Origin of the sequence: Rhodanobacter sp. FDAARGOS 1247 (assembly GCF_016889805.1) — a bacterium.
GTDB lineage: Bacteria > Pseudomonadota > Gammaproteobacteria > Xanthomonadales > Rhodanobacteraceae > Rhodanobacter.
Map to the genome: position 1 here is coordinate 3342273 of NZ_CP069535.1, position 55741 is coordinate 3398013.

General features: G+C 67.2%; 56 protein-coding genes and 1 tRNA gene (2 of these 57 only partly in view). 23 read left to right on the plus strand and 34 right to left on the minus strand.

Annotation, left to right across the window (positions count from 1 at the left end):
* The 10 genes from I6J77_RS15155 to I6J77_RS15200 all read right to left on the minus strand — a co-directional run.
* Positions 1-1163 carry the 5' portion of a type I secretion system permease/ATPase gene (locus I6J77_RS15155; RefSeq protein WP_204109653.1) on the minus strand. Its footprint begins 997 nt before the window's first position, so only the first 1163 of its 2160 coding nucleotides appear in the window; it begins with the start codon at positions 1161-1163; its stop codon lies beyond the left edge, outside the window.
* 517 nt (positions 1164-1680) lie between these two features.
* Entirely contained in the window at positions 1681-2613 is a 933-nt protein-coding gene (gene rocF / locus I6J77_RS15160) for an arginase (protein WP_204111512.1), read from the minus strand.
* 285 nt (positions 2614-2898) lie between these two features.
* Positions 2899-3357: a DUF3617 family protein gene (locus I6J77_RS15165; RefSeq protein WP_204109654.1), complete on the minus strand. Its 459-nt coding sequence runs from the start codon at positions 3355-3357 to the stop codon at positions 2899-2901.
* 175 nt (positions 3358-3532) lie between these two features.
* Entirely contained in the window at positions 3533-3733 is a 201-nt protein-coding gene (locus I6J77_RS15170; RefSeq protein WP_204109655.1) for a hypothetical protein, read from the minus strand.
* Between the two features lie 176 nt (positions 3734-3909).
* Entirely contained in the window at positions 3910-4146 is a 237-nt protein-coding gene (locus I6J77_RS15175) for a hypothetical protein (protein ID WP_056718098.1), read from the minus strand.
* A 171-nt stretch (positions 4147-4317) separates the two neighbouring features.
* Complete coding sequence (locus I6J77_RS15180) at positions 4318-4569, minus strand: hypothetical protein (RefSeq protein WP_056718099.1); 252 nt, start codon at positions 4567-4569, stop codon at positions 4318-4320.
* Positions 4570-4791: 222 nt separating this feature from the next.
* Positions 4792-4867, minus strand: a tRNA-Thr gene (locus I6J77_RS15185).
* Between the two features lie 39 nt (positions 4868-4906).
* Positions 4907-5569: an SPOR domain-containing protein gene (locus I6J77_RS15190; protein WP_204109656.1), complete on the minus strand. Its 663-nt coding sequence runs from the start codon at positions 5567-5569 to the stop codon at positions 4907-4909.
* A 36-nt stretch (positions 5570-5605) separates the two neighbouring features.
* Positions 5606-6349, minus strand: coding sequence for a type III pantothenate kinase (locus I6J77_RS15195; protein ID WP_204109657.1), 744 nt, complete (start codon positions 6347-6349; stop codon positions 5606-5608).
* On the minus strand, positions 6346-7344 hold the full coding sequence (locus tag I6J77_RS15200) for a biotin--[acetyl-CoA-carboxylase] ligase (protein WP_204109658.1): 999 nt from the start codon (positions 7342-7344) through the stop codon (positions 6346-6348). The genes I6J77_RS15195 and I6J77_RS15200 overlap by 4 nt, the downstream gene beginning before the upstream one ends.
* 215 nt (positions 7345-7559) lie before the next feature.
* On the opposite strand from I6J77_RS15200, the gene I6J77_RS15205 reads away from it, so the two are divergent.
* Together I6J77_RS15205 and I6J77_RS15210 are read left to right on the plus strand one after the other, a co-directional pair.
* On the plus strand, positions 7560-7877 hold the full coding sequence (locus tag I6J77_RS15205; RefSeq protein ID WP_204109659.1) for a hypothetical protein: 318 nt from the start codon (positions 7560-7562) through the stop codon (positions 7875-7877).
* A gap of 27 nt (positions 7878-7904) precedes the next feature.
* Positions 7905-8663, plus strand: coding sequence for a zinc-dependent peptidase (locus tag I6J77_RS15210; protein WP_239309036.1), 759 nt, complete (start codon positions 7905-7907; stop codon positions 8661-8663).
* A gap of 10 nt (positions 8664-8673) precedes the next feature.
* On the opposite strand, the gene I6J77_RS15215 is transcribed toward I6J77_RS15210, so the two are convergent.
* From I6J77_RS15215 to I6J77_RS15260, 10 genes are all read right to left on the minus strand, one after another.
* Positions 8674-10095 carry an ATP-binding protein gene (locus I6J77_RS15215; RefSeq protein WP_056718105.1) on the minus strand — a complete coding sequence of 474 codons (1422 nt, stop codon included), beginning with the start codon at positions 10093-10095 and terminating at the stop codon, positions 8674-8676.
* Entirely contained in the window at positions 10061-10753 is a 693-nt protein-coding gene (locus I6J77_RS15220) for a response regulator transcription factor (protein WP_056391729.1), read from the minus strand. The genes I6J77_RS15215 and I6J77_RS15220 overlap by 35 nt, the downstream gene beginning before the upstream one ends.
* A 1-nt stretch (position 10754) precedes the next feature.
* On the minus strand, positions 10755-11072 hold the full coding sequence (locus I6J77_RS15225; RefSeq protein ID WP_056766642.1) for a PepSY domain-containing protein: 318 nt from the start codon (positions 11070-11072) through the stop codon (positions 10755-10757).
* Positions 11073-11154: 82 nt separating this feature from the next.
* Positions 11155-12135, minus strand: a complete 981-nt coding sequence (dusA, locus tag I6J77_RS15230; protein ID WP_204109661.1) for a tRNA dihydrouridine(20/20a) synthase DusA — start codon at positions 12133-12135, stop codon at positions 11155-11157.
* A 63-nt stretch (positions 12136-12198) separates the two neighbouring features.
* Complete coding sequence (locus tag I6J77_RS15235) at positions 12199-12447, minus strand: hypothetical protein (RefSeq protein WP_204109662.1); 249 nt, start codon at positions 12445-12447, stop codon at positions 12199-12201.
* Between the two features lie 6 nt (positions 12448-12453).
* Entirely contained in the window at positions 12454-13779 is a 1326-nt protein-coding gene (locus I6J77_RS15240; RefSeq protein WP_204109663.1) for a C2 family cysteine protease, read from the minus strand.
* A 224-nt stretch (positions 13780-14003) separates the two neighbouring features.
* Positions 14004-16193, minus strand: a complete 2190-nt coding sequence (locus I6J77_RS15245) for a hypothetical protein (protein WP_204109664.1) — start codon at positions 16191-16193, stop codon at positions 14004-14006.
* Positions 16194-16371: 178 nt separating this feature from the next.
* On the minus strand, positions 16372-17706 hold the full coding sequence (locus I6J77_RS15250) for a hypothetical protein (protein ID WP_204109665.1): 1335 nt from the start codon (positions 17704-17706) through the stop codon (positions 16372-16374).
* 246 nt (positions 17707-17952) lie between these two features.
* Positions 17953-18930, minus strand: coding sequence for a sigma 54-interacting transcriptional regulator (locus I6J77_RS15255; RefSeq protein WP_239309038.1), 978 nt, complete (start codon positions 18928-18930; stop codon positions 17953-17955).
* A 271-nt stretch (positions 18931-19201) separates the two neighbouring features.
* Positions 19202-19834, minus strand: a complete 633-nt coding sequence (locus I6J77_RS15260; RefSeq protein ID WP_056766628.1) for a TMEM175 family protein — start codon at positions 19832-19834, stop codon at positions 19202-19204.
* Positions 19835-20073: 239 nt separating this feature from the next.
* Here I6J77_RS15260 and I6J77_RS15265 point away from each other — a divergent pair, with 239 nt between their 5' ends.
* Both I6J77_RS15265 and I6J77_RS15270 read left to right on the plus strand, forming a co-directional pair.
* Entirely contained in the window at positions 20074-20850 is a 777-nt protein-coding gene (locus I6J77_RS15265; protein ID WP_204109667.1) for a ferredoxin--NADP reductase, read from the plus strand.
* A 129-nt stretch (positions 20851-20979) separates the two neighbouring features.
* Positions 20980-21465 (plus strand): DUF456 domain-containing protein, encoded by a 486-nt coding sequence (locus tag I6J77_RS15270; protein ID WP_204109668.1) that lies wholly within the window; start codon positions 20980-20982, stop codon positions 21463-21465.
* A gap of 4 nt (positions 21466-21469) precedes the next feature.
* On the opposite strand, the gene I6J77_RS15275 is transcribed toward I6J77_RS15270, so the two are convergent.
* From I6J77_RS15275 to I6J77_RS15285, 3 genes are all read right to left on the minus strand, one after another.
* Complete coding sequence (locus I6J77_RS15275; RefSeq protein WP_239309040.1) at positions 21470-21805, minus strand: TfoX/Sxy family protein; 336 nt, start codon at positions 21803-21805, stop codon at positions 21470-21472.
* Positions 21806-21807: 2 nt separating this feature from the next.
* A complete protein-coding gene (locus I6J77_RS15280) occupies positions 21808-22476 on the minus strand; it encodes a hemolysin III family protein (RefSeq protein ID WP_204109670.1) in 669 nt (222 codons plus the stop codon).
* An 89-nt stretch (positions 22477-22565) separates the two neighbouring features.
* Positions 22566-22949, minus strand: a complete 384-nt coding sequence (locus I6J77_RS15285) for a hypothetical protein (RefSeq protein WP_239309299.1) — start codon at positions 22947-22949, stop codon at positions 22566-22568.
* Between the two features lie 341 nt (positions 22950-23290).
* Between I6J77_RS15285 and I6J77_RS15290 the strand changes: the two genes are divergently transcribed.
* From I6J77_RS15290 to I6J77_RS15310, 5 genes are all read left to right on the plus strand, one after another.
* Positions 23291-23959 (plus strand): energy transducer TonB, encoded by a 669-nt coding sequence (locus I6J77_RS15290; protein ID WP_204109672.1) that lies wholly within the window; start codon positions 23291-23293, stop codon positions 23957-23959.
* A gap of 133 nt (positions 23960-24092) precedes the next feature.
* Positions 24093-24668: a cysteine dioxygenase gene (locus I6J77_RS15295; RefSeq protein WP_204109673.1), complete on the plus strand. Its 576-nt coding sequence runs from the start codon at positions 24093-24095 to the stop codon at positions 24666-24668.
* A gap of 25 nt (positions 24669-24693) precedes the next feature.
* Positions 24694-26061: an FAD/NAD(P)-binding protein gene (locus tag I6J77_RS15300; protein WP_204109674.1), complete on the plus strand. Its 1368-nt coding sequence runs from the start codon at positions 24694-24696 to the stop codon at positions 26059-26061.
* A gap of 19 nt (positions 26062-26080) precedes the next feature.
* A complete protein-coding gene (gene cls / locus I6J77_RS15305; RefSeq protein ID WP_204109675.1) occupies positions 26081-27475 on the plus strand; it encodes a cardiolipin synthase in 1395 nt (464 codons plus the stop codon).
* Between the two features lie 46 nt (positions 27476-27521).
* Positions 27522-27764, plus strand: coding sequence for a hypothetical protein (locus tag I6J77_RS15310; protein WP_204109676.1), 243 nt, complete (start codon positions 27522-27524; stop codon positions 27762-27764).
* A gap of 93 nt (positions 27765-27857) precedes the next feature.
* Here the strand turns inward: I6J77_RS15310 and I6J77_RS15315 are convergent, their stop codons facing one another.
* Both I6J77_RS15315 and I6J77_RS15320 read right to left on the minus strand, forming a co-directional pair.
* Positions 27858-30917: a TonB-dependent receptor gene (locus I6J77_RS15315; RefSeq protein WP_204109677.1), complete on the minus strand. Its 3060-nt coding sequence runs from the start codon at positions 30915-30917 to the stop codon at positions 27858-27860.
* Between the two features lie 358 nt (positions 30918-31275).
* A complete protein-coding gene (locus I6J77_RS15320; protein WP_204109678.1) occupies positions 31276-31989 on the minus strand; it encodes an AraC family transcriptional regulator in 714 nt (237 codons plus the stop codon).
* 151 nt (positions 31990-32140) lie between these two features.
* Here I6J77_RS15320 and I6J77_RS15325 point away from each other — a divergent pair, with 151 nt between their 5' ends.
* From I6J77_RS15325 to I6J77_RS15370, 10 genes are all read left to right on the plus strand, one after another.
* Positions 32141-33082, plus strand: coding sequence for a proline racemase family protein (locus I6J77_RS15325; protein ID WP_204109679.1), 942 nt, complete (start codon positions 32141-32143; stop codon positions 33080-33082).
* Positions 33079-34179: an FAD-binding oxidoreductase gene (locus I6J77_RS15330; protein ID WP_204109680.1), complete on the plus strand. Its 1101-nt coding sequence runs from the start codon at positions 33079-33081 to the stop codon at positions 34177-34179. The genes I6J77_RS15325 and I6J77_RS15330 overlap by 4 nt, the downstream gene beginning before the upstream one ends.
* A complete protein-coding gene (locus tag I6J77_RS15335) occupies positions 34176-34421 on the plus strand; it encodes a 2Fe-2S iron-sulfur cluster-binding protein (protein WP_204109681.1) in 246 nt (81 codons plus the stop codon). The genes I6J77_RS15330 and I6J77_RS15335 overlap by 4 nt, the downstream gene beginning before the upstream one ends.
* Positions 34414-35718, plus strand: a complete 1305-nt coding sequence (locus I6J77_RS15340; protein ID WP_204109682.1) for an FAD/NAD(P)-binding oxidoreductase — start codon at positions 34414-34416, stop codon at positions 35716-35718. Before I6J77_RS15335 ends, I6J77_RS15340 begins: the two co-directional genes overlap by 8 nt.
* A complete protein-coding gene (locus I6J77_RS15345; RefSeq protein WP_204109683.1) occupies positions 35715-36620 on the plus strand; it encodes a dihydrodipicolinate synthase family protein in 906 nt (301 codons plus the stop codon). Before I6J77_RS15340 ends, I6J77_RS15345 begins: the two co-directional genes overlap by 4 nt.
* A gap of 1 nt (position 36621) precedes the next feature.
* Positions 36622-38223 (plus strand): aldehyde dehydrogenase (NADP(+)), encoded by a 1602-nt coding sequence (locus I6J77_RS15350; RefSeq protein ID WP_204109684.1) that lies wholly within the window; start codon positions 36622-36624, stop codon positions 38221-38223.
* The gene (locus tag I6J77_RS15355) at positions 38220-39437 is read left to right on the plus strand and encodes a Xaa-Pro peptidase family protein (protein WP_204109685.1); all 1218 of its coding nucleotides are present in this window, start codon (positions 38220-38222) and stop codon (positions 39435-39437) included. Before I6J77_RS15350 ends, I6J77_RS15355 begins: the two co-directional genes overlap by 4 nt.
* Before the next feature lie 36 nt (positions 39438-39473).
* Positions 39474-41228, plus strand: a complete 1755-nt coding sequence (locus I6J77_RS15360) for a DUF885 family protein (protein ID WP_204109686.1) — start codon at positions 39474-39476, stop codon at positions 41226-41228.
* Positions 41229-41343: 115 nt separating this feature from the next.
* Complete coding sequence (locus I6J77_RS15365; protein WP_204109687.1) at positions 41344-42912, plus strand: APC family permease; 1569 nt, start codon at positions 41344-41346, stop codon at positions 42910-42912.
* A 292-nt stretch (positions 42913-43204) separates the two neighbouring features.
* The gene (locus I6J77_RS15370) at positions 43205-44764 is read left to right on the plus strand and encodes an FAD-dependent monooxygenase (RefSeq protein WP_204109688.1); all 1560 of its coding nucleotides are present in this window, start codon (positions 43205-43207) and stop codon (positions 44762-44764) included.
* Between the two features lie 201 nt (positions 44765-44965).
* Here I6J77_RS15370 and I6J77_RS15375 read toward each other — a convergent pair whose 3' ends face one another.
* Positions 44966-47629 carry a M9 family metallopeptidase gene (locus I6J77_RS15375; protein WP_204109689.1) on the minus strand — a complete coding sequence of 888 codons (2664 nt, stop codon included), beginning with the start codon at positions 47627-47629 and terminating at the stop codon, positions 44966-44968.
* A 322-nt stretch (positions 47630-47951) separates the two neighbouring features.
* Positions 47952-48338: a hypothetical protein gene (locus I6J77_RS15380; RefSeq protein WP_204109690.1), complete on the minus strand. Its 387-nt coding sequence runs from the start codon at positions 48336-48338 to the stop codon at positions 47952-47954.
* Between the two features lie 100 nt (positions 48339-48438).
* Between I6J77_RS15380 and pncA the strand changes: the two genes are divergently transcribed.
* A complete protein-coding gene (pncA, locus tag I6J77_RS15385) occupies positions 48439-49068 on the plus strand; it encodes a bifunctional nicotinamidase/pyrazinamidase (protein ID WP_204109691.1) in 630 nt (209 codons plus the stop codon).
* Between the two features lie 14 nt (positions 49069-49082).
* On the opposite strand, the gene I6J77_RS15390 is transcribed toward pncA, so the two are convergent.
* The 4 genes from I6J77_RS15390 to I6J77_RS15405 form a co-directional block, all read right to left on the minus strand.
* Entirely contained in the window at positions 49083-49271 is a 189-nt protein-coding gene (locus I6J77_RS15390) for a CPXCG motif-containing cysteine-rich protein (protein WP_204109692.1), read from the minus strand.
* 56 nt (positions 49272-49327) lie between these two features.
* Positions 49328-49783 (minus strand): putative toxin-antitoxin system toxin component, PIN family, encoded by a 456-nt coding sequence (locus I6J77_RS15395; protein ID WP_204109693.1) that lies wholly within the window; start codon positions 49781-49783, stop codon positions 49328-49330.
* A gap of 152 nt (positions 49784-49935) precedes the next feature.
* Positions 49936-51003: a PD40 domain-containing protein gene (locus I6J77_RS15400; protein ID WP_204109694.1), complete on the minus strand. Its 1068-nt coding sequence runs from the start codon at positions 51001-51003 to the stop codon at positions 49936-49938.
* 44 nt (positions 51004-51047) lie between these two features.
* Positions 51048-51374 (minus strand): hypothetical protein, encoded by a 327-nt coding sequence (locus I6J77_RS15405; protein ID WP_204109695.1) that lies wholly within the window; start codon positions 51372-51374, stop codon positions 51048-51050.
* 182 nt (positions 51375-51556) lie between these two features.
* On the opposite strand from I6J77_RS15405, the gene I6J77_RS15410 reads away from it, so the two are divergent.
* Positions 51557-53509 (plus strand): winged helix-turn-helix domain-containing tetratricopeptide repeat protein, encoded by a 1953-nt coding sequence (locus I6J77_RS15410; protein WP_204109696.1) that lies wholly within the window; start codon positions 51557-51559, stop codon positions 53507-53509.
* 88 nt (positions 53510-53597) lie between these two features.
* The gene (locus tag I6J77_RS15415; protein WP_204109697.1) at positions 53598-53852 is read left to right on the plus strand and encodes a hypothetical protein; all 255 of its coding nucleotides are present in this window, start codon (positions 53598-53600) and stop codon (positions 53850-53852) included.
* 46 nt (positions 53853-53898) lie between these two features.
* On the opposite strand, the gene I6J77_RS15420 is transcribed toward I6J77_RS15415, so the two are convergent.
* Genes I6J77_RS15420 through I6J77_RS15430 form a run of 3 tightly spaced genes read right to left on the minus strand, consistent with a single transcriptional unit; the run spans position 53899 to position 55543 of the window.
* The gene (locus tag I6J77_RS15420; protein ID WP_204109698.1) at positions 53899-54618 is read right to left on the minus strand and encodes an HAD family hydrolase; all 720 of its coding nucleotides are present in this window, start codon (positions 54616-54618) and stop codon (positions 53899-53901) included.
* A 26-nt stretch (positions 54619-54644) separates the two neighbouring features.
* Positions 54645-55166, minus strand: a complete 522-nt coding sequence (locus tag I6J77_RS15425; RefSeq protein WP_204109699.1) for a hypothetical protein — start codon at positions 55164-55166, stop codon at positions 54645-54647.
* Positions 55167-55168: 2 nt separating this feature from the next.
* On the minus strand, positions 55169-55543 hold the full coding sequence (locus tag I6J77_RS15430) for a YciI family protein (protein ID WP_204109700.1): 375 nt from the start codon (positions 55541-55543) through the stop codon (positions 55169-55171).
* Positions 55544-55607: 64 nt separating this feature from the next.
* On the opposite strand from I6J77_RS15430, the gene tsaA reads away from it, so the two are divergent.
* Positions 55608-55741, plus strand: partial view of a tRNA (N6-threonylcarbamoyladenosine(37)-N6)-methyltransferase TrmO gene (tsaA, locus tag I6J77_RS15435; RefSeq protein ID WP_204109701.1) — the 5' end (the start) only. Its footprint extends 439 nt past the window's final position; the window shows 134 of its 573 coding nt (coding positions 1-134); the start codon lies at positions 55608-55610; its stop codon lies beyond the right edge, outside the window.

Genomic DNA, 55741 nt, shown 5'->3' on the forward strand with positions numbered 1-55741 from the left:
ATATTGGCCAGGTACGTCACGCGAAATCCGGCGCTGACGTAGCCGGCCAGCTGGTTGTCCCAGGTGCGCACCATGCGCGGATCCACCGCCAGCGCCTTGACCGTACCGATGCCCGAGATGGTCTCGACCAGGAACGACTGGTTGTCGGCGCCGCGCACGAACTTCTCGTTCAAGCGCGCGCGCAAGGTCGGCGTGATCGCCGCCGACCAGATCGCGTACAGCGGCAGCGAGATCACCACGATCAGCGTCAGCCAGCCGCTGTAGAAGAACATCACGGCCAGGAATACGAAGGTGAATAGCAGGTCCAGCACCGAGGTCAGCGTCTGTCCGGTGAGGAAGTTGCGGATGTTTTCCAGCTCGCGCACGCGGGCGATGGTGTCGCCGACGCGACGCGACTCGAAGTAGGCCAGCGGCAACGCCAGGATGTGCCGGAACAATCGCGCGCCCAGCTCCACGTCGATGCGACTGGTAGTGTGCGCGAACACATAGGTGCGCAGCCCGGCCAGCACCACGTTGAACAGCGTGATCACCACCAGTCCGATGGTGATGACGGTGAGCGTGGTCATGGCGTGGTGCACCAGCACCTTGTCCATCACCACCTGAAAGAACAGCGGCGTGACCAGCGCAAACAGCTGCAGGAAGAACGACACCACCAGTACTTCCAGCAGCAGCTTGCGGTACTTCACCACCGCAGGAATGAACCAGCTGAAATCGAACTTGGCCAGCTCGGCGACCATCGAGGCGCGCGATGCCACCGTAAGCAGGCGGCCGTCGTAGCGAGCGGCAAATTCATCCATGCCCATGATCACCGAACGCTGCAGGGCGAGGTCCTGAACAAGCACCTTGGCGTCATCGACCTTGGCGATGACTAGCGCCTGGCCATCCTGTTGCAGCGCCAGTGCCGGTAGCGCCACCCGATCAAGGCGTTCTGCCGGCTGGCGAACCACCTTGGCCTTCAGGCCCAGCTTCCTTGCGGCCAGCAACAGGGATATCTCGTCAAAAGGTTGCGAGCCGCGCCCGGCTTCGTGACGCAACTGATCAGCATTTGCTGCCACGCCATGGAACTGCGCGAGCAGCACCAGGCCGTGCAAATGAAGATCTTCCGTGAGCGACTCGGCGTCGCCATCTGAGCGCGACACATCATCGGAACGGTGTACATCCATGACGGCATTCATGCCCGAGCTACCTTCCTTGAGTTTGCCCAACAGCGACCAGACCGGCCCTTGCGGGTCAGCTCACATCGCAACTCCATTTCCGCGAATAGACAGCCGCCCCATGGATAAGTGGATCCACTGATCCAAGTCCGACACATCGACCGCCCGCAGCAAGTCGTGATCATACCGTAACCCGGCTTGATCGATGCGCCGGGGTTCACGAAAACATCGACGATCAACAAGGAATCACGCGGCATGCTGCCCGCAAACGATATCGACAGAACGCAAATGATGGCTTTGACGGAAAGCTCGACTGGTTTGTGCGATGCCCGTGTACAGCGCATCATCGCAGCTGGCCGTTGGACCCGACATCGGGGGGCGCAAGAGGAAGCCTTGCGATGCGAGGCGCGCGCCTTCGCAAAGCCACCTCACCGACGTTCGAATGAAGCACTTTGCGGTCAGCAGGAGTCTGGAGCACCGCTGACTCCTTTTCAGCGGCTGGAACACCACCGCATTGCGCGCACGCTCAGCGGATCAGCGTGGATTTGCCGAACAGCGACTCGACCAGGTCCACGGCCAGCTTGGCGGTGGCGTTGCGCTTGTCGAACGCGGGGTTCAGTTCGACGATGTCCAGCGACGCCATCCGCCCGGTGTCGGCGATCATCTCCATGCACAACTGCGCCTCGCGGTAGTCCGGTCCACCGCGTACGGTGGTGCCGACGCCGGGCGCGATGCTGGGGTCGAGGAAGTCGACGTCGAAGCTCACGTGGAGATGGGTGTTCTCGTCCATGCCGGACAGGGCCTCCTCCATCACCCGCTTCATGCCCACTTCGTCGATATGCCGCATGTCGTGGACCTGCATGTTGGCGCCGCGCACCAGCCGCTTCTCGCCTTCATCGACCGAGCGGATGCCGATGTAGCGAAACACGTCCGGCGTGGTCGACGGCACGACTCCGCCCAGACCGGTCAGCTCGGCCGGGCCGGTGCCGCACAGGCAGGCCACCGGCATGCCGTGGATGTTGCCGGTGGGCGTGGCTTCGGCAGTATTGAAGTCGGTGTGCGCATCCAGCCACAGCACCCGCAACTGCTTGCCTTCGTCATGGCAATGACGCGCCACGGCCGAGATCGAACCGATCGCCAGACAATGATCGCCGCCGAGCATGATCGGCACGCGCCCCGCCTGCAGCTCCTGATGAACAGCCGTATGGACGGCCGTATTCCAGGCCACCACTTCGTCCAGATGACGATAGCCCTGCTCGGGCGGCAGCCACGGGTTGAGCGGACCCTGCAGGTTGCCGCGATCGATGACCTTGAGTCCGCGACGTTCCAGTCGGCTGGCCAGATTGGCCACGCGCAGGGCTTCGGGTCCCATTCCCGCACCGCGGTGGCCGGCGCCGATGTCGGTCGGCACGCCAATCAATGAAACGGTCTGCTTGTCCACGTTCGCCTGCTCCTGCATGCCTGGGGGCGACTGCGCCATTGTCCGGGCGCGCACCATTGATGTGGGTGGGGCGGAGAGTGAACGGACCTGCAGCAGCCGGCCCGGATGTGTCGCCGGCATCCCTGCGTGCAGGACTTTCGCGGCGACAAAGACTCCACCTATCCGGCGAAGTCTACCGGAATGGCTTGATTGACGCCGCAGCCCGGGCCGCGAAGGTGGCCCGGGAAGACGCACAGGCCGTCACGCAGGCCGCAGCCGTGCTGATGGCGCGACCACCCGGTGGTGGTGCGCAGGGCACCTGGCTCAGTGCTTCTGCCGGCTCGCGGCGTAATCGCAACTGCCGGTGCGCTGACCGGCATAGGTCATGTCCATGACCATGGCTTGACCGTTCATGTTGCTGTCGGCGTGCATGCTGCCCTTGATGTCGCCACCGGGCAGCAGCTCGAATTGCGCGTCACCGGTCATCCGTGGCGGATTGCCGCCGCAGACCACGTGATAGCTGACCACGTTGCCCTGCTGGCGGTAGTTGCTCACGACGCAGTCCTTCTGCTGCTGGAGCATCGAGCGCATGTCGTGATCCTTCGACGTGCATACATTCTGGTTGACCGTGCGGGCCGGCATGTCGCCCAGGCCGGCCATCTGCATCTTCATGGTGATGCTCATCTTCATCATGTTGCCGGAGTCGGACTGGGCCGCCGTGGTCGGGGCAATCACGCAGAACACGCCAAGGGCAGCGAACCGCAGCATCGGAAAAGACGACATCGGAATTCCCCGGCAAGGATTGAAGAGACGCAGCACGACAAACGGATGCTGCCGTGTCCGTTGTGGTCGCATGGCGCCGAGTGTGTCGGCCAGCGCAAAGCCGGCTCCGCGCCGCTCACGGCGAACAACCCGTTATCGCCCTTCGAATCCAGTCAGACCGGAAACGAAGGCCGGATCAGCCTGCCTGGGCCTGGCGGCTGCGTGCCAGTTCATCTTCGCGACGTGACCGCGCCGATGAGCACCAGCACACCAGGTCTGCACCCTCACGCGCCACCAGAACCCGGTGGCGGGAGTCGTGCACGAGTTTCCCCATCAGCATCCCTGCAAACAGCGACACTCCACGCCAGAAGGCGGAATGTACGATCAGCGTTTGCATTTGATTGTCCTGGACTGCCCCTGTGCAGCCTCAGGCCAGATCCTAGCAAGATTTCACGCTGCGTGCACATTCGAAAGAACGCTGATTTCTATCCGTAAATTGGCACGAAACGTGCCTGAAACCATGACGCCAGGCACTTGCCGCGTCCGTCGGATTCGCCGCGACCGCCTGGTCGATCAGGCCGCCTGCTGCAATGCATTCGGGCGAGCGTAATGGACCAGCGAGATGGTGAATTCGGAGCAGGCCATCTCCACGCTTACCGGCTGCCCGGAGTTGGCGTGCTTCTCTCTGGCCAGACCCCGCGCCAGCCGAATCGCGTGCGCCAGACGCAACCTGTCGTAGAGCACCGCCTCGCCGCTGCAGATACGCCACAGGCCATGACTGGCCTCCCTGATCGTCAACACAGTCCGCATCGCCTCACCCTCCCGCCAGGCCGGCTCGGCGCAGTCACTGTCTCCCCCGCGACAGTGGTGATGTGCTTCCGGCAGGCGACCAGTGTGGGCAAGCTGCCGGGGGGAAGATGTCGGCGCCGGCCTACGGGTGGTGTGCGCCACCGGCGCGCCGGAACAGCGCCGATCGCCATGTCACCCGGACGCACGCAGCCCTTCCCCCTCCGCAACGGGAACGCGGCCGTAACTGGCAAGGATCACCGGCTCGGAGTACTCGCCCCGATCGACGTCGGCGCTCTGCGCATAGACGAGGACGCCTTCACATTCGCAGGCCAGTTGCTCGCCACGGCTAAGCGCCAGTTGCTGCAGTCCGTGGAGAATCGGCTTGTCTGCCACCATCTCGCCACTGGCGTCGTGATAGCCCTGCACCACATAAAGCATTCCCATGTGCTGTCCTCGCATGCTCCTCAAGCCTGTAGCGTGGAGAAGGTCAGGTGGAGGAATCGCGATGATCGCGTAAAGCCGATGTGGAAGATTCGGCAGGCCGCCGGCTATGCGGTGGGCGGAGCGGCGGGTTGCGAACTGCCGCACGCTCGATTGGCCCGGGCTTGGCGAGGCCCACAAACAACAGGGGCACCCCGAAGGAACGCCCCTGTTGTCCGCATGTGCTGGTGCCGGCAACAGGAGTCGAACCCGTGACCTACTGATTACAAATCAGTTGCTCTACCAACTGAGCTATGCCGGCGAAGCGCAGGATTCTAGCAGGCTGCGCCGCACGGCGCGTTCAGAAACAACCGGTGCTGTGCGAGGCGATCCCGCTGGCGGAGACCCGGCTGCGCCAGTCGAAGCTGCCACCATCGGCGACGACCAGGTCCAGCCAGTATTCCGGCACGCTTTCACTGCGCTCGGTCATGCGTGGCGAGAAACCCGCCGCGGTGACTTCGTCGCGACGCTTGCGGGCATTCGCCGGGTCCTTGAACAGGCCCAGCGAGATGGTATTGGGCTGGTCGCCGGAGCTGACCACGAAGTAGTCATTGATGTTGCGGGCGGACAGCTGTCGTGCCACCGCCAACGCCTGGGCACGGCTGCCGGCCGCCGGCAGGTAGACCCACCAGCCACTGGTCTGGGTGGCCTGCTCCTGGCGCGAACGCATGCGCGTCGCCTGGCTGGCCAGCGCCTGGCGCGCATTGCGCAGATCCTGGGGGGTCGCGAACGGGCCCAGCGCCACGCAGCTGTAGCTGAGATTGCGGGGGCTGGGCACGCCTCCAGACACCGTGGCCGGGGCCACCACTGGTGTGGTGGCGGGCATTTCCGACAACAGACGCAACTCGGTCACGCCCGGCTCGGTCGGCAAGCCGCCCCGGGCATAGGGCTGGCCCAGCAGCAGCCAAGCGCCCACCGCGATATTGAGTGCGGTCAGCAGTACGAACAGCAATCGCAGGAACATCCAGCCTCCATCACCGGCAACCCGACACGGCCCGGTTCATTGTTGCGCCACAGCCCAGACCGCCAGGCCGCGCAGCACGCCATCCTGACTGAGCCGGGCCGGCAGCGACAGCAGCGGCAGCAGGATCGGTGCGTCCCCGCCGCCCAGGACAAGTTCGGGTACGGTACCAAGCCGCGCTGCAGCGCGCGAAGCAAACCGTTCCACCAGCGCAGCGGCAGCCTGCCAGCAACCGGAGGCGACCGCGTCGGCGGTATTGTCGGCCAGCTCGACGATGGCGCCGGGGTGCTCCGGCCTGATTCGTGCGGTGGCCTCGAACAGCGATTGCTGCATCAACTGCGGGCCGGGCGCGATCAGGCCGCCCAGATGTCGCCCTTCGGCATCGAGCGCATCCAGCGTCAGCGCGGTACCGACGCTGGCCAGCACATGCGGCCCCTGACCCGCCGCGCGCGCCGCCACCATCACCAGGAAGCGGTCCACGCCCAGACGTTGCGGTTCGGCGTACGCGTTGCGCACGCCGCAGGCCTGCGCTGGCGTGCGCATCCAGTGCACGGAAAGTCCAGACAGCCGCCGGACCACCGCAGCCACCTGTTCCTCGCGGGACGCGTCGACCACCGAGGCGCCTACCACCTGGCTCGGCGCGGGCAGCTGCGCCCACGCCGTCGCCAGGGTGGCGGCGACATCCACGCGCCAGTCCACGGCCCCCTCCGCCAGCCATTCGCCTGATGGAGCCTGCCACGCCCATTTCAGCCGCGTATTGCCCAGGTCCAGCAGCAGCCTCATGCGCGACGCACCGTGACATCGGCGCTGTCGACCCGCCTGATGCTGCCGTCGTCGAGGCGAACCTGCAGCGCACCGCGGGCGTCCACGCCCGCACCGACGCCACGGAAAGCCTCCAGCGCGCCACTGAGTTGCAGCGGCTGGTCGCGCAACAGGTCGTATCGCGCATAGTCCGTCCCGAACGCGGCGAAACCGTCGCGCTCGAATTCCCGCAAACCCTCGACCAGGGCCGTGATCAGGGTCGCCACCAGCAGGTTGCGATCCGGCGGCATGCCGCCGCCAAGTTCGGCCAGATCGGCCACTGGCTGGCCGGCCTGCTCGCGCAGGGCCGGAGTCAGTCGCAGGTTGAGGCCGATCCCGATGATCGCCGCGCAAGGACCCTGGTATTCGCCGCTGAGCTCGATCAGGATGCCGCCCAGCTTGCCGCCGGGCCCATCGTTGCGCTTGCCGGGAGCCACCAGCAGGTCGTTGGGCCATTTCAGGCCGGCACCGTCGATGCCGAGTTTTTCCAGCGCGCGCAGGGCGATCACGCCGACGGCCAGCGACAACCCGGTGAGCGCGGCAAAACCCGCGTCGAAACGCTTGAGGCAGGACAGGTAAATGTTCATCCCCGGCGGGGAGAGCCATTCGCGGCCACGCCGGCCGCGACCGGCGTGCTGGGTTTCGGCCAGCACCACGCTGAAATCCCCTGCCGTCGCAAGGCGACGTTGCAGTTCGCTGGAGGTGGAATCGAGTTCCCAGTGCACCTCCAGCGCAGTCAGTGCCGACGCGGCGCTCGTGGGCAGCAGGGCCCGGATGCGCGCCGCATCCAGCATCTGCAACGGCCAGGGCAGGCAATACCCCGCGGCGCCACGCGCCTCGACCGGAACGCCGCGGCGGCGCAAGGCCTCCACCTGCTTCCAGATCGCCGCACGGGTGACGCCGGCCGCCACGGCCAGCGCTTCGCCGGACAGCGCCTCCCCGGCGGCAAGCAGGGCCAGCAGTTGCGCAGGCTGCATCAGCGCGGCCCCGCAAAGAGGGCGATGCGACAGTGACGGGTATCGCGGGGCAGGAGGCGGAACAGGTTTGGCATCGGCGGATTCTAGCCCGGGCGGGCCGCCGTACGGGCCCACCGGCGGGCCGGCCACCGTCGGGCGGTCCACAGCACTGGCATGGCCGCAGCGTTTCTGAGACGATCCGGGGTCTTCGCTGCGAGTCAGGGAGTTTGATCGCCATGCGTGCCGTTCACTGGTTGGTTGGTTGCGCCTTGTGCATTGCCGGGATCGGCGGTGCCAGTGCGGCGAGTATGGAATCCCAGGACCTGGACAGTTCCTCGCGCACCCTGGTCGACAGCGCCTCCGCGCACGACGGCAATGCCGCCAGTGGCGGCGACGCCGCGGGCCTGAACCACGACTGCCCCCCGGTAAGCAGCAGCGACAACGCCGAACCGGCGTCCGGCAATGGTCGTTCCGGCGGCTCATCGTCCGCACCGACACCCTCCCGCCGGCCGCATCTGGGCTGGCAATCGCTGCTGCCTGGGTCGATCCAGTAAGCGCTCGGCGTCATGCCGGGACATTGGTTGCAGACACTGTGGGCGCGTTTCGAGCCCGCTCCGATCGCAGATCCGCTGTGGCGACGCGGATTGAGTGCCTGCCCGCTGGCCCGCGGACTTGATCCGGAGCGGCAGCAAAGGCTGCGCCAGCTGTCCACCCTGTTCCTGGCACGCAAGCGATTCCACGCCCTGGCGGGCGCGGTGCTGGACGACTATTGGCGCCTGCTGATTGCCATGCAGGCCTGCCTGCCGGCCCTGCAGCAGGGCACGGGCAGCCTGCGTGGCTGGCGCGAAGTGCTGATCTATCCGGGCGAGTTCAAGGTGCGCCGGAATCACCACGACGATCGCATCGGGATCGCCGGCGATGGCGGGGAGGCCCATGCCGGCGACGCGTGGGAACGTGGCCCGCTGGTACTGTCGCTGGCCGATGTGCAACTGGACCTGGAACAGCCCTGGGACGGCTACAACGTCGTCGTGCATGAAATGGCGCACAAGCTGGACATGCTCGACGGCCCGCCCGACGGCGTGCCGCCGCTGGTGGACATTCCCCGGCGACGCTGGATCCAGCAATTCCAGCTGGCCTACGACCGCCTGGTCGCCATGCCGCCGGACAGTTGCGAAAGCCCGATCGATCACTACGCCACCGAAAGCGTCGCCGAATATTTCGCCGTGGTCAGCGAGATGCACTACTCGCGTCCGGCCCTGCTGCGCGAAGCCGAACCCGCGATCGCCGAACTGCTGCAGGCCTACTACGGCCGCTCGCCCGCCGAAGGCAGCGAACGCTGAGCCGGACCGCTCAGGTCGCGGCCAGGCTCACGCTGAAACGGGCACCGCCGAACTCCGGCGAACGATCGACCACCAGCTCGCCCTGATAGGCATGGATGATGTCCTGCACGATCGACAGGCCGATGCCGTGGCCCTGCACCCGTTCGTCGCCACGCACGCCACGCTGCAGCACTTTCTCGATGTTGTCCGCGGCGATGCCGGGGCCGTCGTCTTCCACGCTGAGCAGCAGGCCCGAGCGCTGCCGTCCCGCCTCGTGGCGCATCCTGACCACCAGCAACACGCGATGGCCGGCCCACTTGAACGCGTTCTCGAGCAGGTTGCCCATCAGCTCCAGCAGGTCACCCTGCTCGCCGTAGAACACCGCACCGTCCTCGATGTCGAATTCGCACAGGACATTCTTGGCCGCGTAGACCTTCTCCAGGCCTTGCACCAGATCCTCGGCGTGGCCGGCGATCGGCACCGCGCTGGCGAAGGTCTGCCGGCCGGAGGTGGCCGCGCGCGACAGCTGGTAGGCGACCAGCTCGTTCATCCGCCGCACCTGGTCGAGCACGCTGTTGCGCCGTGCCGCGTCGTCCTCGCCGTTGGCCGATTCCAGTTGTGAGCGGATCACCGCCAGCGGCGTCTTCAGGCTGTGCGCCAGGTCGGCCAGGGTGTGCCGGTAGCGCGTGCGCTGCTCGCGCTCGTTGGTGATGAACGCGTTGATGCGCTCGGTCAGGCCGGTCAGCTCCAGCGGGTACTGGCTGTCCAGCTGCTCGCTGTCGCCGCGCTCGACCCGGCTCATGTCGCTGGCCACCTTGCGCAATGGGGTGAGGCTCCAGCGCAGCAGCAACAGCTGCAGCACGATCAGCATCACACCCAGGATCGACAGCCAGATCACCAGGGTGTGGCGGAACACCGCGTTCTCGCCCTCCAGCTGGTCTTCGGTCTGGGCCACCATCACGGTGAGCCGCACGGATTTCTTGTCCAGCGTGTCGAACGCCACGCCGTAGCTGTAGTAGTACAACCGCCCCATGCGCGTATCGATCGGACCGACGAACACGCTCTGGCCCGGCTCCAGCGGCTTCAGGAAGGTGAAGTCGCGGCCGATCGCCGAGGAGGACTCCCAGTGGTAGCCGTTGTCGCCCAGGGCCACCGCATACAGGCCCGAGCCCGGACGCGAGAAATTCGGGTTCGGCGCGGTTTCCGGCTCCAGCAGCTTGCCGTACCGGTTGACGTCGGTACTGGTGATGTAGGCAATCGCGAAATTCTCGAGCCGATCCTGCAGGCCGCGCAGCGCGCGCGCCTTGGTGGTCTGGGTCAGGGTCAGCCCGACCAGGCCGAGGAAGCCGGCCAGCACGAAACTGGTGGCGATCGCCGCACGCGCTGCCAGGGACAGCGGACCGTGCGACGACCCACGCTCATTCGTCGTCGCCGTCGGTGCGCGGGATGGCAAAGCGGTATCCGCGTCCACGTACCGTCTCGATGGGTTTGAGGGTGCCTTCCGGATCGAGCTTGCGCCGCAACCGGCCGATGAACACTTCGAGCACGTTGGAATCGCGGTCGAAATCCTGCTGGTAGATGTGCTCGGTGAGGTCGGCCTTGGAGACCAGCTCGCCCGCGTGCAGCATCAGGTATTCCAGCACCTTGTATTCGTAGCTGGTGAGATCGACCAGCTTGCCTTCCACCGTCACCGTCTGCGCGGTGGTGTCCAGCTTGATCATGCCGCAGGCCAGGATCGGCTTGGACCAGCCGCTGGCACGGCGCACCAGAGCGTTGATGCGCGCCAGCAGCTCCTCGACGTGGAACGGCTTGACCAGGTAATCGTCGGCGCCGTACTTGAGCCCCTCGACCTTGTCCTGCCAGCTGCCGCGCGCAGTCAGGATCAGGATCGGATAACGCTGGCCGTGTTCGCGCAACGCCTTGACCAGTTCCATGCCGGACATCTTGGGCAGGCCCAGGTCGATGATCGCCAGGTCGAACGGCACTTCGCGGCCGAGGTAGATGCCCTCTTCGCCATCCTGCGCCGCATCGACGGCGAACCCGTCCCGTTTCAGGCGTGCCGCCAGCGTCTCGCGCAACGGCGCCTCGTCCTCTACCAACAGGATGCGCATATCAGCGTTTCTCCTTGCGACCCGCATTCTTGGCGGGCGGATTCTTGATTGACTGGGCCGATGGGGGATTCTTGCCCGATTCGGACGAGACCACCACCACCTTGACGTGTCCCTGCGGCGTGAGCACCTTGATCCGGTACTCCTGCCGACGCCCGACCCCGCGCTGCTCGGCCGACAGGATCTTGCCACCCGTATCCTGTTGCACCTTGACCACCGCCTGATCCAGCGTCACCGCCGCCGACTGGGCCGCGGCCACACCGGCCGCACCCACGCACAGCGATATCAGCAGAGCGGTGATGAAGTTTTTGTGCCCCGTCATGCGCGAAGTTCCCGTCTGGTTGCTGCCTGGACGCCCAGACTAGGCAATCAGGGCTGAATACTGACCGGATGGACGACGCCTGTCACGCCGCCGCACACGGCAGCGCAGCCCGCTCCAGCAGTTCCCAGCCCGCGCCGGGCAGGTGGGCGCCTTCGCTGATCGTGCGGCGGAACGCGCGGGCGCCCGGTTCGCCCTGGTACAGGCCGAGCAGGTGCCGGCTGATGTGCTTCAACGCGGTACCCCGGGCCAGCTCGGCCTCGACGTAGGGACGCAGGTGCTCCAGCACGCTCTCGCGGCTGGGCAGCGGTTCGCCATGCAGCTCGTGCTCGATCTGCGCCAGCAGGTAGGGATCGTGGTAGGCGGCCCGACCCAGCATCACCCCGTCCAGCTGCGCCAGGTGTCCGCGCACCTGCGCCACGCTGGTGATGCCGCCGTTGATCACCACCACCAGCTGGGGGAACTCGCGCTTGAGCCGGTACACCCGCTCGTAGTCCAGCGGCGGTACCTCGCGGTTTTCCTTCGGCGACAGGCCTTTCAGCCAGGCCTTGCGCGCATGCACCACCAGCACCTCGACACCGGCGCCCAGCATCTGTTCGGTAAAGTGCTGCAGGCCGGCGTAGTCGTCCTGGTCGTCCACCCCGATGCGGCACTTCACCGTGACCGGAATGCCGACCGCATCGCGCATCGCCCTGACGCAATCGGCGACCAGCGCCGGCTCGTACATCAGGCAGGCGCCGAAGCGGCCGGACTGCACCCGGTCCGACGGGCAGCCGACGTTGAGGTTGATCTCGTCATAACCCGCCTCGGCGCCGAAGCGGGCGGCCTGCGCCAGCTCCAGCGGATCGCTGCCACCCAGCTGCAGGGCCACCGGGTGCTCCTGCTGGCTGTGCTCCAGCAGGCGCAACTGGCGGCCACGGACCAGCGCCGCGCTGGTCACCATTTCGGTATACAGCCGCGAACGCGGCGACAGCAGCCGGTGGAAATAGCGGCAGTGCCGATCGGTCCAGTCCATCATCGGCGCCACGCTGAGGCGCCATGGCAGGGCAAAAGCAGGGTCATTCATGCGCCTAGTGTACGTGCTGGCGACGGCCAGCCCGGCGCGCCGCGGCACATCGCCGGCCTGGCGTCAGCGCGGGGGCGAAGTGCCGGCGCGTCGTTCCAGGCCGTACAGCGCCTCGCCGTCAGGCAACGGATCGCGGCGCAGCAGTCCCGCGCTCACCAGCTCATCGAGCACCTGCTCGATGCGCCGGCGGCCGGTCTCCAGCCGTTGCCGCGGCAGCCACCAGCTGACAATGCCGCACAAGGTATCCGCCGCCTGCGGGTGTGAACGCAGGTAGGCGAGTACCTCGCGCCTCACCTCGGCATCGTCCTGCATGGCCGTTCAATGTGCCGTGCCAAAACCGGCGAAGTATTTCTTGAACGCCCCGATCTCCATCGCGAACACGCCGTCGTTGTCCTTCAGCGTGATCGGTCGCCACCAGCTCACGTCGTACATGGAAATCGTGGCGTCCAGCACGCTGCTGGTCGCCTCGGTGCTGCCCCAGGGATTGCGCAGCACGATCCAGCGCCGGCAGTCGCGATAGGCCCAGCCCAGCACCGTGTAGCAGTGCGAGCCGACGATGTGCGCGCTGGAATAATCCACGTGGTCGGGCGCGGCATCGCCGGTCGAGTAGGTCCATGCCGTCATCGGATTGAAGGTGCGGTACGACAGGCAGTTGGAGCGCAGCAGATGCCACAGGTCGTCGGCACTGCGGCTGGCCGTATCGTAGTAGTGGCGCGCGCCGCCATTGAGCTGGGCAGTGGCCCACACGCAGTCGCCCCAGGCTGTCTGCGTGATGTCGGGCATGTCGCTGGAGGTCCCCGTCTTCAGCTTGGCGTAGGCCTTCTCGTAGACGGCCGGCCATGACTCGCCCGCTTCCCTGGAGCGGCAGTAGATCGGGTAGCCGGACGCGGTCAGCGGCACCGCCTCGGTGACCTCGATCGACTTGTCCAGCGCACCGCCCGAGTCGGGCTTGCAGAAGTTGATCTGGTCATTGAACTGGGTCTGGCTGGTTCCGGTTGCCCGGGTCAGGTGCGCAATCCGGAACGGCGTTGCCCAGGCGATCGCCGAGAGCGCCGCGATGTAATAGCAGTTGGCCACGGCGCCCTGGACGGGGTCGAAGAACTCGGCGGTCTCGTGGAAGAACTCGCCCGAGGTGGCCCAATGTGCACCCGGTGGCGTCCAGCCCTGGATCGCGTTGAGCACGATCTTCGGATCGAAGGTGATCGAACGGACGATGTCCGCCGACAGGGAGCGACCCAACACCAGCGCGCGCACGGCCGGTGGCAGGCTCAGCGAAACGCGCAGGCGCGAATAGCGTGACAGGTCGCCGCACAGGATCGGCCAGTTGAGGATGGACTTGAGCTCGGGCACCCGCGCCATCTCGGCCAGCGTCGTGTACCGGTCGAGGCTGGCCAGCCCGCCCGCCTCGGCGTCGTTGCCGTCTCGGGGCAGCTGCACATCCAGCAGCGGTGAGCGCTCGCGCACCAGGTTGAGCTGCTTGTCCAGGGCCAGGCCCACGTAGAGCGGACCGCCGTACTTGGGATCGAACAGCTCCTCGTACGGCGTGGCCAGCACCTGCTCCAGCACGCTGGCGGGGTCGGGTATGGCATTCCATGGAATCGGCTGGCCGGAAACCAGGTCGGCCAGCGCATACGGATTGATCACCGCGCAGTTCTGGCCCTGCGCTCCCGTCGACGCGGTTGCCCGTGATGCGACGTCTTTCGCGGCCGACGGTTTCGGCGCCGACGATTTCGGGCTCGATGTTTTCGCTGTGGAAGTTCTCGACGTGGCCATGTCCCTCTCCTTTCAGTGGTTGTCGACGCATCCGCGTCGCGATTCATTCGCTTGCCGCATCTCGGTGGCCGACCGGCTCACCGGGAACCGGCGGATTACGGGTGCACGACGCCACGCTCGGCGAGCGCAAAGGCGATCAGTCGGCTGTCGTCGATACCCAGGCGCTGGTAGCCGTCGGTGGCCTTGCCATAGACCCGCAGCGATCCGGCAAAGGCCGCATTGACGCAACTGCCGACCAGGCTCGTGGGCGTGAAGTCCCGCTGGTAGTAGCCGGCCACCTTCACGTAGGGCGCGGAGACCGTCGCCGCGCTGGATGCCGCCACCTCGACGTATGGCGCCAGCGTGGAGGCCTCCGGCAGCACGTGCGATCCACGCGTGACGTCGAAGTCGAACACCGCATGCTGGTTGGGATGCGCCGCGAGATAGCGCAGGCGCACCAGGTCACCGGGGTGATAGCGCAGGAAGCCGCAGTCGTCGCTGGCCGACACGCCGCCGATACTCGGCTGCGGCAGATCCGCCTGCACCCGGTTGTTGTCCACATGCACGCGCATGACATAGGCGCCTCCGGCTTCCTCGGCGGCCGTGGACAGGCGGGTCGTGGTGCCGTCGGCATTGCGCGCCAGGAAGCGGAAGCTGCCCGCGCCCGGCATCACCTGATGGCCGGCGGGATCGAACACCTCGATCTTCACTTCGAAGACACCGGCATCGTCGGTGAGGTTGTCCGGGGACAGCGGCGGCGCGGCCAGCATCGTGTTCCAGCCCGCCCCCACCTCGCCCAGGTTGCCCTGGGTCCATTCGCGCACCAGCACGGTGGCCGGATCGGTGCCGCGCGCCGGCGGCGTCTGCGGCTTGAACTCGAACAGGCCGCTGTGACTGCCCACCGTCACCGGACCGACGGGATAGCTTTCGTAGGTCGGCAGCCGGTCCGAATATTCCATCCGGTAGCCGCGCGCCAGCGGTGCGCTGATCGGCGTCCAGCTCGGGTCGTCCGCACCGGTATTGGGCGAGGCACCGAGGTGCCGCCACGAATAGCGGTAGTACCTGATCCCGCTGGACGGAATGAAGTACGAGTCGTCGTGGATGAAGTTCAGCGTGCCGCCGAACGGAGCGTTGTAGAGCCAGCCCAGCGAGGTCCCGGTCTGGTAGTCGAGCATGCCGTCGGGCCGCACCCATCCGGCCGGCGCCGCCGGCGCGCCGGGCGGAATGCCCCAGATCGGCGCGTTGGCGATCGCGTACGGCAGCATGAACAGGGTGACCCCGGGCGGAACGTCGTACGGCGGTTCCTCGCAGGCCACGGCGCCCGGCAGGTTGATCACGACTTCCGAGCCGCAGGGATAATTCCAGTGCGTGCCGCAACCGATCGAGGGGCGGTACACCGTGGTCCAGACACCGCCCTGGAACTGCTCGACCCAGAAGTACAGGTCCGGCTGGTCGGCGCAGTCGTGGAAAATCAGCGCCGCAAAGCGCCCGTCGCTGTCGGCATCGATCGTGGTCAGCGCATCGACCCGGAAGTAGCCCCACAGATAGGTGAGATCGCACAGGTGGATGGCGATGATGCTGGCCAGCCCGAGCAGCTGACTACGGGCCTGCCCGGCCGACTGTGCTGTGGTCAGCGCCGCCGCGTGCAGGGCCAGGGTCTCCGCGCCGGTCGAAGCCGGCGCCTGCGGCAGCGGCGATTGCGCGGCGGCGGGCCGTGCGGCACTGCGCGTCATGATCGGCCCGGCCAGCGGACCGGGATCGGGGATCGGCGGAAACGGCAGCGGCCGCAACTGCAGCTTGTGCAGCAGGTCGTCGCGCAGGCGCAGGATGTCCAGGTCGGGCAGCTTCTCGATCACCAGCCGGATGCGATCGACCTCGCAGACATGCACGCGGGCATGACAGACCGGCAATTCCCTGGCGCTGCCATCGGGGAGGTTGAAGCGCTTGACCAGCCGGCCCCGCACGTAGCACAGGCACCAGTGCGGAAAGACGTAGGTCGGCAGCTTCAGCTGCAGCACCGGCTTGTCCAGCAGCAGGCGGGTGGATTTTGCGTAACCGCCCATCCGCTTCAGGGCCGCCGCGGTCGGTAGCGGCTGGCCTTTCTCCGTGGGTGGACCGAGGATCAGCTCGACCATCTGGCCGTCCATTTCGGCGGGCACCTCGATCACGGCAGCGCCGTCCTTCAACGGCGCCTGACCCAGCGCGGCTCCCTGGCGATTGAAGGCATAGGCCTGCAGTGCCGGCACTTCGCCCTGGTCGCTGAATTCGACCTTGATCTGCAGGCGGGCGGACTTTTCGGATTTCATGGCAAGACTCCTGAATTGAGGGGTGCGGCTTGATGGTCGAGATCCGCGGCGAACCACCACTCCGGCACGCACGCCCGGCTGCCACGCAAGCGGATGCCGGCGGAGTGCCTGTTGCGACTGGGGTGGTTGTCCGTTGCGACAGAGGGCGTTCGAAGCTGGCCCGAAGAACCGTTCGTGATTACGTGGTGCCGCTTTCGGCAACCGGACAGCAGCGGTATTCCTGCGCCTTGTCCAGCAACTCGATCTGCCGCTTGAGCAACTGGTTCTGCAGGTCGAGCCGGACGATTTCGAGCTGGGTCTTCTTCTGCAGCTCGGGCTCGCAGATGTTGCAGTCGTCGAAACAGCCCTTGACGATGACGCCGGCGGTCGGCAACGAGGTGTCACGCGTGTACTCGAACTGCGTGCGCGCATCGGCGGCAAACCCGCCGGTCTTGGGATCGAGCAGCTTGCGTTCGACCAGTTGCTTGTCCACCTCGGCCAGCGCGGCCTTGCGCACATCGTCCGGCAAGGGGGTCTGCACATTCACCGGCACCGAAAGTGCCGCCAGGTTGAAGCGCGACTGCAGTGTCGCCGGGGCAGCACCGGCCTGCGCGTGCAACGCCTCGCTTTGCAGCCCGCGGCTCTCGATATCGAGTCGCTTGGCATTCATCGCCGGCACTTCCTGCGGCATCACCGCCACCGCACCCTTGGCGCGGATGGGGTTGGCCAGCAACGGCGCCGGCGCCACCGGATCGAGCACCCGACGTTCGATCGCCACCAGCTCGAACGACAGCGTCTCGATCTTGTTGATGCGGTAGAACAGGAAGGTCAGCGCGTGGCAGGCATTGGGATTGGCGAACTCGCGCGACGAGGCCTCGTACTGGTCTTCCGTCTCGCCCTGCTGATGGGCGCGCGTGGACACCTCGCCCACGGACATCGAGTGCGCCTTGCGCGTGGATTCCACCGACAGGTTGTCGGCCATGCGGGCCTGCGCCGAATGCTGCTGGAGATATTCGAAGGTCGATTCGGCGTTGTGGCTGCCGTGGGCGTTGGCATCGGCGCTGGCAGACATGAATCCGATCGAGCCGCTGGCGTCGCCGTGGAAATCCCATGAGCCCTGGTCGGTGTTGCGCGTCGAACCGTTGTCCTGGCTGTTCTGGTCCGACATGAACGAGCGCAGCGAAGACATGCGGTATTGCTCCTCCGACATCTGCTCGCTGCGGTAGCTGAGATTCGACTCGCTGTCGAAGCTGAAGCGACTGCGCCGGTCGGTGGTGGCCAGCCTTACCTTCTCGCCCGGGAGCAAGGTGGTGGTGTAGACGACGTCGCCCAGGGCCATGGGCCCGGAACAGCGCTTGAAGCGCGTATGCAGGATGACTTCGACATTGACCTGCTGGCCGCTGCGCGTGCGTATCGTGGTGGGAAACAGCAGGCGGCGACGCATGTCCATCACGTCGCACACCGGCTGGGTGTCGAGGTTCGGGCAGCAGGGAATGTCCTTGTACTTGGTCAACGGGGTGGCGGGGGTGGCCATGACGATCTCCTTTCGTTCCGGATGGCGGGTTCGCGTCGGAACGCAGGCTGTTTCGCCGCCGGTTCCGTGCTCGAGGGGAACCTACGCAACGAACATGCCAATGGCAGGAGGTCGCCAGACGGGCTGCCGCAACGGATCGGAACCGTCGTGCCGGGACGGCCGGGTCAGGACAAACCCGTTTCGACAACGCACCCGGGGAAAACTTGACCCGGGCAGGAACGCGACGGAGCGCGCCATGCGCGCCGCTCAGTCGGGGCGAAACTGCCTGGTCTCGATGCCGTTCTTCAACAGCAGCTTGCCGAGCTGGCGGCGCTCGGTGCCGGACAGGCGGGCAGCGGCGCTGATGTTGCCGCAGGCCTGCTGCATCAGCCGGGTGAGGTAGTCGAGTTCGAACTGGCGGATGGCATGCAGCTTGGCCGCGGCGAATGCCAGGTCCGGTTCATGCGCACGCCGGCGCGGGGCCGCCGCGATCCCCGCGAACGCCGGTTCGACCGCGCGCAACTGGGCCAGTCCGATGACCGCTTCTTCGCTGCCCATGTAGGCGCGCAGCGCCATGTGGTCCAGTTCGCGCACATTGCCCGGCCACGCGTGCGCCATCATCGCCTCGATGGCGTCGTCGCCCCAGCGCCTGGCCGGGCCCTGCAGCCGCCGCGCCACGGCGTCAAGGAAATGCCGGGCCAGCATGGCCACATCGTCGCCGCGCTCGCGCAGGGGAGGCAGCCGCAGGTACAGCGCGTTCAGCCGGTAATGCAGGTCGCGGCGGAAGCGTCCGGCTGCCACCTGCCGTTCCAGGCTGGCGTTGGTCGCGGCGATGATGCGGGCATCGGAGACGCGCGCCGCGCCACCGCCGACCGGCCGGTATTCGTTGTCCTGCAGGAAGCGCAGCAGGGTCACCTGGCCCTTGTCCGACAGCGCGTCGACCTCGTCCAGGAACAGGGTGCCGCCACGCGCGTGATCGACCAGCCCGGGCTGGGCCTGCTTGGCGTCGGTGAAAGCGCCGCGACCATGCCCGAACAGTTCGTTCTCGATCAGGCTGTCGGGGATCGCGCCGCAGTTGACCGGCACGAAGGGATGGTCGCGGCGGGCGCTGGCATAGTGGATTTCGCGGGCCGCCAGCTCCTTGCCGGTGCCGGTCTCGCCCTCGATCAACACCTGCACGTCGCAGCCGGCGTAGCGCTGCAGCTGCGCCCGCACGGCCTGGATAGCCCTGGATTGGCCGAGCATCACCGGCATCACCCGCCCCCGCATTCACCAAAAAGAACCCTGGCACGCCATCCCGGCATGCCGCGAAATCCCCCTGGTATCCATCATGGTCCGGCCCTGGCCCACGACCAGCGGCGACGATGCGGCAAGCGCGCCGTCGCCGCTGCCGTCCCGGGAGGCCGTTGTCTGTAGTACCTGCGCCCTGGACGCTGTAGTACATCGCCTTGTTCCGGGCTGGCCGCCGGCAAACCGCCGCCGTCCTTGCCGCGTCCGGTGTTCAGCGCGGCGGGCGTCAGCTCCGATCGCGCCCACGCAGGACCCGCAGCCGCTTGGCCGACAGCAGCGCCAGCGCCAGCAGGGTCACCACCACCGACGCCCAGCGCAGATGTGCCTCGTGCAGGGCAAGCGCGCCGAAAATCAGCGCCCCCGCGAACAGTTCCAGCAACCACTGGCGTGCCTTTTGCCGGGGCAGATCGGGCGCCAGCCGGGCGAAGAATGCGACATGCAGCCACAGCACCGCCATGCAGGCGTAGGTAGCGCCCAGCGCTATCCCGTAAACCAGCAGGCCCTGGCCCTGCTGAAAGCCCTCGAACACGAAGCGGATCACCACCGGCATCAGGGCCACCAGGCTGAGCAGCAGCAGGTTGATCGCGGTGCCCACCGGGTCGATGTCGCGCAGATGGGCCACGATGCGCCGATGGAAGGCCCACACCGTGCCGATCAGGAAGAAGCTCAGGAAATAGATCAGCAGGGGCGTCGCCCAGACCTCCCACAGCGTTTTCCCCGGCACCGCCTCCGGCTTGATCTCGATCGCCGACAGCGTGATGGCGATGGCGAATACGCCATCGGAAAGCATGACCAGTCGATCCAGGTGACGCTGGCCGACGTGATGATCCGAAACCGCCTGCGTGACGCGATGATCCATCTTCTCCCTCCCCTTCGTTCGCCTGTGGCCGAATGCCGCATGATGCCGCAGATCGCGGCGCGGGTCTGCGACAGGCGGGCGGCGGATCGCGTATCCTTGGCAGCTACGTCGCCGCGCTCATTCCGGCGCTCGCAAGGCACCGTGGCCACACTGCCGCCCTCCCCGCGAGTCCCCACTCCGCCCCGCCGGAGGACCCGGCGCGCGGCTCCCCGAACCAGCGACAACGCGAGACAACCGACATGGTGGCAATGGCAACCGAGCACGTGATCGACGTGCAGCACTGGAACGACAGCCTGTTCTCGTTCCGCACCACGCGCGATCCCGGCTTCCGCTTCGACAGCGGCCAGTTCGTGATGATCGGCCTGGAAACGGACGGGCGTCCGCTGATGCGCGCGTACTCGATCGCCAGCGCCAGCTGGGAGGAACACCTGGAGTTCTTCTCGATCAAGGTCGCCGACGGCCCGCTCACCTCGCGCCTGCAGCACCTGAAGCCCGGCGATCCGCTGATCGTCACGCGCAAGCCCACCGGCACCCTGGTGCTGACCGACCTCAAGCCCGGGAAGAACCTGTACCTGCTCGGCACCGGCACCGGGCTGGCCCCGTTCATGAGCATCATCCGCGATCCGGACACCTACGAGCGCTTCGACCGGATCGTGCTGGCCCACGGCGTGCGCCGGATCGAGGACCTTGCCTACGCGCACTATCTCGAACACGAGCTGCCACAGCACGAATACCTGGGCGAGCTGGTGCGCGAGAAGCTGATCTACTACCCCACCGTGACCCGCGAGCCGTTCCGTCACCGCGGCCGCATCACCGACGCGGTCGTCGACGGCGTGATGAGCGCGGCGGTCGGCCTGCCGCCACTGAACCCGGCCACCGACCGCGTGATGCTGTGCGGCAGTCCGGCGATGCTGGACGACCTGTGCGCCCTGCTCGACGGCCGCGGCTTCCAGGCCTCGCCACGCACCCGCGCGCCGGGCGACTACGTGATCGAGCGGGCCTTCGTGGAGAAGTAGCCGAGCGAGGAGCGAGTGGAGAGGAGTGAGAAATTAGAGAAGAGCATCCGCGCACCCGCTCTCTCTCACTTCTCACTCCTCTCCACTCACTTCTGCTCCAATGCGATCTGCGCCCGCGGAAGGCCACCCATGCTCGACATCGCCCTCTACATCCTTGCCGCCCTGCTGATCGTCGGCGGCCTCGCCGGGTCGGTGCTGCCGGCGCTGCCGGGCATCCCGATGGTTTTCGGCGGGATCTGGCTGGTCGCCGCCGTGGACGATTACCGGCACCTGGGCCTGTGGTGGCTGCTGATCATCGGGGCGCTGGGCACGATCGGCATCATCGTCGACTTCGTTGCCGGCACGCTGGGCGCCAAACGGGTCGGCGCCAGCCACCGCGCGTTGTGGGGCGCCACCATCGGCACCTTTGTCGGCATGTTCTTCGGCATCCCGGGCCTGCTGCTCGGGCCGTTCGCGGGCACGCTGGTCGGCGAGCTTGCCTCCGGCACCAGCGTGCTGCGTTCGGCGCACGTGGGCGCGGCGACGTGGCTCGGATTGTTGCTGGGCACCTTGTTCAAGCTGGTGCTGTCATTCCTGATGGTGGGCCTGTTCGGCCTGGCGATGCTGTTCGGCTGAAACGTCAGCGATGTTTCGCGGCGGCGGTTTTCTGCAGCCAGCCGGAAAGCTGCACCGTGTCGCGGCTGAGCGCAGCGGGCAGCACGATGTAGTGGCGACTGGGCGGCGCTCCAGGCCTGGCCACCAGTCGCGAAGCGCCGGCCAGTCGCAGCAGCGCCGGCTGGTCGGCAGGCGCCAGTTTCAGGGCCATGCCGTCCACGCCCAGCCAGGCACAGGGTTTTTCATCGAGCCAGGCCATCAGCCCGCCGAACATCGGCTTGAAGCGCAGGTCGTGCGGCCTGCCCAGATGGGCTGCCGCGTCTTCGAGTTCGCGGCGCAGGGCTTCGAGCGCAGTCGGCACGCTCACCCCGGCGCGTCGGGAATCACGTACAGCAACACGGCAAGGAAATGCAGCACGCTACCGGCCAGCACGAACACATGCCACAGCGCGTGGTGATACGGCAGTCGTCGCCACAGGTAGAACGGCACGCCCAGCGTATAGGCCAGGCCGCCGGCCAGCAGTAGCGCGGTGCCGCCACCCTGCAGGTGCTTGCTGAGCGGCTCGAACGCGATCATGCCGATCCAGCCCATGCCCACGTAAAGCAGCACGGCCAGCTTGTGGTAGCGCTTGAGCAGGCCGAGCTCGAGCGCGCTGCCCGCCAGCGCCAGCGTCCACACCGCGGCAAACAGGCTCCAGCCCCACACGCCGGGCAGCGCGATCAGGGTGAACGGAGTGTAGGTGCCGGCGATCAGCACATAGATCGCGATGTGATCGAGCGCGCGCAGGGTCGGTTTGGCGGCGATCGACGGGATCGAGTGATACAGCGTGGAGGCGGTGTAGAGCAGCACCAGCGAGGTGCCGAACACGGCGCAGGCCACCACCGTCAGCGCATTGCCATGCAGCGCCGCGAAGGCCACCAGGGTTGCCAGCCCGGCGATGCTCAGCACGATGCCCAGGCCGTGGATGATGCTGCTGGCAAGTTCGTCGCCGAAGCTGTAACTCGGCATGGCGGTGCCGGACAAGGCGGTCATGGGGTTTCTCCGGGGACGCGGGGCGCGCGGCTCTACCTTACCCGCGCGCCCGGCTCGTGCATACCATGGCGCATGGTCGCGCCGTCACATTATTCGATGATGAAGGCACCGAAGGCCACGCCCAGGTTCCAGCCTTCGCCCTTGCCGCTGAGCGCCAGCGAGACGCTGCCCTTGGTCAGCACCTGCGCGGCGGCGGATTTCGACGCGCCCGCATGCGCCTCGGCATCGGCATAGCTGCCCAGCACGTCGCGAACACCGGTCACGCCGCTGAACTTGCCGATGCCGTTGCTGATCTTCGTCTTGCCGAACGTCAGGCCACCGCCCTTGGCCCGCAGCTTCACGTTGAGGCTCTGGCCGTTGCTGCAGCGAACCGTGCCGGTGCCCTTGGCGGTCTTGTAGAACACCGACCAGCCGGACAGCTGGAAGGTCATCTTGCAGGAGATGTCGCCCGCCCGCGCCGGCGTACCCAGCATCAGTCCGCCGCACGCCAGCGCGACCACGCCCGCCCATTTGATCAGGTTCATCCTGTTGCCTCGTCGCCTGCCGGCCGGTTGCCGTTGCCTGATTGTTGCAGGACAGCTGCGCGCTTCGCGAGCACCGGTGACTGCACGGCAACGCAGACTGATGGTCGGGTGCGCACCCGCAGAAAAAATCCCCGGCGGACGACCGCACCCGACAAACCCGCATTTGGCCATCCAGACGTCCTGTTGCGCAAGTGCGGTTTGGGGGCATAGGCTCGGGTCGCGGCAGCACGATCCCCCTGCTCACGCAGCGTGACCGCCGCAACATCCCCACCGATGTCAGGAGGTTGACCATGTCTCCCGCAAGCCTGGCTGTTGCTCACCGTACCCATCCCGACCCCGCGCGCATCGCGGCCATCAGCGCCGCCATCGCACTCAACCTGGCGGTGATCATGATCGCGACGAGGCCTTCGGGCCCGGCGTTCTTCCACGCCATCCAGCGGCTCAACCCGATACCCACGATCAGCTTCATCCCGCCACCGGAGCCGGTGATACCGCCACCACCGGTCGAGGTGCTGCCGCTGCCGCATCCACCCGTCGCGCCACCGGTGGTCCACCACCAGACACCGATCAGCCCGCCGGTGGCGGCACCCGTCGCCGAGGGCAACGTCCCGGTGGCGCCGGTCACCACGCCCACCCTGCTGCCGGCGGGCACGACCACCGGCCCCGCGGTGGACGCCGCACCGGTCGAAGCGAGCCTGGCCTATCGTTCGGCTCCGCTGCACTTCCCCACCCGCGCGCTGCAGCAACGCATGCACGGCACCGTGCTGTTGCGCGTGCTGGTGGATGAAACCGGCAAACCCGTCCAGGTGACGGTGGAGCGTGGCAGCGGTTACCTGCTGCTGGATCGCAGCGCCATCCAGCAGGTGCTGGACGGCTGGCGCTTCCAGCCTGCCATGGTCGACGGGCGGGCGGTGCGCGCGCTGGCGCGTGTGCCAGTGACGTTCAATCTGCGCGAATGAGGGGTCGCCACGACACGGCGCCCGGGCCGTTCCGGCGGCACACCGGGCGCCGTTGTCGTGGCTGTCCCGTTCAACAACCTGTTAACGATGCGCATGATCCACTTGCGGCCATTCACCCTGCCAGGTTCCACGCATGGGCACGCATCGACACATCCTGAAAACCCTGCGCAGCATCGCGCTCGAACACGCCGGCTCCGCCCACCCCGACCTTGCCTCGATGGCCCGCGAACTGGGCCGCGTGGTGCACCAGGACGCCTCGTCCATGGCCACCCGGCTGGCCTCGCTGCGCCGGCGGCAGCGCGGCTTCGAGCAGATCCTGCTGAGCCGGCGCAACAAGCCGCCACTGAGCCTGTGGATCGTCGCCTGGCCGGCGAACCACGTTTCCCCGCTGCGCGAGCATGGCGTGTGGGGTCTGGAGATGGCCCTGGTCGGCGCGCTGGAAGTGCAGTCCTGCCAGCGCGACGCCGCATCGAACGAACTGACGGTGCTGGATCGCCAATGGCTTGGCCCGGGTGACGGCGCCTGGTTCGACGGTGAGGTCCACCAGCTGCGTCGCTGCCGCAACCTGTCGCGCTACGAGACGGCCCTGTCGCTGCACGTCTACGGCGATGACATGGCCGACTACGCCACGCCCGGGCGGAGCGGGCCTGCCGCGGCGCAACTGAAGGTCGCACCACGCCACATCACCGCCAGCCGCCTGCACGGCTGATCTGGAACCCGACGAAAGAAGCGCCATGTTTCGACGCCTTGCCCTCATCGGCGGTGGTGCCGCGTCCGCCAGTTTGCTCAGCGAACTGCTGGAACGCGACACCACGCCACCGCTGCAACTGGACTGGTTCACCGGTGGTGGCCGCCCCGCGCGCGGCGTGGCCTATGCCACCACCTCCGAGCACCACCTGCTGAACGTGCGGGCGGCGTCGATGAGCATGTTCGCCGGCAAGCCGCGCGGCTTCCTCGACTTCGTGCAGCGCAGCGATCCGGCCGTCAACGGCACCGACTTCCTGCCGCGCCGGCTTTACGGCGACTACCTCGAGGCCGAGGTGGCGCGGGCGCTGAAGCAGGGCCAGGCGCGCGGCCATCACGTCAACCTGATTCCCTTCGCGGTGGACGCGCTGGTGCCGGAAACCGACGGCGTCACCGTGATCCATGGCGAGGAAAGCCATCGCGTCGACGCGGCCGTGCTGGCGCTCGGTGCGCTACCGCCACAGCCGCTGGGCGTGGTGGGCGAAGCGGCGCTGGCCAGCAGCCGCTACATCGTCGATCCGTGGCGCCTGCTGGCCGACGTCGACCACACGCAGCCACCGCCGCGCAAGGTGGTGCTGGTGGGACTGGGGCTGACCGCCGTCGATGTCGTGCTGGAACTGTCCGCGCGCTGGCCGCAGGCCGGGTTCGTCGGCCTGTCCCGTCACGGCCGCTTTCCCGAGGTGCACCTGCACAACGCGGCATTGCCCGTCGACGACGGCGCCGGGCTGGTCGAGGCGATGCGCGATGCGCCCGAAATCCGCCAGTGGACACGCCTGCTGCGCGAAGCCATCGGCCAGCCCGGCATCGAATGGCGGGCCGTGGTGGACAGCCTGCGCCCGCACCTGTCCGGCCTGTGGGGCGAACTTCCGCTGGAGCAGCGTTCGCGTTTCATGCGGCACGCACGCTGGGCGTGGGAGCGCGCGCGCCATCGCATGGCGCCGGCAGTCCACGACGCGGTTGATGCCCTGGAGCGCAGCGGCCGGCTGCAACGCCGATGCGGGCGGCTGCACGCGGTGGAGGCCGATGGTGCCTCACTGCGATTGACCATGGCCCACGCCGGCGTCGTCGAGACGCTGGATGCCGACCTGGTGATCCAGACGGTCGGGCTGGACACGGACCTGCGTCGCAGCGACCATCGACTGATCAGCCAGTTGCTCACCAACGCACACATCGAGGCCGATCCGCTGGGCCTGGGCGTGATCGCCGACCGCAACGGCCGCCTGCAGCACGGAGACCGGCATTGGCCCCACCTGTTCGCCATCGGCAGCCTGTTGCGCGGCACCCTGTGGGAGTCCACCGCGATGCCGGAAATCCGCCAGCAGGCACGCCACCTGGCCGACCAGTTGCTGGACGGCTGAGCCACGCGCCGCGCCCCTGATGACGGCCGGCGCGCTCACCTTCTGCATCCTCCTGCTGCACGCGCTGGGCCTGCTCGCCGCGATGCATGCGGTGATGCACACGCGCACCCCGCAAGGCGCGATCGGCTGGGCGTTCGGCCTGTTGCTGCTGCCCTACGTCACCCTGCTGCCTTATCTCTATCTCGGCTCCAGCCGCTTCCTCGGTTACCGCGTGAGTCACCAGGCGCCAAGGGAACATCCGGCAGCGACCGGGGCGGACGACGAACCGGCCACCGATCCGGCCTGCCCCGGCTACGCCGCGATCAGCGCCCTGCAGGGCCGGCCATTCCGCAGCGGCAACCGGCTGCGCCTGCTGATCGATGGCGACGCCGCCTTCGACACCATGCTGGCGGCGATGGCCGAGGCACGGCACTACCTGCTGCTGCAGTTCTTCATCATCCATGACGATGCGCTGGGTCGGCGCCTGCAGCAGGTCCTGCTGCAGCAAGCCGCCGCCGGGGTGCGCGTCTGCGTGCTGTTCGACGGCATAGGCAGCCATGCGCTGCCACGCAGCTACGTCGAGACCCTGCGTGCCGGTGGCGTGCAGATCCACCGCTTCGCCACGCATCGCTGGCGCAACCGGCTGCAGCTCAACTTCCGCAACCATCGCAAGATCGTGGTGGTCGATGGCGCGCGCGGCTATGTCGGCGGGCTCAACGTGGGTGACGAATACCTTGGCCTGAAGCCGCCGCTGGCGCCGTGGCGCGACACCATGCTGGAACTGCGCGGACCGGTGGTGGCCGACCTGCAGCAGCTGTTTGCCGACGACTGGCACTGGATCACCGGCAGCACGCCACCGCTGCCGCCGGCGCCGACTGAAGACGGGAACGCCAGCGCGCTGATCGTGGCCAGCGGCCCGGCCGATCCGCAGGAAACCGGCTCGCTGTTCTTCACTGCCGCGATCAACGCGGCGCGCCAGCGCGTGTGGCTCAGCACGCCCTATTTCATCCCCGACCACGCGGTGCGTGCGGCGCTGCAGCTGGCCGTGCTGCGGGGCGTGGACGTGCGCATCCTGATTCCGTCGCGCCCGGACCACCACACCGTCTTCCTGGCCTCGACCCTGCACGCGTACCAGGCCGTGCGCGCCGGCATCAAGGTGTTCCGCTACCAGCCGGGCTTCCTGCACCAGAAGGCGTTGCTGATCGATCGCGAGGCCGCGGCGATCGGCAGCATGAACCTGGACAGCCGCTCGTTCCGGCTGAACTTCGAGGTCGGCGCGATGGTGGTCGACCACGGTTTCGCCGCGGACGTGGCGGTCATGCTGCTCGACGACTTCAGGCGCGCCCGGGCCATCGACGAACACGAGTATCGCGATGCACCGTACCTGCGCCGGGTCGCCATGCACGTGGCGCGATTGTTCGACCCGCTGCTGTAACCACCATGCGAGGCAGGACAGGCGCCAGCTCGCCCTGTTGCCTGGCATGACGGCCGTCGGCGTTTCCGCCTCTGCCTTCGCCGCCGGTGAACCGTCCCATCTTGTCGGACGTACGCTGTCGATCGACGGCAACACCTGGCGCTACCAGGTCTTCGTGCCGGACGGCTGGACGGCTGAAAGGAACTGGCCGGTGGTGCTGTTCCTGCACGGCGGCGGCGGGCGCGGCGGCGACCAGGTTGGCGCAGGCACGATCATCGTTCTCAAAAAAAGGAGCCGGCAGGGTCGCTGACGGCTCAAGTCTGGGGAGCGGGTGAAACGGCCTTGCGGGCGCTGGAGCCGGATGGCAGCCGTGCTCGCGCAAGACTGCCGTGGCACTGAAAAATCAGAAATCGTAGGTCACGCCGAAGCGCACGTAGCGTGGCTGGGATTGCGAAACCGCCATGCCGTAGGTCGGGTCCAGCGCACTGGTCTCGCCATAGAAGGGCGAGGTCTGCGTGGTGACCCGATTGTCCAGCACGTTGTAGACCATGACGTTGAAGGCGAGCTTCTTTTCCGCCCACAACGGGCGGTACTCGGTGCTCAGGCTGAGCGTGTATTGCCACGGATTGTGACCCGCATCGCCAGGCCGCGACGGCACGCCGCCGCACCAGTGGTAGTAGTCGCCGTAACCGGTGGGGTTCGATTCCGCCGGCCCGAATTTTCCAAGGCAGCTGCGCGGCGCGCCGGAAATGATCGCCAGGTTGCCGGACACCAGCCACTCCGCCGCCAGCTGATAGGAGCCGTACGCCTTGAGCTGGTGGCGCCTGCTGTTGGAGAGTTCGCCGTTGGCATACTGCATCAGCGAGCCGAAATCCCAGTCCACCGTGGCCGAGACGTCGGTCTGGCCGATGTCCGTGCGCACCTGGCCCTCGCTATTGCCGTAGCTGCGCGAGAACAGGTAGTCGACCTTGCCAAACCATTTGCCGTCAAACGGGTGTTCCAGATAGACGTCCAGACCATAATAGTGGCGCTTGATGCCGGAGCTGAATCCGAAATCGGCGGTCGTCATCGGAACCGAGTAGTAGCCACTGCCATCCAGCTTGGCCACCTTCAGGATATTGGTGCGCCCCGGGTTGAACAGATAGGCGCCGGAGATCAGGCCGGCGTCGTAAGTGGCCGGATCGATGCCCATGCGATCCATCTTGGCCGCGACGGACGCGGAGTCACTGTAGTCGTCGATCGCGGTGCGCAGGTTGCGGTAGGTAGCCTTGGCGCCATACACCCACGCATCGCCAAGCTTTCTGTCGAAGCCGGCAATGAACTCGTCCTGGTACTCGGATTTCAGGTTGGTCGCCGCCACCGTGTTCGGGTCTTTCGACTGGCCGTATTCGCGGTTGGCCGAGATCGGTGCGCCAAGCCCACGGCTGGTGTCGATCGGCGTCAGCCCGGTCGGCTGGCCGTGGGCATCGATGCCGGTATAGGTAAAGTATTCGCGGGTGTACAGCGGTGCACCGGCCTGGCGCATCGCCACGGTGGCCGGCATCGCCAGGAAGTAGCGACCCGCGTTGCCGTACACCTTGAAGCTGGAGTCGCCATTGACGTCCCAGCTGAAGCCGACACGGGGCGCCCATTGCGGCTTGGTCAGGCGCAGATAGGCCACGCCGTTGGGGTTGTAGTTGGTGAACTGGTCGTTGCGGATACCGAGCTTGACCAGCCAGCGGTCGTTGATCTGCCAGGAATCCTCGAGGTACTGCGCACGCTGCTCCACCCGCACCGAGCCGCCGCCGTAGCGCTTGTACTTGGCCACGTAGTAGCCCGTGCCGCCACCGGGATAGCCGTTCGGTGCGGCGACATAGGGATCGTCTCCCGGCGCACCGATGATCGGGTTGCCCGGTGCACCCTTGTTGTATTCCCACGCAAAACCCTGTCCGGCCATCTTGTTGCCGTCGTGCAGATCCTGCACGGACTGATTGTCGATACCGCCGGTCAGCGTGTGATCACCGAGCCGGTAGCTCAGGTCCAGCCGAAGATTGGTATTCCGGGTGGTGTGCGCGGGGTCGTTGACCGCACCGACCGTGCCCGGACTGGTGATCACCGTGCCGCCGTTCAGCGCCGGGTTCTGGTTGTACGACGAGTACAGTCGCGGATAGGTCGGATCGTAGCCGATGATCTCGTTGTAGTAGGTGCCATCCATGCGCCCGTACAGCACCGACAAGGTGAGGTTGTCGGTGAGGTAGCTGGTGAACTTGCCGGTGTACAGGTCCGCACCCACCTTGGTCGACACCGCATGGCTGTTGAAACTGCCCGTGGCGCCGGTTGCATAGTCGTAGTTGTACACATCCGCCGAATACGCGCGCTTGGTCGAGGCACCGGTGACTTCGAGAATGTTGCTGTCATTGATGTTCCAATCCAGCTTGGCGTACCACTTCGGGTAGTCGTTGCGATAGCGAGTGCTGAGGTTGGCGTCGGTCGAGCTGGTGCTGTTGCCCTGGCGGCGCTCGGCCTCGACCGACGCAAACACGAACAGCTTGTCCTTGATCAGCGGGCCACCGGCGTACAGGCTTTCCACCGTGGTCCACGAATTTTCGTCGGCGTTGCGGTTGTACAGCTTGCCCTTGTCCGGGCCGTTGACGTAGTCGATGTCGCGCTGTTCGCCACGTGCAAACGCCGGCGTCCACGACAGTTGCGCACCGAATTGCCAGGTGTCGGTGCCGCGCTTGCCCACCTGGTTGATCACGCCGCCGTCGGAGCGACCATAGGCTGCGCCGTAGCCGCCGTTGAGGATTTCCTGCTGGTCGATGGAGCCATACGGCAAGGCGAAGCCGCCAAAGCCGCTGAGCGGATCGGTCGTATTGAATCCGTTGATGTAATAGGCGTTCTCGGTCACCGAGGATCCGCCGAACGAGACCAGCGCGTTGCCGGTCGGGCCGCCGAAATAGTCGCTGCCGGCAACCACGCCGGGCGCCAGCAGCGCGATCGCCTCGGCGCTGCGCGCCAGCGGCAACCTGGCCAATTGATCGGCGGTGATGACGGTGCGCGAGTCCACCGAAGTGACGTCGATCGAAGGCAGTGCATTGGCGCTGACCGACACGGACGACAGCTCGCTGACATCAGCCCTTGCAGCTTTGCCAAACGATACTTCGGCGCCCGAGCCGACCCGCAAACTGACGTTCGAGCGCGAGTCCACCACCTTCCCGTCGCGCAGCAAGTTGACGGTATAGGTGCCCAGCGGCAGCGAAGTCAGCGCATAGTGCCCTTGCGCGTCGATGGTGGCCTGGCGGGTCACGCCGGATGCGCTGCTGACTACCACCGTTGCGCCCTGGGCGTCGGGCACCTGCCCGAAAATGCTGCCGGTCGTGGCTTGGCCGTGGGCTGCACCGACCAGGCACATTCCGGAGAAGAGCGCGGTCGCCAGCACGTTCCGGCGCAGCAAGACGCCCCTCGCGGGGGAATGATTTTTCATCGGTAGTTCTCTCCAGATGCGTTTCGTAAAAGGTCGAACCGCGCCGTCCCTGCATTGATGGCCGCGGCATGGCCGGGGGAGAAGTCGGTCGTTCCGCCAACGCGATTTCCGAGCCTGCCCCGATCGGCCCGTCACGCAACGCTGCCTGCCTGGAAGTGCGCTGGCGCCCCGTTTCCCCGCGCGCAGCGAGTTCCATGGCGGAACGGAACCAAGCGTGGACGACGCCACCGCGCAGCGTCTTGTCGATTCAACGCGAAGCGCATGCGGAAATCCGCACAGCGGGGCATGCGCCATCGCCCGTCGCCCGTCGCCCGTCAGCGGTCGGCCATCGCGCGCAGCCAAGACCCCTAAATGCCGCTCAGGGCTTGCTCCCTGGCTGCAGGTTGCGGAAGTCCCGGGGCGTCATCCCCACCGTGGCCTTGAACTGGCGCGCGAACGCGCTCTGGTCGGTGAAGCCGCAGGCCAGCCCTATGTCTGCGACACTGGACGTGCCCTGCAGCAGGCGCATGGCCGACTCGATGCGCAGCTTGGTCAGCGCTTGTTGCGGGGTCAGCTGGAACACCCGACGGAAGTGGCGTTCCAGTTGCGCCACCGACACTTCGGCCAGTTCGGCCAGGCTGCTCACCCGCACGCTTTCCGCAAAATGCAGTTGCATGAATTCAATCACCCGGATCAACCGCGGATAGGTGGGATGCCGTCCATCGGGCTTGCTCAGGTCACGCGAAATGCCGATCACGCCACACACTTCGCCGCGCTGTCGCAGCGGGTATTTGCAGGTCAGGCACCAGCCCGGTGCGCGGTTCGGAAGGATGTGCACTTCCAGCTGGTTCTCGATGGTTTCACCGCTCAGCGCACGCCGGTCCTGCAACGCATAGGACGGACCCAGTGCGCGCGGAAACACCTCGGTCACATGGCGCCCGACCACCTCGTCACGACGCTTCAGGCCCAGCCGCCTGACCAGGGTGAGATTGGCATGGGTGTAGCGCCCCGAGCTGTCCTTGACGAAGAACACCACGTCCGGCAAGGCGTCAAACAAGCCCTGCAATTCACATGCTGAAATCTTCATGTCCATGAACTTTTCCCCGGGTATCCCGATCCAGCGAAACAGCCGATCCGGACAGTAACAAGTCGCGCGGCGCGATGGATGTGTTGTGCTCAATTCCGCATGGAACCTTGACAGGCCCGCCTAGACGCCTCCGGCCATCCGCCACGACCATGGCCGAATGCACACCATCCACATCATCGACTCCCACACCGGCGGCGAGCCCACCCGCGTCGTCATCGGCGGCATGCCCGATCTCGGCGCCGGCTCGCTCGCCGAACAACGCCAGCGCTTCCAGCAGGAACACGACCATTGGCGCAGCGCGATCACCTGCGAACCGCGCGGCTCCCACACCATGGTCGGCGCCCTGCTGCGCCCGGCGGTGAACCCCGGTTCGTGCACGGGGGTGATCTTCTTCAACAATGTCGGCTACCTCGGCATGTGCGGGCACGGCAGCATCGGCGTGATCCGCACCCTGATGCACATGGGACAGATCGGCCCCGGCCGCCACGCGCTGGATACACCGGTGGGCACCGTCGGCGTGGAGTTGTACGCGGACGGCCGCATCTCGATCGACAATGTCGAGAGCTATCGGCATGCGGCCGACGTGCAGGTCAGCGTGCCCGGCCACGGCACGGTGCGCGGCGACATCGCCTGGGGTGGCAACTGGTTCTTCATCACCAGTGATGTGCCATTGCCACTGGAGATCCGCCACCAGCGCGAGCTTGGCGCCTATACCGAGGCGATCCGCCAGGCGCTGGAAGCCGAAGGCATCACCGGTGCCGACGGCGCGGCGATCGATCACATCGAGATCAACGCCCACACCGCCGCCATCGACACCGATGCGCGCAACTTCGTGCTGTGTCCCGGCTTGGCCTACGACCGCTCGCCCTGCGGCACCGGCACCAGCGCCAAGCTGGCCTGCCTCGCCGCCGACGGCAAGCTCGCACCCGGCGCGCTGTGGCGCCAGGAAAGTATCCTTGGCAGCGTGTTCGAGGCCTGCTACCGCCCGGGCGGGCGTGGTGTGTTGCCGCGCATCAGCGGCAGCGCCTACGTCACCGGCCAGGGCGTGTTGCTGATCGACGACGACGACGCCTTCGCCTGGGGCAGCGGCGCCTTGTGAGCAGTTACGACCTCATCGTGGTGGGTGCCGGCATCATCGGTGCCAGCTGTGCACATGAGGCAAGCGTGGCCGGCTTGCGCGTCGCCATCGTCGAACCCGGTCCGATCGGCGGTGGTGCCACCGCCTGCTCGATGGGGCACCTGGTGGCGATGGACGACGATCCCGCCGAGTTGGCGCTGGCGCGCTATTCCCTGCGGCGCTGGGAAACCTACGCCGGGCTGGCCGCGGCCGAGTTCAGCCGCTGCGGCACCTTGTGGGTGGCGCGCAACGACAGCGAACTGGCCAGCATCGCGCCACGCATCGCGCGGCTGAGCGCCTCCGGCGGCACCGCGCACGCCGTCGACGCGCAAACCCTGTACCAACTTGAACCCGCGCTGGCGCCAGGGCTGGCCGGCGGCATGCTGGTGGCCGACGAGGCCGTGGTCTATCCGCCGCGGGTGGCACAGCATCTGGTGCAATGTGCGCAGCAGCGCGGCGCCCGCCTGTACGCCGGACGTTTCGTGCGACGACTGGGCCGTGCCTCGGCCTCGCTCGATGATGGCAGCCTGCTGTCCGGCCCCCTGTTGCTGGCCACCGGCGGCGCACTGCCGCGCCTGCTGCCGCAATTGCCGATGCGTCCGCGCAAGGGACATCTGCTGATCACCGAGCGCTATCCCGGCGTGCTGCGCCACCAGGTGCTGGAACTGGGCTACGCCGACAGCGCCCACGGCACCGCCGACAGCAGCGTCGCGTTCAACGTGCAGCCGCGCCCGACCGGCCAGATCCTGATCGGTTCCTCACGCGAGTTCGACGTGGAAGACCGGGCTGTCTCGCCGGCGATGTTGCAGCGGATGCTGCGCCGCGCGTTCCAGTTCCTGCCCGTGCTGCAGCAACTGCAGGGCCTGCGCGCGTGGACCGGCCTGCGTCCCGCCACGCCGGATGGACGTCCGTACCTTGGCGCCGTTGCCGACCACCCCGACTTGTGGGTGGCCGCCGGTCACGAGGGACTCGGCGTGACCACCGCCCTGGGCAGTGCCCGTCTGCTGATCGACCTGCTGCTCGGCCACACACCGGCAATCGACCCGGCGCCTTACGCGCCGACGCGGGCGCTGGCATGAAGACGGTGCGCGTGCTGGTCAACGGCCGGGCCGTCAGCGTACCGGCCGATGCCAGCGTCGCCGCGGCGATCGCACTGGCCGCACCGGCATGTTTCCGCCGTTCGGTCACCGGTCAACCGCGCGCGGCGCTGTGCGGCATGGGCGTGTGCTTCGAGTGTCGCGTGCGGATCAACGACGTGATGCACGTTCGTGCATGCATGACACCGGTGCGCGAGGGCATGCAGGTACGCACCGATGACTGAGCATTACGACGTGCTGGTGGTCGGTGCCGGGCCGGCCGGCCTGGCGGCCGCACAAGCGGCTGCCGGCCACGGCGCGCGCGTGGGACTGCTTGACGCACAACCGCGCCAGGGCGGACAGGTGTGGCGGCACGATGCGCTGCACGATGCGCCAGTTGCCGCGCACCGCGCGATGACCCGGCTCGCGGCTCAACCATCGGTCAGCTGGCTGGCCCAGCACCAGGTCATCGGCGCCGACCCGTACAGCTTGCTGGTCGAGACGCCACGTAGGGCGGTCGAGCTTTCGTTCGGCAGCCTGGTGATCGCCACCGGCGCGCGCGAACTGCTGCTGCCGTTTCCGGGCTGGACCCTGCCCGGCGTGACCGGCGCCGGCGGACTGCAGGCGTTGGCCAAGCAAGCCTGGCCAGTACAGGGAAAGCGCGTGCTGGTTGCCGGCAGCGGCCCGCTGTTGCTGGCGGCAGCCGCCACCTTGCATCGCCACGGCGCACAGGTGCTCGGCATCCACGAGCAGGCTGCCGCCGCCGCGATGTGTACGTTCGCACTGCAGTTGTGGCGCTGGCCCTCACGCATGGTGCAAGCGCTGCAGCTGCGCGCCACCCTGCGCGGCATTCCGTATCACTTCGGCTCGTTCGTCAGCCGTGCCCACGGCGATGGCAGATTGAGCGCCGTGGATATCTGCACGCCGCGCGGTAGCTCCCGCATCGAGTGCGACGTGCTGGCCATCGGCCATGGACTGGTGCCCAATGTGGAATTGCCCGGCATGCTGGGCTGCACGCTCGACCGGCATGGCGCGCACGCCGCCACACAGGTGGACGACCTGCTGCGCACCAGCGTGACGAACGTGTATGCCGCCGGTGAGACCTGCGGCATCGCCGGACTTGCCGCAGCACGCATCGAAGGGGGTATCGCCGGCCACATGGCGGCCGGCGCCCACACGGCGGCCGCCGCTCTGCTCGGCCAACGCCGACGCGCACGCCGCTTCGCCGACGTGCTGGCACGGCATTTTGCGCTTGATCCCCAACTTCACGCGCTGGCCGACGCCGGCACCATCGTCTGTCGCTGTGAAGACGTCACCCTTGGCGCACTCGAGCACTTTGTCGACTCACGCGCTGCCCGACTGGCCACGCGCTGCGGCATGGGCGCCTGCCAGGGACGCATCTGCGGCAGCGCGCTGGCCGAGCTCGGCCGCTTCCCGCGCGGCGACGGCCGCCCACCGATTTTCCCCGCCCGACTGGCCACGCTGGCCACCAGCGCCATTCCCGCCTTTCTTTCGCACGACTCTGGAGACCATCACGCATGACCACGCACGCACTCTGGCAAGGCGTCATTCCCGCCATCACCACGCCATTCAACGCTGACGGCACGGTGGACCACGACTTCCTCGCCCTCCATGCCGGCAAGCTGCTCGACGCCGGCTGCACCGGCGTGGTCCCGCTGGGCTCGCTGGGCGAGGCGGCGACACTGAGTTTCGACGAAAAGGTGGCGATCATGCGCACCCTGGTCGCCGCCGTGGGCGACCGCGCGCCGGTGATTCCCGGCATTGCGGCGCTGTCCACCGACGAGGGGGTGCGACTGGCGCGCGAGGCCAAGCTGGCCGGCTGCGCGGCGCTGATGGTGCTGCCGCCGTATGTGTACTCCTCCGACTGGCGCGAAATGAGCGCCTACGTATCGGCGGTGATCGAGGCCACCGATCTGCCGTGCATGCTTTACAACAATCCGGTGGCGTACAAGACCGACTTCTCGCCCGAACAGATCGCCGCGCTGGCCGCCGAGCACCCGAATGTGCAGGCGGTGAAGGAATCGTCCGGCGAGATCCGCCGTTTCGCTGCGCTGAAGTCGCTGCTGGGTGACCGGCTGCAGCTGCTGGTCGGCATGGACGACGCGCTGGTCGAAGGCGTCTGCATGGGTGCCACCGGCTGGATCGCCGGGCTGGTCAACGCGTACCCGAAGGAATCGGTGCGCCTGTTCGAGCTGGCCCGCGAAGGCGGCTCCGCCGCTGCCGCCGAGCTGTACGCGTGGTTCCTGCCGCTGTTGCGGCTCGACACCGTGCCGAAGTTTGTGCAGCTGATCAAGCTGGTGCAGCAGGTAGTGGGATTGGGCAGCGAGCGCGTGCGCGCACCGCGACTGGTGCTCGAAGGCGCCGAGCGCGAAGGCGCGATGCGCGTGATCAAGCACGCCATCGCCACCCACCCGGAGCCTTGAGATGGACGTCCAGGCCTCGCTGGTCGGTGGCCGCTGGCGCGCACCCGCGTCCCCGGCGAAGTCGTTTCGCGCGGTGGACCCGGCCACCGGCGAAACCATCGGGCCAGCCTTTCCCGTCAACAGCGCCGACGAGATCGAAGCGGCGCTGGGCAGCGCCTGCGCGGCGGCCGCAGAGCTCGCCGCGACGCCCGCTGCCCGCATCGCCGACTTCCTCGATGCGTACGCCCAGGCCATCGAGGACGATGCAGCCAGCTTGGTGGCGCTGGCCCATGCGGAAACCGCCTTGCCCGCCGAAACCCGGCTGACGGCGGTGGAGCTGCCGCGCACCACACGGCAGTTGCGCATGGCGGCGCAGGCAGCGCGCGAGCACAGCTGGACGCATCCCGTGATCGATACCGCCGGCGGCCTGCGTTCCCACTACGCCCCGCTGCACAAACCCGTGCTGATCTTCGGGCCGAACAATTTCCCGTTCGCGTTCAACGCGGTCGCCGGCAGCGACTTCGCCTCGGCCATCGCCGCACGCAATCCGGTGATCGCCAAGGCACATCCCTCGCACCCGGCCACCAGCCGGCGGCTCGCTGAGCTGGCGCACGGCGCCTTGCGCCAGGTCGGCCTGCCGCTCGCCACCGTGCAGTTGCTGTATCAGTTCGATGCCGAGCTTGGCCTGCGACTGGCCGGTGACGCGCGCCTAGGCGCGATCGGCTTCACCGGCAGTCGCCACGCCGGCATGGCGCTCAAGGCGGCGGCAGATCGCGCCGGCATTCCGGCCTACATGGAGATGTCCAGCGTCAATCCGGTCTTCATGCTGCCGGGCGCGCTGGCCGAGCGCGGTGAACTGCTGGCGCAGGAGTTCTTCGCCTCCTGCACGATGGGCGCCGGACAGTTCTGCACCAATCCCGGTTTGCTGGTGGTGCCGGAAGACGCCGCAGGCGACGCCTTTGTCAGTGCCACCCTGCCGCTGTTTGCCGCGGCGCCGCCCGGCGTGCTGTTCGGCCGCGGCGTGCTGGAACAGCTGGAGGCCTCGGTGGCTGCGCTCTGCGGCTGGGGCGCGACATGCCTCGTCGGCGGCACGTCGGCCGGGCCGGGCTTTCGCTATCGGCCCACCCTGCTGCAGGTCGGCGCGCGCGCGTTTCTCAAGCACCCGCGCGAACTGCAACGCGAGGCTTTCGGGCCGACCAGCCTGCTGGTGCGCCCGCGTGACGCCGACGACATGCTGGCCATCGCGGCAAGCTTCGAAGGCAACCTCACCGGCACCTTCCATGCCGCCAGCGATGGCAGTGACGACACCTTGCTGGCGTCACTGGCGCGGATACTGCGCCCGCGGGTCGGTCGACTGATCATGAATCGCATGCCCACCGGCGTCGCGGTCAGCCCGGCGATGAACCACGGCGGCCCCTACCCCAGCACCAGCCACGCCGGCTTCACCGCCGTCGGCATGCCGGCGGCGATCCGCCGCTTCGCCGCGCTGCACTGCTACGACCACGTGACCGACAGCTTGTTGCCCGACGAACTGCGCGACCGCAACCCCGGCAAGCTAGCCCGCCTGGTCGACGGCCATTGGCGCGACGATGATCTCGCCCCCCGCGGAGAAAACGGGCCATGACCCCACACGACAGCAGCCGCCAGATCGGTGGCCTGGACATGGCCACCGTGCGCGCCGGGCTGCAGCGCTGGCCTGCCGTCGCGGCGCCGATCAGCGGCTACGAATACGGCCAGCGTCAGCACCGTGCGCGCGTGCTGATGCGCGAACTCGGGGTCGATGCCCTGCTGGTCACCGCCGGCGCATCGCTGCGCTACTTCACCGGCGTCAGCTGGGGCGCCAGCGAGCGGCTGGTGGCCTTGCTGATCACCGCCCAGGGCGGACCGATCATGATCTGCCCCGCGTTCGAGACCGGCTCGCTGGATCGCGTGTTGCGCAGCAGTGCCGACGTCCGCACCTGGGAAGAACACGAAAGCCCGTACGCACTCGTGGTGCAGGCGATGCAGAACCGACGCGCCAGCACGCTCGCACTCGATCCCGCGGCAGCCTACGTCGTGGCCACGCGCCTGGTCGATGCGCTGGACGAACGTCGCCTGATCGATGCCAGCCCGATCATCGACGGCTGCCGCATGCGCAAGTCGAGCGCCGAGCTGGCCCTCATGCAGCAAGCCACCGCGATGACGCTGCAGGTGCAGCGACTGGCGGCAGGCGTGCTGCACGAAGGCATCAGCAACCATGCACTGGTGCGCTTCATCGACGACGCCCACCGCGCGCTGGGCGCCGACAACGGCTCCACCTTCTGCATCGTGCAGTTCGGCCAGGCCACCGCCTATCCGCACGGCATTCCCGGCGAACAGCGGCTGGCCGCGGATGAGTTGGTGCTGATCGACACCGGCTGCTCGGTGCAGGGTTACAACTCCGACATCACGCGCTGCTACATGTTCGGACGTCCGAACGCGGAGCAGGCGCGCATCTGGGAACTGGAACACGCCGCGCAACGCGCCGCGTTCGAAGCGGTGCACCCCGGCGTGCCGTGCGAGGCCGTGGACGCTGCCGCACGCGCGGTGGTGGAGCGTGCCGGCCTGGGGCCAGACTACCGCCTGCCCGGCATTCCCCACCGCACCGGCCACGGCTGCGGCCTGAGCATCCACGAGACGCCCTACCTGGTGCGCGGCGACACCACCGCGCTGGAGCCGGGCATGTGCTGCAGCAACGAACCGATGATCGTGCTGCCCGACCGCTTCGGCATCCGCCTGGAAGACCATTTCCACGTCACCGCCGACGGCGCCGCCTGGTTCACCGAACCGTCGCCCGCCATCGACCAGCCGTTTGCCTGACCGGCATGCCCTGATCCACGCCATCGGAGCGCCGCCATGACCGACTTGACCGACCGCCCCGGCATCGCCTCCATCGCCACGGCGGCGAGCGACGATCACGCCGGACGCTTCCGCGCGCTCTCCTCTCAGGAATGGACGTGGCGGCAGGCCCAGTTCGCCGGCGCCGACGAAGAAGACGTCCAGGCGCAACTGGCCGATCACCTGCCGCGCGTCGACGCCGCCACCCAGTCCCTGCGCGAACGCTGTTGGACCGATGTGCTGAACCAGCTCGACGCCATCCCCGTCGATGCATTGCACCGCGACGAGCAGGTCAGTTACCTGGTCTACCGCAACCAGGTCGAAACCCTGCTGGCCGACCAGCACTTCCGCACCTGGCAGATGCCGTTCAACAGCGACACCTCGTTCTGGGCCAACCTCGGCTTCACCGCGCGTCGGCCGCTGCGCAACGTCGCCGACTACCGCCGCTACATCGGACTGCTGCGCGACATCCCACGCTACTTCGACGAGCAGATCGCGAACATGCGCGCCGGCCTTGCGCGCGGCTTCAGCGTGCCGCGGGTGGCCCTGGCCGGACGCGATCAGGCGATCGCCGCGGTGGTCGATGCACGCGGCGTGGACAGCCTGTTCTACACGCCGTTCCGGCAGATGCCCGCAAACATGCCGGCGGACGAACAGCCGCGCCTGCGCGCCGCCGGCCTGGCGGCCATCCATGATGCCGTGGCCCCGGCCCACGCGCGGCTGCTCGACTTCATGCGCAACGTGTACATGAAGCAGGCGCGCGACAGCCTCGCCGCCGAGGCGATGCCGGACGGCGAGGCGTTCTACCGCGCGCAGGTCCGCAAGTTCACCACGCTGGACATGAGCCCCGATGCGATCCATGCGCTGGGTCTGCGCGAGGTGGCACGCCTGCACGCGGAGATGAAACAGGCCATCCGCGAGACCGGCTTCCAGGGGAGCTTCGCCGGGTTCCTGCATGACCTGCGCACCGATCCGAAGTTCTACCCGAAGAGCGCCGACGAACTGCTCAGGCAGGCCGCCTGGATCGCCAACCGGGTCAATGGAAAAATCGGCCAGTACATCGGCCGGCTGCCACGCCTGCGCTTCGTGATCGAGCCGGTGCCGGCGGATCTGGCGCCGTTCTATACCGGCGGCCGCGGGGGCGCCGGCTACTACATGGTCAACACCGGCGACCTGCCCTCGCGCCCGCTGTATGCCCTCACCGCACTGACCCTGCACGAATCCTCTCCCGGCCATGCCCTGCAGATGCCGCTGGCGGCCGAGCAGGAGGATTTGCCGGCATTCCGCCGCAGCAACCACCTCTCCGCCTATACCGAAGGCTGGGCGCTGTACTCGGAACGGCTCGGCGTGGAAATGGGTTTGTACGACACGCCCTGGGAGCGCTTCGGCTACCTCGGCTACCAGATGTGGCGCGCCTGCCGGCTGGTGGTCGATACCGGCATCCACCATCTGCAATGGAGTCGCGAACAGGCACTCGACTACCTGCGCGAGTACACCGCGCTGGGCGAACACGAGATCGAAACAGAAGTGGATCGCTACATCGCGTGGCCGGGCCAGGCGCTGGCTTACTACCTTGGCGAAATGACCATCGTGGAAGCACGTGCGCGCGCCGAAAAGGCGCTGGGCGAGCGCTTCAACCTGCGCGCCTTCCACGACACCGTCCTGGCGCTCGGTTCGGTGCCGCTGCCGGTGTTGCAGCAGCAGGTCGACCATTTCATCGCCGAAGGCGGCAAGTCGCCCTACGCCGACGAAAAGCCCTGCAAGTCGCCCTGACCACCGCGGTGCTGCGCGGCCGCAGGCCAACGCAGCGCCCACGCCCGCACTCACTTCCCTGTACCCGTGCGTTGCGGGCGCAGGCCCCCTCCAAGCCGTTGCCGGATCACGCCCCATGTCCTCGACCGGAAAGTTTCATCGACAGCTCAGCCTCACCGACCTGACCTTTATCGGCCTGGGTGCCATCTTCGGCTCAGGCTGGTTGTTCGCGGCCAGCCATGTCTCGGCCATCGCCGGACCGGCCGGGATATTGTCCTGGCTGATCGGCGGTGCGGCGGTGCTGCTGCTGGGCCTGGTGTACTGCGAGCTGGGTGCGGCGTTGCCGCGTGCCGGCGGCGTGGTGCGCTATCCGGAATACTCGCACGGCCGGTTGCTGGGTTCGCTGATGGGCTTCATCACCCTGATCGCGTTTTCCAGCCTCATCGCCATCGAGACCGTGGCCTGCCGCCAATATGCGGCCGCTTGGTTTCCCGCCTTGAATCGGGACGCAAGCGGCGCCCCCACCCTGCTGGGCTGGCTGGTGCAGCTGGCGCTGCTGACGCTGTTCTTTGCGCTCAACTATTTCAGCGTGAAGACCTTTGCCCGGGCCAACAACCTCGTCAGCATCTTCAAGTTCCTGGTGCCCCTGCTGGTCATCGTGGTGCTGCTGTCCCATTTCCAGCCACAGAACATGAGCCTGCACGGTTTTGCGCCTTACGGCTTCAGTGGCGTGGAGGGAGCGGTCTCCGCTGGCGGCATCATCTTCGCCTACCTGGGACTGACCCCGATCATCTCGGTGGCCAGCGAGGTGCGCGACCCGCAGCGCACGATCCCGATCGCGCTGATCCTCTCGGTGCTCCTTTCCACGGCGATTTACCTGCTGCTGCAGGTGGCCTTTCTGGGCAGCATCCCCACGCACATGCTGGCGCAGGGCTGGGGCGGGATCGGTGCGATGTTCTCGCTGCCCTACCACGATATCGCCATCACCCTGGGCATCGGCTGGCTGGCTGCGCTGGTGGTATGCGATGCGGCGATCTCGCCCAGCGGCACCGGCAACATCTACATGAACACCACGCCTCGCGTGGTCTACGGCTGGGCACGCAGTGGCTCGTTCTTCAAGCTGTTCGCGCGCGTCGATGCCGACTCCGGCATCCCGCGCCCCGCGCTGTGGCTGAGCTTTGCACTGTCGGTGTTCTGGACCTTGCCGTTCCCCTCGTGGGAAGCCCTGATCAGCGTGGTGTCGGCCGCCCTGGTGCTGAGCTATGCGGTGGCGCCGATCACCGTGGCGGCGCTGCGCCGCACCGCGCCGGAACTGCCACGGCCATTCAAGGTGCGCGGCTTCGGCCTGCTCGGCCCGCTCTCTTTCGTGGTGGCCACCTTGATCGTGTACTGGTCGGGCTGGCAGACCGTGTCATGGCTGCTGGGCCTGCAGATCGTGCTGTTCGTGGTCTATGTCCTGTGCAGGCGGCCATCGCCCGAAGATCGTTCCAGGTTTCGCCAGGACGTGTCTTCGTCGTGGTGGCTGATCGTCTACTACGCGCTGATCATCGCGTTGTCCTGCCTGGGCACTTTCGGTGGCCGCGGCGTCCTCGGCCATCCCTGGGACTCGCTGGCCACCGCCGTCGTGGCGCTGCTCATCTACCGCTGGGGCGCCCGCAGCGGACTGCCGGCCCATTTGCTTGACCTGGGCAGCGATGACGACTGAGCGTCCGGCACATGATGCGCTGTCGGCAGTCTCGCGTCCGCCATGAACGCCGTGGCCTTGCCAGTCGCCACTTGTTGCCGCCCGCTCATCGAAATGACAAGATGCCGTGTCGGAAAAGGCAGACTTGGTTTGGTAAGCCCAAGTCCTTTCGGTAACGAAAGCTCTGGTCTTTGGCTTCGTGCACAAGATCCCCGCGACGAACAGGTGGCGCCATCCAGGCGTCCAAACGTTCGTCCGCAGGGTTCTCATTGTCGAAGAACGCTCCGGTCGAACATCGACCCAGGAGCAGTTCATGCACAAGCATCACCCGGATATCCATGACGTCGTCATTGCCGGCGGCGGCCCCGTCGGCCTGTTCCTCGCCTGCGAGCTGCGCCTGTTGAACCTGTCGATTCTGGTGCTGGAGCGATCCGAAGATCCCCACTCTCCCTTGAAGCGCCTTCCATTCGGGATGCGCGGCCTTTCGGCGGCCACCCTGGAAGCCCTCTACCGTCGTGGCTTGCTGGACGAGGTCGTCGCGGCGCAGCGTGCGAATGATGCCGCAGGCGATACGGCGACATCGGCACACGGAAAGGAACAGTCGCGTCGGCCAGCCGGCCATTTTGCCGGCATCCAGTTCTATCACGACGACATCGACAGCTCGAAGTGGCCTTATCGCCTGCCCAGCCCGGCCGACACCAGCATGGCCGTCGCTTTGGAGACGCTCGAAACCGTCCTGGCCAGGCGGGCCAGCGCGATGGGCGCCGACATTCGGCGCGGCTTCAGCGTCGACGCCTTTCACGCGTCGGACGAGGAGGTGGCCGTTCACGCCGGCGGGGAGACGTTTCGCGGGCGCTGGCTGGTCGGTTGCGATGGTGGCCGAAGTGCCGTGCGCAAGGCCGGCGGCTTCGATTTCGTCGGCACCGATCCCGAGTGCACCGGCTATTCCGTCGACGTCGAGATGGCCGACCCGGACGCGCTTCCGCCCGGCCGGCACTACACGCCGACCGGCATGTACACCCATGCGCGGCCCGGCACCATCGCGATGGTTGCATTCGACGGCGGAGCCTTCCACCGGGTCCAGCCGATCACGCGGGAGCATGTGCAGGCGGTCTTGCGGCGCGTGTCCGGCACGCAGGTCACTTTGACAAAGCTTCGGCTCGCCACCACCTGGACGGATCGCGCCTGCCAGGCAAGCGCGTATCGCCAGGGGCGGGTATTGCTCGCGGGCGATGCCGCGCACTTTCATTCGCCCCTGGGCGGTCAAGGGCTCAATCTCGGGCTCGGCGACGCGCTGAACCTGGGTTGGAAGCTGGCATCCACGATCCATGGCGACGCGCCGGCCGACCTGCTCGACAGCTACCAGCTGGAGCGGCATCCGGTGGGAGCGCGCGTGCTCGACTGGTCACGCGCGCAAGTCGCACTCATGCGGCCCACCCCGAGCACGCGCGCGCTGGAAGCCATCATCCGCGATCTCATCGCGACCCGCGATGGCGCGACGTATTTCGCCGAGCGCGTGTGGGGTGTTTCGCTTCGCTACGATCTTGGCGGCAGTCATCCCTTGGTGGGCCGCAGCGTTCCAGATTTCGAACGGCTCGACGGAACGAAGGTCGGCAGCCTTCTTCGCGAGGGCAAAGGCCTCTTGCTGGACTTCGATGCTGGCGCATCGCTTCAGGCGCTTGCAGGCCGATGGCAAGGCCGGGTTAGCCATGTCGCAGGCGACGTCAGGGATCGGCTGGATTTGCGCGCGGTACTTGTTCGCCCTGACGGGTTCGTCGCGTGGGCGAGTGAGGTCGTTCCTGACGACAGGGAGATTGCCCAGGCCTTGTCGCGATGGTTTGGCGAGCCTGGGGATGCGGGTGAATCCGCCTAATCGATAGCTGTCTGATCCGGTGTGATTCCCGCCGGAACGGTTCCGGCGGCCGCGCCTCAAGCGATGCGCAACCACATCTCCGGAAACGACGAACCCTCGCGATCGACGATCGCGAGGGTTCGGATGATTCGTTGCATTTCAATCGATCATCCCGGCGGCAGGCAACCACGCGTGGCTTGCCTGCCGCCGGGATGCGGCACTTCATGGAGTCAGCCTGGCCTTCACCGCCACGCCGGAGTAAGGCGCGGCAGCCGTCACGGCAACGTAGTAATACGTGTTGCCGCTGGGTTGCGCGATGTCAATCGATTCGCTGTTGCCGCTATGCGCCGACACCTGGTCGTAGTCGGTTGCCGACGGCCAGCCGCGGCGGCTGACATAAAGATCGGCATTGCCCGTGCCTCCCGTGGTTTCCACATGCAGGCCGGTCGTGCCATTCGGCACCAGGATGTAGAAGTACTCGGTGTCACCCACGCGGGTGGCCTGCACGTTGCTGTGCTGGCAACCGCTGGCAAGCATACCGGCATCCCCGGTGCATTCCGGCCAGGTGGCTGGTGGCGGCGTGGTGGACCCGCCACCCAACGATGCACTGACCGCCACGCCGGAATACGGCGCCGTGGCAACGACCGCGACATAGTAGTAACCCGCAGCCGATGGCGGCGTGACACTGACGCTCTCGGTATTGCTGCTGCCGGTCGAGCGCTTGTCGTAGTCGGTGGTGCTGGGCCAGCCACGTGCGCTGAGGTACAGGTCTGCATTGCCGCTGCCACCGACGGTATTGATCGTCAGCGATGGCGTATTGGCCGGCAGGTAGATGTAGAAGTACTGACTGTCACCGGCACGCGAGGCCTGCACGTTGCTGACCTGGCAACCATCGGCGAGCTGGCCCGATGATCCCGGGCATTCCGGCAGGTTGGACGGCGGCGTGGTCGGCGGCGGGTCGGTGGGCGGCGGGTCCGTCGGCGGCGGCGTGCTGGGAGGCGGCGTGGTGGTGCCGCCGCAGGTGGAGGTGTCGCCCTGGTTCGCGTTCAGGCAACCCAGCCACGTGTTCCAGTCACTGTCATGGGTGTTGTGGATCGACTGCAGGTAGCTGGCGTAGCCGGTGTAGTTGCCCGGACGGAAGTAGCCCAGGATCTGCCCGACCTGCTGCGGCTGCTTCTCGAACATGTAGCGCACGCCGAGGTAGCCCCAGCGATAGACGCGCTCTTCGCCGCTGTTGTAGTCGTTATCGTAAACGGTACTCAGCGGGAATTGCTTGGTGCCCGCGTCGGCGATCGCTTCCGGATACGGAATGCCGCGATAGCTGTACGACACGTACTCGGCCAGACCTTCCACCCACCAGACGCTCGGCACGCTCATCGCGGCGTTGAAATCACCGTACATGTCGAAACGGCCGTCCAGGTAATGCACGTATTCGTGGGTGAGGTTCCACACCTCGAAGGTCGGCCGCATCCATTCGGCTTCATACGCCACGAAGCGCGGCTGGTTGGCCGGATCGGACGGGTCGCCTTCCAGGTACATGCCGCCGTTGTTGGTGTCGTTGCCGAAGATCACGCCCGAGTACGTCTGGTAGTCCGTGCTCGAGTGGAAGATCACAAGTTCCAGCATGGTGTTGTGGTCGTTCGCCACCGGCGTGTTGCCGTCGTTCACCCGGTCGTGGAAGTATTGCTCTTCGTTGATCACCTTGTTGCAGGTTTCCGTCACCTGCGCAGGAGTCAACGCCTGCGCGCGCAGGCGCAGGTCCGGGCTGCACTGGGTGGTGATCGGCAGCACCACCTGGGCCAGCTGGGTCTGGAAGTTGCAGATGCCGAAATAGCTGCAGTCCGCATGATCGTAGAAGTCGGCCACGTCAGCCGTGCCCACCCAGATCGACGCGCCCGCGCCGGTCATGCTGTAAGCCGTAAGGATACTCTTGACCTGCGGCTTCACCGTGGGCTGCAGCGAGGTGTACTGCAGGAAGCGAGCCAGTTCGCGACTGGCATTGGAGAGCAGGTACTCGTTGTCGGTGCCTACCTCGGCAGCATTGCGCGACACGAAGCCCGACAGGCTGGTGGTGATGCTTGCATCGCTTTGCACCAGCGCCTGGAAGTCCGCGTTGTAGTGACCGCGGAACAATACGGTGAACACGTTGTTCACCGCCGACATCATGTACCAGTACGAGTGGTAGCTCGCGTTGTAGCGATCGAGCAGACCCTTCACCGTGTTCATCTGGTGGGCGTTTTCACCCGAGCTGTCGATCAGGGTGACGAACTCGGCCAGTACCGCGCCGTGGTCGTCATTGACGTCGCGGAAATGCGAGTTCGCCACGAACGCGTCCAGCGCAGGGCGGATGGCATTCTTCAGCGGCGTGCCGTAGGTGCCCACATCCGTGGGGTCGCCGTATTGCACGTAGTAGCCCGCGCGCAGGAACAGGATCAGCTGCAAGGTGCCCGCACTGTTGTTGCCCGCGTAGCTGGCGGCGTTCGACTGCAGCGCATTGGCGATCGTCACCATCTTCGCCTGATTGAACACCTGGCCTGCGCTGGCACCGGTCACGCCGAACAAGGTGTTGATGCAACCGTCCACCGACGAATTGCGCACCAGGGTGACCAGGGTGCTGCCGCTGGCCGACGCGAAGGCGTTGACGTCACAGGCGGCCGTGGCCGCGGCCAGACTCCTGCGCAACGAGGTCGACTGGTTGCGTTCGGGACGATCGTAGTCGGTGTACAGGTGCTCACGCGACGACGATTGTGGCGGGCGCTCGTTCGGCTTGAGTGGACGCAGCTGGTGGTGCCGCAGCGTTGGCTGCAGTCCGGTCGTGCGCAGTGCTGCGGCGGTCGGCGCCGGTGTTTTCTTCTGAACCTTTGTCGGCGCCGCATAAAGCGGCAAGCTGCATCCAAGCGCCAACAGAACCGCACTCACGCATCGCGCGAGTGTCTTTCGCGTGTAATTGTCCATGTTCCCCTCCATTGAAGACCCCCCGTGGCCTGACTCGCGGCGACATCGGTTCGGCTTTGCAGCGCGTTCGACGAAGCGGCGGGTCGTGGTCATGCTAGGGGTGGAACAAAGAGGGGTTCTAGATCATGTTGGCGGCAGGCACAATGGAAGTCGGCACAATCCGCTGCGCGACCCGTCGATGGCGCTCGCGCATGTGTGCAAACGTGACGCGGCGCACTTCCGTTCGCACTTCCTGGAACGAGCAGGGTCAGAACTACTTGCGCGGGCTGAAGCGACGCCGCCAGTCGCCGCTGCAGATCGCCCAGGCGACGTAGATGCCCACGGCCACGCCGAGCACTTCGCACAGGGTGCGCAGGCCGATGCTGTCCGGATCGTGTACTTCGGCCAGCTTCACCTTGAGCAGTTGCAGCGACTGCATCCGCCCGTAATTGAAATAGAACAGGTTCCACAGGTCGCCGCTGACGGTCAGTGCGCTGGCCAGCAGGAACGACCAGCCGATCTGCGGACCGTAACTCCAGCCATTGCGCCGACCCAGCCAGTGGAACAACAGGAACAGGACGAATCCCGCCACGGCGGAAATCAGGCCGGCCTGCAGGCCACCGATGATTCCGTATCCCATCCACGACTGGTCGTACTGCACTGCGCGCCCCCGGTTCGTATGCCTGCGGCCATTATGGGTCATCCGGTCGCGCAGCCGGTTCCGGTTAGACTTTCGCCGACCGCTCCACAAGAAACCGTCGATGACATCGAACCGCTCTGCCCATGCCGCGCTGATCCTGGTCGACGTGCAACCGGACTTCATGCCCGGTGGCGCGCTGGCCTGTCACGAGGGCGACGCCATCGTGACCGGCATCGACGCCTTGCTGCGCGCGCGCCGCTTCCGCCACGCGGTCGCCACGCAGGACTGGCATCCGCCAGGCCACGTGTCGTTCGCCAGCCGTCATCCGGGACGCGCCGCGTTCGAGCGGATCGACCTGTACGGCCAGCCGCAGACGCTGTGGCCCGATCACTGCGTGCAGGGCACGGCCGGGGCCGAGCTGCATCCGGGCGTCGACTGGTCGGCGCTGGACGCGGTGATCCGCAAGGGCAGCGATCCCGCCGTGGATTCCTACAGCGGCTTTCGCGAGAACCACGGCCCGGATGGAAGCCGCCCCAGCACCGGCCTGGCCGGCTGGCTGCGCGAACGCGGCGTGGACGAGGTCGTCGTCTGCGGGCTGGCCCGCGACGTCTGCGTGCTGTGGACGGCGCAGGATGCGCGGGAACTCGGCTTTCGCGCCAGCGTGCTGTGGGACCTCAGCCGCCCGGTGACGCCGGCCAGCGATGCAACCACCCGCGCCGCGCTGCTGGAGCAGGGCATCGGCATCGTGTAGCAGCGCGGGCTCGCTCAGGCATCGTTCTCGCCCGATGCGCGCACCGCGACCGCACCGTCCTCGTCGACCTCCACGCTCAGCGTGATCGGGCGACAGCACACCTGGCAATCCTCGATGTATTGCTGGCTGGAAATCGATGCGTCGAGCAGGATCTCGATGGACTCGCCGCAGTACGGACAATCGATGGTGTGTGGCGTGAGCATGGCGCATCTCCACGGGTAGCCAGGCCAGTACAGCACGAAGCCGGGTGACGCGGTCGTCAACCGTGGCGCGGCGACCACGCCTGCGGCAGGCCGATCCAGAACAAGCCGTCGCGGGCGCAGCGCGGCGCCAGCTTCAGCAGTTCATTGTCCTTGCTGACCAGCCAGCGCGCACCGGCGGCCTGCGCCAGCTCCAGGAACATCTGGTCATCCGGGTCCGCGCAGCGCGGCAGCGACACCTCGGGCGACGCGGTGGCCTGTTCGTCCGGCAGGCAGTGCACCAGGGCATCGAACGCGGCCTCGATGCCGGGCCGTGCTTCGGCGCCGATCGGCACCTGCGGATAGTGCAGTACGCGCAGCCATTCGGCGCGGCAGTCGCTGCGCGTCACCGCCTGGATGCGGCCCTCGCGCATCGCCACGTGCAGCGCGGCGGACTGCGCATCGTGGAACAGGAAGATGTCCAGACACACGTTGGTGTCCAGCACGACGCGTGGTGGTGAAGAGGCGGCAGTCATCACGCCATGATGAGGCAAGCGGGCCACCTGATGCACGGCACGCGTTCCTGCCGGGGTCGATGCGTCCCGCGCACCTCGTGATGGTACGGACGCCGGGCGCGGCGATCACCACCGCCGCGCCCGCGTTCTTCCGACCTCCCCTGGCGCGGGGCTCAGTGCCCGTGGTCGTGGTCGTGCCACCTGCCCCAGTGCAACTTGACGCGCGTGCTGACGTAGACGTCGCCCGGGTCGGCCGGCACCTGGGTGAAGTGCTTGCGCCCGAAGTACAGGCGGGTGCCGTCGGCAGACAATGTGGCGCGGGTTTCCGCCCCATCCAGCGTGTTGACGGCAGTGTTCTCGATCGGACCTTGCACCGTCCAAGGCGAAGCGGTGTCCGGGCGCGTGGCATACCAGATGTCCTGGTTGCGCGGATCGGCGCTGGCGCGGTTGCTGCTGAACACGATTTCCAGCCCGTCGCGGCGCACGTTCGGCATCAGGTCCGCGGCGTCGGTACTCAGCTCGGCCACGCGCACGCCGGGCCCGAAGCTGCCGTCGGCACGCTGGCGACTGACGTAGATGTCATGGCTCTTGCTGTCCGGATAGCCGTCGCTGGAGAAGTACAGGAAGGTACCTTCGCGCGTCTCCACCACCGACGGGCTGTATTCCGAACCCCTGGTGTTCGGGCCGCCGTCCGCATAGCCGCCCAGGTCCACCGGTGTCGCCCAACCCGGTTGGCGATGCGCCGGGCCACGGCCATGGAAGTCCGCATGGCCGCGCATACCCCACGGCGGGCCCCAGCCGTGCGCCGGGGTTTCGCGGGTCAGGAAGATGTCGCCGGCCGGCGGGCTGCCGGCTGGCGGGGGCGGCATCGCCTTGCACCCGGTGCAATCCTCGGCGTTCTGCCGCGAGCTGACGAACAGCAGCCAGCCGCCGGGCAGCGGCGTGGGGCAATAGTCGGCGGCGGTGGGGGAATTCGCCGGCTCACCGAGATTGGTGACGTCGTCCCAGCTGTGCATCGCGGCATTCCAGGTCGCGTGCCAGTTGTCCAGGCCGCCGTTGCGGGTGGACATGAAGTACAGGTTCCGCCCGTTCGGCGATTCGATCGGGCAGCCTTCGGCGGCTGCCGTGTTGATCCCGGGTGCGGGCACCGCGTTGCTCCACGCGCCGTAATCGCCGGCGTAGACATGGGCCGACAGGACGACGGCGATGGCCAGTGCGCATTGTTGGTACTTGCGGTTCATGCGTATCTCCTTGCATGTGGTGTGGACAACAGCGGAAAGAGCCCTCAGCGGACGGGCCGCACCATGGCGACGAGGCGTGGTTCGCCTTGCGCAACCGGCCGCATCACGACCTGCACGCGATCGACGCCGCGTCGTTGGCAGGCGCGACCGATCCCGGCCATCAGTCGTTCGCGTGCGGCGTAGACTTGGCCGAAGTTGTGCAGGCCGGTCCATGCCCCGGCTTGGCGCTGGGTCGGCAGGCGAGGCGACGCGCAATCGGCGACGAACCCGGTGACCCGGACCGAGAGCAGCGTCGTCACGCCGTCCTGGGCGAAGGCAGGTGCGGTGCACACCGCGAACAGGGCGGCGATGAAGCAGATGAGGCCGTTCATGGCGATCTCCTCGATGGCGCGCCCGGCGGGTGCCGGTGTGCTCAGCTTCGGAGACGCAGCGCCACGGGTCTTGAGGCCGCCGCTGGGGAAGTACTGGACATTGCTTGGATTCCTTGGGAAAACATTGGGGCCGCCCCGCAGCGCAGGTTTTCGTCCACCCACGTGCACCGCCACAGGACGCCATGGACCCGTCAACACCCGCCCTGCTCGCCTTCGACGAATCCGCGATCGACTTCGCGGGTCGGCGGCTGCTGCGCGACGGCATCGAGCAGCCGCTGGAGCCCAAGGCCTTCGCCGTGCTGGCGCTGCTCGCCGGTACGCCTGGCCGGGTCTTCACCCGCGACGAGATCCTCGACGCCGTCTGGGGCCACCGCCACGTCACCCCGGGGGTGCTGAACCGGTTGATGACCCTGCTGCGGCATGCGCTCGGCGAGGACGCGAAAGCGGCGCGCTACCTGCACACCGTGCATGGCGTGGGATACCGCTTCGATCTACCCGAACCCGCGCCCGGCGCGTCGCCGCAAGTCATGCAGGCATCCGCACCGGAAGCGCCGACGGCGACGGCACTTCCGCCCCGCGCCCCCGGGCGACGCGCCAGCGATCGGCGCGCCATGCCGCGCGCGACGCTGTGGTTGCTGCCGCTGCTGGCGCTGCTCGCCTTCGCCGGCTGGACATGGTGGCCGCGTACGCCGCCCGTGCCGAAGTCGGCGCCGGCACGCGGCATCGCCGTGCTGCCCCTGGTCAACGCCAGCAACGATGCGCAACAGCGGTATTTCTCCGACGGCCTGTCGGAAAACCTGATCGACGCGCTGTCCCGCTTCAAGGGGCTGAAGGTGATCGGTCGCACCTCGGCCTTCCAGTTCCGCGACAGCAAGGACGACAGCGCGACGATCGGCCGCAAGCTGGGCGTGTCCTATCTGCTCGCCGGCAGCGTGCAACGCGCCGGCGACGTCGTGCGCATCAACGCATCACTGACCCGGGCCGCCGACGGCAGCACGCTGTGGGTCGAGCATTACGACCGCCCGTACCGGAACCTGTTCGCCCTGCAGGACGAGATCGCCCAGGCCGTTGCCGGTGCGCTGCAGGTGAAGCTGCTGCCGACCGAGGCAGCCGCGAAGCCGAACGACCGGCCGCCCGGCGGCAGCATCGATGCCTATAACGCCTACCTGCAAGGCTTGCAGCAGGGGTACGACCAGGATTACCCCAAGGCTGCCGAGTACATGACCCGGGCCGTGCAACTCGACCCGGACTACGCGGTGGCATGGGCCTACCTGTCGGGATCGTGGAGTACCGTCGCCACATTCTGGAACGAGCCCCCCGCGGTTGCCCTCGAGCAGATGCGCAAGGCGCGCCTCGCGGCGGACAAGGCGCTGCAACTGGCACCCGGGCTGGGCCCGGCCCACGCGGCTCGCGCCTACCTGCAGTTCTACAGTTTCGATGCCCCGGGCGCGCTGGCCGGGTGCCGCCGTGCCGTGCAGCTGGCGCCTGACGATGGCACGGTCCTCAATGGCTGCAGCTTTGTGCTGGCCGGCAATGGGAGACTGGGGGAGGCGATCCGGCTGCGGGAGCACCTCCTTTCGATCGAGCCGCTCTACAACGTCAACGATTTCGAATACGCGAAACTGCTGATGGCGACCGGCCGGCTGGACGAGGCGGCGAAGTACCTCCACATCGCCGAAGGCCTGTCGCAGCCAGAATCATCCTTGCCACGCCAGTTCATGCTTGTCGCGATCGCGCGCGGCGACGTGAAGGCCGCGCAGGATGCTGCCCGAAGCCGGCCTTCGCCGTGGCGGGAGATGGATCTGGCGATTGCAACGCAGCTCTCCCCGGATCGCGCAGCGGCGGATGCCGCGCTGGCGAAGGTCCTCGCCGACAATATCTGGGCGAAAACTAGCCCCTACGCCGTGGCGCAGGCCTATGCGCTGCGAGGCGACGTGGACAAGACCATGGAGTGGCTGGAACGCGCGCCGGCCCGCCACATCTTTTTCATGCTGGCCGACCCGATCATCCTGCGCTTCCGCGACGACCCGCGCCTGATCGCGTTCTGCCGGAAGACCGGCCTGTCACCGCCAAACGAAAGCGAAGCGCTGGGCATCGACCAGATCCGCGCCGCAAACGGGGCGCAGCGTCGTTGAGGTGTCCTGCAGGCCACGATTCGACCCGCCGGGGTCGGCGGCGAATCCACCCGATACAATGCACGCTTTCCTGGCGGAACCGATGACCATGGCCGAGCGCGAGTTCGACAACTACCTTGCCCGCTCCGGCGCCACCCTGGAAGGCTCGCGTTACGCCGCATGGCTGGCGATCACGCCACGCCGCCGCGGTTTCCCGGTGTACTACGCGATCTGCGAGAACCGCAGTTTCCGCGACAAGGACATCGCCGAAGCCGCTGCGGCCAAGGCGCTGGCCGACATGACCGGGCTGGAGGCGGACGGCACGCCGATCTTCCCTGACGACTACACCGGTTTCGACGACTAGGCGCGCGGGGACTGCTTGCGATGGTGGACGGCGGGCGGTGCCCGCCCTACGCCGCAGCAGCCAGTGCGCGCAGCCGTTCCACCGCCGCGGGGATCGCTGCGGGCGCGTCCACCGTCAGCATGCGCGGCTCGTCGGCGGCCAGGCCGTTCTCCAGTTCGTGCGCCCAGGTCACGTGGTAGGGCAGGTGCACGCCCCAGCCGCCCAGGCGCAGCACCGGCTCGATGTCCGAGCGCAGCGAGTTGCCGACCATCGCGAACTGCGCCGGTTGCAGGTCGAACTCGCCCAGCACGCGCCGATAGGTGGCGGCGTTCTTCTCCGACACGATCTCGATGCGGCGGAACAGGTCGGCCAGGCCGGACTGCGCCACCTTCTTCTCCTGGTGGAACAGGTCGCCCTTGGTGATCAGCACCACGTCGTGGTACGCGGCCACCGCCTCGACCGCCTCGCGGATGCCCGGCAACAGCTCCACCGGATGCTGCAGCACGCTCTTGCCCAACTCGACGATGCGGTGGATGTCGGCGGCGCTGATGCGGCTGTCGCTGAGCGCGATCGCGGTTTCCACCATCGACAGCGCCATGCCTTTCGCACCGTAGCCGAACAGCTGCAGGTTGCGCTGTTCGGTGGCCAGCATGGTGTCGTGCACGCGCTGGTCGCCCAGGTCCACGTAGCGGCCCACGATCGCGGCGAACGCGTCGTTCGCCTCGCGGTAGTAGCCCTCGCTGTGCCACAGCGTGTCGTCGCCATCGAAGCCGATCAGTTGCAGCATGCCTGTTCCGTTCCTTTCTGCGCCGCTCAGCCGAAGTCGCTGCCCAGGCGCAGGTTGATGTGCAGCGCCGTGGCCAGTTCGCGCATCGGCTCGTTGTCGCGGCTCAGCGTGATCCAGCCGGCATGCGAGTCGTCGTCGGTTTCCCAGGTCCACAAGGTGTAGCCGGCTTCGGCCAGGCGGTCGTAGGCGATGCCGAGCAGGCTGCCCGCATCGGCATCGTCGAAATAGTCGTCGTCGTCCGGGTCGCCGTTCCAGTCGATCGACAGGTTCCAGCGCGCGCTGAGTTCGTCCAGCGCCTGCACCAGCGAACGCAGGTCGTCCTCGGCGATCATGAAGCCCGCGCGCCAGTCGATCACCCGGGCCACCAGCTCGACCGGTTCGGACTCGTCGCCATCGGCGACCGCCTCGCGATAGGCGGTGAACTGCTGCAGCGCGGAGTCTTCGTCGCCCGGGTTGATCAGCAACAAGAGCTGCCACACCAGCGCCTCGACCGAATCGTCTTCGTCGTCGAAGTCGCGGTCGTCCTCGAAATCGTCGTCGTCGCGCATGCTCAGGCGCCCACGCGCTGGCGCACCGCATCCATGTCGCGGATCGGGCGGATCTCGATCGCGCCGGTGCGTGACCACGGGAAGTTCGAGGCGATGCGCACCGCCTCGTCCATGTCGGCCGCCTCGATCAGGTTGAAGCCGCCCAGGTATTCCTTGGTTTCGGCGTACGGCCCGTCGACCACGCTGGTGCGGCCGTCGCGCACGCGCACGGTGCGCGCGGTCGCCGGCGCTTCCAGTTGCTGCGAATCGTGCAGCTTCCCGTTGGCGCGCAAGGCGTCGGCCTTGACGAAGCAGCCGTGCATCAGGGTATCGAACTCGCCTTCGGGCAGTGCGTCCAGCAAGGCGTCGTCGCAGTAGATCATCACGAGGTATTTCATGGCGTCCTCGGCGGGAAGGTTCACGGAACCATGGAGAGGCGGGGCGAAGGTGGATAATGCCGCAATGAGCACCGCCCACGATACCTCCAGCGCCCTGTCCTGCCGGCCCATCGCGTTCGTGCGTTCGCCGTATGCGCGACGCATCGACGCGCCGCACCAGTCCACCGTGGTGGCCGGCACCGAAACGCAGTCGGCGGC

Coding starts and splice junctions, on each gene's coding strand:
- rocF (WP_204111512.1), bottom strand. CDS start 2,613: ATGCAGGAGCAGGCGAACGTGGACAAGCAGACCGTTTCATTGATTGGC.
- I6J77_RS15165 (WP_204109654.1), bottom strand. CDS start 3,357: ATGTCGTCTTTTCCGATGCTGCGGTTCGCTGCCCTTGGCGTGTTCTGC.
- I6J77_RS15170 (WP_204109655.1), bottom strand. CDS start 3,733: ATGCAAACGCTGATCGTACATTCCGCCTTCTGGCGTGGAGTGTCGCTG.
- I6J77_RS15175 (WP_056718098.1), bottom strand. CDS start 4,146: ATGCGGACTGTGTTGACGATCAGGGAGGCCAGTCATGGCCTGTGGCGT.
- I6J77_RS15180 (WP_056718099.1), bottom strand. CDS start 4,569: ATGGGAATGCTTTATGTGGTGCAGGGCTATCACGACGCCAGTGGCGAG.
- I6J77_RS15190 (WP_204109656.1), bottom strand. CDS start 5,569: ATGTTCCTGCGATTGCTGTTCGTACTGCTGACCGCACTCAATATCGCG.
- I6J77_RS15195 (WP_204109657.1), bottom strand. CDS start 6,349: ATGAGGCTGCTGCTGGACCTGGGCAATACGCGGCTGAAATGGGCGTGG.
- I6J77_RS15200 (WP_204109658.1), bottom strand. CDS start 7,344: ATGCAGCCTGCGCAACTGCTGGCCCTGCTTGCCGCCGGGGAGGCGCTG.
- I6J77_RS15205 (WP_204109659.1), top strand. CDS start 7,560: ATGCGTGCCGTTCACTGGTTGGTTGGTTGCGCCTTGTGCATTGCCGGG.
- I6J77_RS15220 (WP_056391729.1), bottom strand. CDS start 10,753: ATGCGCATCCTGTTGGTAGAGGACGAGGCGCCGTTGCGCGAGACGCTG.
- I6J77_RS15225 (WP_056766642.1), bottom strand. CDS start 11,072: ATGACGGGGCACAAAAACTTCATCACCGCTCTGCTGATATCGCTGTGC.
- dusA (WP_204109661.1), bottom strand. CDS start 12,135: ATGAATGACCCTGCTTTTGCCCTGCCATGGCGCCTCAGCGTGGCGCCG.
- I6J77_RS15235 (WP_204109662.1), bottom strand. CDS start 12,447: ATGCAGGACGATGCCGAGGTGAGGCGCGAGGTACTCGCCTACCTGCGT.
- I6J77_RS15245 (WP_204109664.1), bottom strand. CDS start 16,193: ATGAAATCCGAAAAGTCCGCCCGCCTGCAGATCAAGGTCGAATTCAGC.
- I6J77_RS15250 (WP_204109665.1), bottom strand. CDS start 17,706: ATGGCCACCCCCGCCACCCCGTTGACCAAGTACAAGGACATTCCCTGC.
- I6J77_RS15255 (WP_239309038.1), bottom strand. CDS start 18,930: ATGCTCGGCCAATCCAGGGCTATCCAGGCCGTGCGGGCGCAGCTGCAG.
- I6J77_RS15260 (WP_056766628.1), bottom strand. CDS start 19,834: ATGGATCATCGCGTCACGCAGGCGGTTTCGGATCATCACGTCGGCCAG.
- I6J77_RS15265 (WP_204109667.1), top strand. CDS start 20,074: ATGGTGGCAATGGCAACCGAGCACGTGATCGACGTGCAGCACTGGAAC.
- I6J77_RS15270 (WP_204109668.1), top strand. CDS start 20,980: ATGCTCGACATCGCCCTCTACATCCTTGCCGCCCTGCTGATCGTCGGC.
- I6J77_RS15280 (WP_204109670.1), bottom strand. CDS start 22,476: ATGACCGCCTTGTCCGGCACCGCCATGCCGAGTTACAGCTTCGGCGAC.
- I6J77_RS15285 (WP_239309299.1), bottom strand. CDS start 22,949: ATGCTGGGTACGCCGGCGCGGGCGGGCGACATCTCCTGCAAGATGACC.
- I6J77_RS15290 (WP_204109672.1), top strand. CDS start 23,291: ATGTCTCCCGCAAGCCTGGCTGTTGCTCACCGTACCCATCCCGACCCC.
- I6J77_RS15295 (WP_204109673.1), top strand. CDS start 24,093: ATGGGCACGCATCGACACATCCTGAAAACCCTGCGCAGCATCGCGCTC.
- I6J77_RS15300 (WP_204109674.1), top strand. CDS start 24,694: ATGTTTCGACGCCTTGCCCTCATCGGCGGTGGTGCCGCGTCCGCCAGT.
- cls (WP_204109675.1), top strand. CDS start 26,081: ATGACGGCCGGCGCGCTCACCTTCTGCATCCTCCTGCTGCACGCGCTG.
- I6J77_RS15310 (WP_204109676.1), top strand. CDS start 27,522: ATGACGGCCGTCGGCGTTTCCGCCTCTGCCTTCGCCGCCGGTGAACCG.
- I6J77_RS15315 (WP_204109677.1), bottom strand. CDS start 30,917: ATGAAAAATCATTCCCCCGCGAGGGGCGTCTTGCTGCGCCGGAACGTG.
- I6J77_RS15320 (WP_204109678.1), bottom strand. CDS start 31,989: ATGGACATGAAGATTTCAGCATGTGAATTGCAGGGCTTGTTTGACGCC.
- I6J77_RS15325 (WP_204109679.1), top strand. CDS start 32,141: ATGCACACCATCCACATCATCGACTCCCACACCGGCGGCGAGCCCACC.
- I6J77_RS15335 (WP_204109681.1), top strand. CDS start 34,176: ATGAAGACGGTGCGCGTGCTGGTCAACGGCCGGGCCGTCAGCGTACCG.
- I6J77_RS15340 (WP_204109682.1), top strand. CDS start 34,414: ATGACTGAGCATTACGACGTGCTGGTGGTCGGTGCCGGGCCGGCCGGC.
- I6J77_RS15345 (WP_204109683.1), top strand. CDS start 35,715: ATGACCACGCACGCACTCTGGCAAGGCGTCATTCCCGCCATCACCACG.
- I6J77_RS15350 (WP_204109684.1), top strand. CDS start 36,622: ATGGACGTCCAGGCCTCGCTGGTCGGTGGCCGCTGGCGCGCACCCGCG.
- I6J77_RS15355 (WP_204109685.1), top strand. CDS start 38,220: ATGACCCCACACGACAGCAGCCGCCAGATCGGTGGCCTGGACATGGCC.
- I6J77_RS15360 (WP_204109686.1), top strand. CDS start 39,474: ATGACCGACTTGACCGACCGCCCCGGCATCGCCTCCATCGCCACGGCG.
- I6J77_RS15365 (WP_204109687.1), top strand. CDS start 41,344: ATGTCCTCGACCGGAAAGTTTCATCGACAGCTCAGCCTCACCGACCTG.
- I6J77_RS15370 (WP_204109688.1), top strand. CDS start 43,205: ATGCACAAGCATCACCCGGATATCCATGACGTCGTCATTGCCGGCGGC.
- pncA (WP_204109691.1), top strand. CDS start 48,439: ATGACATCGAACCGCTCTGCCCATGCCGCGCTGATCCTGGTCGACGTG.
- I6J77_RS15390 (WP_204109692.1), bottom strand. CDS start 49,271: ATGCTCACGCCACACACCATCGATTGTCCGTACTGCGGCGAGTCCATC.
- I6J77_RS15395 (WP_204109693.1), bottom strand. CDS start 49,783: ATGACTGCCGCCTCTTCACCACCACGCGTCGTGCTGGACACCAACGTG.
- I6J77_RS15400 (WP_204109694.1), bottom strand. CDS start 51,003: ATGAACCGCAAGTACCAACAATGCGCACTGGCCATCGCCGTCGTCCTG.
- I6J77_RS15405 (WP_204109695.1), bottom strand. CDS start 51,374: ATGAACGGCCTCATCTGCTTCATCGCCGCCCTGTTCGCGGTGTGCACC.
- I6J77_RS15410 (WP_204109696.1), top strand. CDS start 51,557: ATGGACCCGTCAACACCCGCCCTGCTCGCCTTCGACGAATCCGCGATC.
- I6J77_RS15415 (WP_204109697.1), top strand. CDS start 53,598: ATGGCCGAGCGCGAGTTCGACAACTACCTTGCCCGCTCCGGCGCCACC.
- I6J77_RS15420 (WP_204109698.1), bottom strand. CDS start 54,618: ATGCTGCAACTGATCGGCTTCGATGGCGACGACACGCTGTGGCACAGC.
- I6J77_RS15425 (WP_204109699.1), bottom strand. CDS start 55,166: ATGCGCGACGACGACGATTTCGAGGACGACCGCGACTTCGACGACGAA.
- I6J77_RS15430 (WP_204109700.1), bottom strand. CDS start 55,543: ATGAAATACCTCGTGATGATCTACTGCGACGACGCCTTGCTGGACGCA.